Below are 57671 nucleotides of genomic sequence, written 5' to 3'. Positions count from 1 at the left end.
GGTGGTCCTCCTGCGCGAGCTCGCGGCCTCGTGGAGGCCCGCGCCCTGGAGGACCGGCTGCGGGCGATGACCGCCACCGGGTGACGCGCGGGGGCGCCGCGCGGCGCTTTTAGCCGGTGTTTATGAGGGTGTCAAGTCCCGAGATTCCGGAACATGACCCGGGTGTGGCCCCCGGGGCTTACTTGTGGTGCGGGCCTCACCGGAAACAAAACGAGGCAGACGGAAGAGAAGGAAATCCTCTCCCAAGGATTCTTCTCCCCTCAATATCCGCACCGTCCCGGAAATCCGGGCGGGTCATATATCCCTTCATCGGTAGGAGAAAGCCATGAACCGCAAGATGAACACCAACAGCGTCCGTTCCACCCGCCGCGGCTTCCGTATCGCGACCCTGGCCGCCGCGGCAGCTGTCGTCACTGGTGGAGTCCTGCTTCCGGCGTCCATGGCCTCCGCGGCCCCCGTGGCCTCCCACGTGGCTACGGTCCTCCCGAACGCCGGAGGCGCCGGAGGTGACGGTGGCAAGGGCGGTACCGGCGGCCTCGTCGGTGGCGGCGGCGGCTCCGGTGGCTCCGGTGGCGGCAGCGTCAAGGGCACCGGCGGCAAGGGCGGCAACGGCGGTACCGGTGGAGACGGCCTCCTGCTCGGTGGCGCCGGTGGCGGCGGCGGCGGTGGCGGCGAGGGCCGGGTCGGTGGCGCCGGTGGCAACGGTGGCGACGGCGGCTTCGGCATCCTGCAGGGCGGCAACGCCGGTAGCGGTGGCGGGGGCGGCGACGGCTTCTTCAAGGGCGGCAAGGGCGGCAACGGCGGCAACGGCGGCTTCAGCTTCTTCAACGGAGGCAACGGCGGCAAGGCCGGAGACGGCGGCATCGGTGGCCTGATCGGTGGCCTCGGTGGCGACGGCGGCGCCGGTGGCGGCAGCCTCTTCTAAACCGTTCACCGCACTACCCGGCTCAACGGGTGGAGGCCTCCGGGCCTTCACCCTCCCCACCCCCTCCTCACCCTCCTTCACCCCCCACCTCGGTATTTGCGGAAACGGAGAACCTCGCCATGTTCACGAAGTCCTGGCAGCGTCCGATCATCCTGGTCACGGCCTCTCTGGCCCTCGTCACCGGTACGGCGTGCGCCGCGCAGGCGTCGCAGTCCCACACCCCCACGAACATCAGCGCCTCGGCCCCGGCCGACCAGCCCGAGCACTGTGTCGGCTTCGGCGCCGGCGGCAAGGGTGGAGAGGGCGGCAAGGGCGGCAGGGGCGGCGAGCCCGGTCAGCCCGGCGAGCCCGGCCAGCCCGGCGGAGTGGGCTGCCTCAAGTTCGGGGACCTGCCCGACAAGTCGAAGGCGGACCTGACGGTGGTGGACAAGGTACGCATCGTGCTCATCGTGCTGGCGTCCGACGACCAGGAGGAGACCACGAAGAAGGTCGCCGACAAGTACAAGATCTCGGACGAGCAGATCGACAAGTGGAAGAACTACTACGTCGACGGTGACTGGTTCGCCCTGATGGCGGACAACGTCCGTTCCTGATCGAGAACGCAGGCGCTCCACCACGGCGCCCCGGCCTGCAGAAGGCCGGGGCGCCCACGAATCCCGGGGAACAATCGGCCGGATACGGATCGGGCCGCTCGATACGCGCGGAAGGCGGGAGTTCGCAGCCGCGTCACGGAAAGAAATTCCTAGGCAAGGGAGAATCTCATGCGTATGCGGTCCACGAAGTTCCGTCTCGGTCTCATCATCTCGGCGACTCTGATCGGTGCGGGTGCCATGGCACCGGTCGCCACCGCCGCACCGGCGGCACCTGCGGCGCCGACCGGCCAGATGGCTCCCGCGTTCGCCGCCGGCGATTCCCATCCGGGCGGCGGCCGGTTCGACGGCAGGGCGGTGCTCAAGAGCATCAAGGTGGACAAGGGCAGTGTCCGCGTCGGTGACCGGGTCTGTGCGGGCAACTGCGCCGGAACGGTGAACGGCACCGCCGGCGGCAAGGGCGGCATCTGCGCCGGGCTGTGCGACGGCAGCGCCATGGGAGGCACCGGCACCACCGGTGTCCCGGGTGGCCAGGGCGGCAGCGGCGGCAAGGGCGGCATCTGCGCCGGTTCCTGCAAGGGAAGCGCCAACGGCGGTACGGGCGGCACCGGCGGGAACGCGCTGCCCGGCGGTGACGGCGGCAAGGGCGGCACCGGCGGCGAGGGCGGCCTCTGCCTCGGCTTCGGCTGCGGGGTCACCGGCGGCTTCGGCGGAGCCGGTGGGGCGGGCGGCTTCGACGACGACTGACCGCCATCGACCGCATTGCATGAGTACGGTGGCCGACCCCGACGGGGTCGGCCACCGTACTCATGTGCCGGGACCGGTCGGATCGGGCGCAGGGGTGGCCCGCTCGATAGACTTCCAGGTATGGAAGAGCGGCCCGCCGCGTCCGGCGGCGTCACACGGCCGGGTGAGCGGGGCGTCCGATGAGCGAGGTTTCCAACCTCAGCGTGTACGCGGGTCGTGCCTCGGGCCTCATCGGGAAGCAGATCGCGGGCTACCGGGTGGAGCGCATGATCGGCCGCGGCGGCATGGCCGTCGTCTACTGCGCGAAGGACCTGCGCCTGGACCGTACGGTGGCGCTCAAGCTCATCGCCCCGGAACGCGCGCGCGACGAGACCTTCCGGCGCCGCTTCACCCATGAATCGCGGGTGGCCGCGTCGATCGACCACCCGCACATCGTGCCCATCTTCGAAGCCGGTGAGACCGACGGCGTCCTCTACATCGCCATGCGCTACGTCTCCGGCCTGGACCTGCGCGCGCTGCTGGACCGGGAGGGTCCCCTGCCCGTTCCGACCGCGCTGCGCATCGCCGCCCAGGTGGCGTCCGCGCTGGACGCGGCCCATGACCACGACCTGGTGCACCGGGACGTCAAGCCCGGAAACATCCTGGTCGCCGCAGGCACCGACAGCGACCACCCCGAGCACATCTACCTCACGGACTTCGGGCTGACGAAGAAGTCGCTGGCGCTCACCGGTTTCACCACGGACGGGGAGTTCGTGGGCACGCTCGACTACATGGCGCCGGAACAGATCTCGGGCAGGCCGGTGGACGGCAGGTGCGACCTCTACAGCCTGGCGTGCGTCGTCTACGAGACCCTCGCCGGCGGGCCGCCCTTCCAGCGCGAGGAGGACGCGGCGCTGCTGTGGGCGCACCAGTACGACCCCCCGCCCCCGCTCACGGAAAAGCGGCCGGGGATTGCTCCCGCGGCCGCCGATGTGCTGACCAAGGCCCTGTCGAAGGTCCCCGAGGACCGCTACGGGTCCTGCCTCGAATTCGTCGCCGCGCTGCGTGTCGCGACGGGAGGCGGCATCGGCTTGAACGCCGATCCGCCTGCGCGGGAGGATTCCCGTACCCCCGGTGCTCCGGGGAATGCCGTGCCTCCGAAGGAGCCCCCGGTCTGGGCCCGGCCGGTCTTCTACGGCCCGGCCGACGGTCCGTAGACCGTACTGCTCGTACTGCTCGTACTGCTCGTGCTGCTCGTACGGCCAGTGGTGCCCGTACTGCCCGGCGGTCCGTCGACCGCCCCGCCCGCTACGGACGCTTCGTTTCCTGCCTTCGTCACAGACCCATGGAGATGGCCAGTCGGGTCATCTCGGCCGTGGTGTTGATGTTCAGCTTGGCGCGGATGCGGCGCAGGTAGGCGTCGACCGTGTGCTTCGAGAGCCCCATCTGGCGAGCCGTCTGCAGGTAGGTGCAGCCTGCGGCGATGTGTCGCAGTGCCTCCTGCTCGCGCGGGGCGAGGGTGGGGGCGGCGGTTTCGGTCTGCGGGGCGGTGAGGGTGAGACTCATGATTTCCTCCGACGGATCGGCCTGGTCATCACTGCTCACGTCCTCGGAAGCAGGGGACTCATTACCGAATGTCGGTGTTTGTCCCTGTTAAAGAGCTTGTAGGCGCGACTTCATGGAGGTGTCCGTCGACTGTCACAGGCACGTCACAGGGAACGTTTCAGTGCATACCGCCCCACCCCGTACGCGTTCTCAGTACCCGGTCAGGGACTGCTCGGCCCAGATGGTCTTGCCGATGGCCGCATGCCGGGTGCCCCAGCGCTGGGCGAGCTGGGCGACCAGCAGCAGACCCCGCCCGCCCTCGTCGAAGGTCCGGGCCCGCCGCATGTGCGGGGCGGTACTGCTCGCGTCGGAGACTTCGCAGATCAGGGTGCTGTTCTTCTCGTGGATCAACCGCAGCTGGATGGGCGGCAGGCCGTACCGGATGGCATTGGTGACCAGTTCGCTGACCAGGAGCTCGGTGACGAACGCGGCCTCCTCCAGCCCCCAGGTCGTCAGCTGGTCGGTGGTCTGCCGCCGGGCCGTGGAGACCACGGAGGGATCGGAGGGCAGGTCCCAGACGACGACCTGGTCGGCGTGCAGGCCCCGGGTCCGGGCGACGAGCAGGGCCACATCGTCGTCCGGGCGGTGCGTCAGCATGGCCGTCAGCACCCGGTCGCAGACCGCGTCCAAGGTGTCCGCCGGGCGCACGAGGGCCGCGAACATGCTGTCCAGCGCCTCGTCGATGTCGTGGTCGCGAGTCTGCAGCAAACCGTCGGTGTACAGGGCGAGGATGCTCCCCTCGGGCAGCTCGACCTCGATCGTCTCGAACGGCAGACCGCCCAGGCCCAGGGGCGGACCGGCCGGGACGTCGAGCAGGTACACCGAGCCCTCCGGGGAGACCACGGCGGGCGGCGGGTGCCCGGCCCGGGCCACCGTGCACCGGCGGATGACCGGGTCGTAGACCACGTAGAGGCAGGTGGTGCCGATACCCCCGGCCGCCTCCCCGCCCGCCTCCTGATCGCTCTCGTCGGCGGACAGGTGGATGACCAGGTCGTCGAGGTGGGTGAGCAGCTCGTCGGGGCCCAGGTCCACGTCGGCCAGGGTGCGTACCGCGGTGCGCAGCCGACCCATGGTGGCGGTGGCCCGGATGCCGTGGCCGACGACATCCCCCACGACCAGGGCCACCCGGGCGCCGGACAGCGGGATCACGTCGAACCAGTCGCCGCCCACCCCGGCCTCACCGGCGGCGGGCAGGTAGCGGGAGGCGATCTCCAGCGCCGCCTGATCGGGCAGCGTGTGCGGGAGGAGGCTGCGCTGCAACGTCATGGTGGTGGTGTGCTCGCGGCCGGACCGGTACGCGTTGCGGATCCCGGCGGCCGCCCGGGCCGTGAGCTCCCCGGCCACCCGCAGGTCCTCGGGCTGGAAGGGCTCACTGCGCCGGTGGCGGCTGAAGACGGCCACCCCGAGCGTGCCCCCGCCGGCCCGCATCGGCACCACCATGATCGAGTGGGCCCCGTACTCGCCGATCCAGGCGGCTTCAGGATCCTGCGCGGCCCATCGGGCAAGAGCCGGGTCCGCCGCCCCGTACACGGCGCCGCGACCCGCGACCAGCGCCTCGACGGGCGGCGACATCGCCGGATAGCTGCTGGTGTCCCCGACGGCGACCCTGGACTCAGGGGTTCCGTCGAGCACCGACCGCGCCGCGGCGCGGCACACGGTCACCGGCCCGTCCACCGCGACAGCGGTCGGCTCGTCGCCACGCGGGAGGGGTTCCAGCAGGTCGACGATCGCGAAGTCGGCGAACCGGGGGACGGCGGCGTCCGCCAGTTCGTGCGCGGTGCGCACACTGTCCAGGGTGGTCCCGATGGGCGCGGCGGCGCTCTCGACCTCGTCCGTCAACAGCATCTGGTGGTGGACGCCCTCCACCCCGGACCGGTCGTGCGCGGCCAGGCACACGGCGTGCACCCGGCCGTTCTGGTCCCGCAACGGCGCCACCGAGGTGGCCCAGCCGTGCTCCGCGGCGCCACCCGTCGGATGGACGAAGGTCTCCATGTACTGCGGCTCACCCGAGTCCAGCACCAGGCGCATCCTGCGTTCGGTCTCGTCGCTCACCGGATCCGGCGCGATCTCCGGCAGCCGCAGCCCGCGCATCTGAGCCTCGGTGAGGGAGAGCGTGCGCTCCATGCCGGAGTTCGCCCGCACCAGCCGCAGGTCGGCATCGAAGATCGCCAGGAAGCAGGGGGACTGGGTGAACGCCCATTCCTTCAGCGGCTCCTCCCAGGGCGGACGGGACGCGCCCCCGACGGCCGACACCACGAACCACTTGGTGGTGCCGCCGCTGGACGTCCAGCGGTGCGCGAGCAGCGCCACCTCCATCCGGTGGCCGTCCCGGTGCCGCAGCGCCGCCGTGCCGCTCCACCGGTCCTGCCCGGACGGGACCCGGCTCGCGGCGTCACTGAGGACATCGGCGAGACGGTGGGCGGCGGGCAGGCCCACGACCTCGGACGGCACGTAGCCGAGCAGACGGGTGGCTCCCTCGCTCCACTCGGTGACGATGCCCTCCTCATTGATCGTGGCCGAGGCCGTGTAGGCCGACTCGAAGGAGGCGCCCGTCTCCTCGGGCCGCTCACCAGGAGAGGTGGAAACTTGCTCCATCGCCACTCATCTCGCCCTCGCTCGTTCCGCTGCCGCCGTCCCAAGGGGACCCGCACGGCCAGGCGCTCCTCTGACCAGGATGATCCAGCGGGGCAAGGAGCACCAACGCAGGACGCGGCCCCGCGCGGACGGGCGCGGGGCCGCGTCCACGCGGCGCGGCTCACGCGGCCGGGGCCGTGTCCAGGAGCAGCAGCTCGCGTGCCAGCACGGCCACGGCCCGCCTGATCCGGCCGGGCGTGTGGTCGGAGGTGATGAGGAAGCGCAGCCGGGCCGGTTCCCCCGGTACGGCCGGACGGAGGACGGGGTTGACGCTGATGCCCTGCCGGAACAGGGCCTCCGCGAGGCGCAGGGTCTTCAGCGCGTCCCCGACGACGCACGGGACGACCGGCGTATGGCGGCTGCCCGCGGTGTCGACGCCCGCCTCGCGCGCCAGGTGGACGAACAGCGCCGCGTTGTCCGCGAGACGGGCCACGCGCTCCGGCTCGGCACGCAGCACCCCCAGGGCGCTCAGCGCCGCCGCCGTGCCGGCCGCGGTCGTCCCGGAGCCGTGGACGAAGCCGGGGGCGGCTCCGCGCAGGGCCTCCACGACGGAACGGCTCCCCGCGACATAGCCGCCGTAGCCCGCCAGCGCCTTGGACAGGGTGCCCGACCAGAGGTCGACGGCCGTGCGGTCGACGTCGAAGTACTCGCCGACGCCGCGCCCCGTCCGGCCGATCGTCCCGATGCTGTGCGCCTCGTCGACCATCAGCAGGGCGCCGTGCCGCTGCTTGACCTCGACGAGGGCGGGCAGGTCGGCGATGTCACCGTCCATGCTGTGGACGCCCTCGACGACGACGAGCGCCCGCCGGTACTGGCCGCGGACCCGCGTCAGCAGAGCGTCGAGGGCCGCCGCGTCGTTGTGGGCGAACGGCCGCCGGGTCGCGCCGGAGAGCCGGCACCCCCGCAGGATGCCCTCGTGGGCGAGGGCGTCGTGCACGACGAGGTCCTCCGGCCCGACGAGGCCCCCGATCGCGGTGACGGGGGTGGCGTGGCCGTCGGCCAGAGTGCTCGCGGCCTCGCATCCGAGCAGGTCGGCGAGCGCGCTCTCGAGTTCCGGGTGGAGCGGTCGGCCGGCGGGCACCGAGGTGGCGCGGCGCTCGGTCGCCTCCCGGGCCGCCCCTGCCACCAGCGGGTGGGTCGCCAGGCCCAGGTAGTCGTAGCGGGAGAAGGAGAGGAGCTCCCGGCCGCCGACGACGGCCGTGTCCCCCGCGGCGTACCCGACCTCGCCGAGGCGGGCGAGCAGCTCCGTCTGCCGCTGCACCAGCCGGATCAGTTCGTCCATCGGATGGTGCGGCGACTCGTACATGGCGCTCTCCTCGGGTGTCGCGGGCCGGCGGGAGGCGGCGCCTGCGTCCGTCCTCCCGGGGCGCCGGTGCGGCACCCCGTGGCAGGGCCGGGTGGCGAGGCCCGCCACCGGCAGGTCGAGCGGTCGGCGTTCCCCCTGGGGGACCAGGGCGCGGGGGTCGACCGGCACGCCCAGGACCGCGAGGCGGGCGAGAGCGATGACGAGGCTCCGGCCGTCGTCCGCGGCCGCCCCGGTGACGGGGACGACGCGCACGTCGCCGCGGTCGACGAGGGTGCGCCGGACGGCGGTGAGCAGCGCGCTGCCGCCGGTCACCTGGACGAAGACGCGGGCCCCCCGGTCGTGGGCGGTGCGGACGGCATCGTCGAACCGGACCGGCGCGGACGCGTGCCGGGCCCACAGCGCGCGCAGCCGCTCGGGGTCGGCGCACAGGGCGGCGCTCACGGACGACACGAACGGCAGGACCGGCCTGCTGACGGGGTGGTCGGAGAGGGCCGCGCGCATCCTCGCGTCGGCGGCGGCGAGCCGCGGCGAGTGGAAGGCGTGGGACAGATCGAGCGCCGCCGTGACGACCCCCGCCCCGGCGCAGGCCTGCCGCACGGCCGCGAGTCCGTGCGGCGTACCGCTGACCACGACCTGCCGGGGCTGGTTGAAACAGGCGAGCCACACGTCGTTGATGCCGGTCAGCAGTCGGCGGCAGGTCTCCTTGTCGGTCTGTACGGCGAGCATCCCGCCGTGCAGCCCGCTCCCGGCCTCCCGGAGGCCCGCACCCCGGTGGACCAGCAGGCGCACGGTGTCCTCGGCGGTGAGGGCGCCGGCCGCCGCGGCCGCCGCGAACTCCCCGACGCCGTGACCGAGGACCAGGTCGGGGCGGACACCGAGATCGGCGAGGAGCCGGGTGGCGGCGATCTGGACGGCACCGAGCTGCGGGTCGCCGAGGTCGGGGCCGCTGTCCTGGTGGGCCGAGGCGGCGAGGCCGTCGACGGTCGCGCGGAAGCCGGGGAACCGCTCGTAGAACCGCCGCGGCAGGTCCGGGCGCCCGCCTTCCCGGCCGGGGAAGAGGAAGGCGAGACGGCGTCGCTCGACCGGCACCGGGGCATCGGCGGCGAAGGCGCCCTCGCCGAGGTCTCCCCGCTCGCCGTCGTCGGTGAGCTGCCGGCGCGCGCGGCGCAGCCGCCGGACGAACTCCTCCGTGTCGTCGGCCACGATCGCGAGCCGGGCCCTCAGCGGCCGGCGGGAGCCGAGGGTGTGGGCCACGGCCGCCAGCGGGGCGCGGTCCGCCGTGTCGAGTGCGTCGAGAACGTCGCCGATGTGCTCGTCCAGCAGCCCGGGGTCGCCGGCCGAGAGCAGGACGAGCTGAGGTCCGGCGGCCCCGCCGCGTTCCGGGGAGCCACCGAAGGAGGGGACGCCGGAGGAGGGGATGGAGGGGACGGGGGCAGGAACCGGGGCGGCGCGGTCCTCGGCCGGTACGCGGCCGTCCGGCCCGCCGTACCCGAACCCACCGACGGCGGCCCGGCGCGGAGCGCAGGAGTACGGAAAGGGCAGCGGGCCGTCCGCGCGGCGCGGGCCCGCGATGTCGATGTCCGCCGCGGACAGCGAGTGTCCCGAGTGGACCCAACCGGCGTCGAAGCAGCACAGCGCAAGGCCCTCGTGCGTCTCCAGGAAGCCCGCGGTGGCGGCGACGGGACCCGGGCCGGTGGATCCGATGCGCCGGATCAGCGCGTGGACGGGGTCGCCCGTGGCGAGCGCGTCGGCGAGCGGCCGTACGAGGACGCCGATCAGGCAGCCGCACCGGCTCAGTCGCGCCACGGCCCGGTCCAGGGCGACCGGCGGGCCGGGGCGGGCGGAGCCGACGGCGAGGCCGGGCCCGCCGGGGTCGAAGTCCCGGCCGACGGTACCGGGGGCCCTGGCCCACCTGGGCCCCGCGTCGTCCGGGGCCGTGCGGATGACGTCCAGGAACAGGCGGCGGCGCGGATCAGCGGTCCGGGTGCGGGGAAGCGGTGTGCCGTGGTGGAGGTCGTGGAGGCGGCAGCCGAGTCCGGTGATGACGATGTCGGTCATGGGAGGTCTCCCTTGTCGTGAGGGCGACGGGTCGCGAAGGCCCCTGCCCGGCGGTCCGCGGAGGCCTCCCCGTGGCGACCGGCGCTTCGTTCCTGCTCGCGCGCGGGAAGGTCGGTTTCCACGGTGCCCGGGGGCGGGACGGGACCGTAGTCCCGGTCATTCGTGCCTTGACAGGTGCGGAGGCGGCGGGTCCGTGGGCAGGACGCCGACACGCAGGGTGACATTGCGCGCCCGCGGGTCACTCGATGTGGTGGGTCCGCGCCGGGAGTGGCGGCGCCGGGGTGCGTCCGGTGCGTACGCCGCCGACGATGGGCGGCGTACCACCCCCACTGCCGTTGTCAGGAGCTCACCATGCTGGAGCGCACGCTGCGCAAGGACCACACCGAGGTCACCTTCATCCTGCCCGTCGACACCCCGCCGGGACCGGTCAGCGTGGTGGGCGACTTCAACGACTGGCAGCCCGGTGTCCACACCCTGGCCCGCCGGAAGGACGGCAAGCGCGCCGTCACGGTCGAGCTGCCCAGCAGGAGCACCCATTCCTTCCGGTACCTGGCGGCCGGGGACTACTGGTTCAACGACGAGAGCGCCGGAGACCAGGACGGCCCCAACAGCCGCCTGCACACCTGACGGCTCGACGTCCCGAGGACCGGGCGTGCGCCCCGGTCGTCCGCCCCCGGAAACCGGGGGCGGCGGCCGGGGCGCACCGCTGTCACGCCCTGGGCGAGGAACGACGTGTACAGTGCAACTAAGGCTAGGCTTACCTAAGCATTCAACGCCACGCGTATGGGGGCGCGTTCGCGGGATCGCGCTCCCGACTGCCCGATTTGTCTATCGACAGTGCGGCATGGAATCAGCTTAGCTTTACCTAAGTTACGGCCCGCTGACCATGCTTCCCTCCCGGCGGCTCGAAGGGACGACGTAGAGAAACATGGGCCCGATCGCAGTGGAACGCCCCGTGCCCAGGGGCGTAACAGAGGCCCGTCGGCGGCGGGTTGCCGGTTCGGTGATCCTGGTACTGGTCCTCCTGGCCGCCATGGTGGTGTCCTTGGCCGTCGGCGCGCGGGCGCTGACCCCCGGCGAGGTGTGGCGCGGGCTGTCGGCCCCGCCGGATCCCGATCAGCGGCTCACCGAGATACGGCTCATCGTGCGGACCGTACGCGTGCCCCGCACGGTGCTCGCGGTCGTGGCGGGCGTGGCCCTGGGGGTCGGCGGGGCGCTGATCCAGGGGTACACGCGCAATCCGATCGCCGACACGGGCCTGCTGGGGGTGAACTCGGGCGCCTCGTTCTGTGTGGTGCTGGTGATCGCGCTCTTCGGCTTCGCCAACCCCTTCCAGTACGTCTGGTTCGCCTTCGTGGGCGCCGCGGTCGCCGGTGTCATCGTCTTCGGGCTGGCGAGCATCGGCCGGGGGGCCGGCAACCCGCTGACCCTCGCACTCGCCGGGCAAGGGGTCACCGTGTTCCTCGCCGCGATGACGACGGCGGTGGCGCTCTCGGACAAGGCCTCGCTGAACGCCCTGCGCTTTTGGAACGCGGGCTCCGTGGCCGGTGTCGGATTCGACGTCATCCGGCCGGTGGTCGCGTTCATCGCCGTCGGGCTGGTCCTGGCGCTGATCACACTGCCCGCCCTGAACCTGCTCAACCTCGGCGACGACGTCGCACGGGGGCTGGGGGTGAACATCGCACTGAGTCGCACCGTCGGCATCATCGCCATCACCCTGCTGGCGGGAGCGGCGACGGCGGCGTGCGGCCCCATCGCCTTCCTCGGCCTGATGGTGGCCCACATGGCCCGGTACCTGACCGGGCCGGACTACCGGTGGCTGGTGCCGTACGCGGGTCTGCTCGGCGCCATCGTGCTGCTGGTCTGCGATATGGCGGGGCGGCTGCTGGTGCGGCCGGGGGAGCTGGACGCGGGTGTGGTCGTGGCCCTGCTCGGCGCCCCCTTCTTCGCGGCTCTGGTGTGGCGCGGAAAGTTCAAGAGCGCATGACGGGGACCGAAGTGAAGGCACCGGTGACGCCGGGCGTGCGGCTCGGCCCGGTCTCGTTCGTGTGGCGGCCGTGGGTCGTGTGCGTGACGCTGCTGCTGGCGTCGGCCGCCTTCCTCGTGTTCTGCCTGTCCATCGGCGTCGGGGACTTCCCGATCGGACTGTCCCAGGTGATCACCACGCTCCTGGGCGGGGGCGAGCAGGTCGACAAGTTCGTGATCATGGACCTGCGGATGCCGCGCGCCCTGGCCGGGCTGGTCGTGGGGGTGGCGCTGGGGGTGTCCGGGGCGATCACCCAGTCCATCGCGCGCAACCCGCTGGCCAGCCCGGACATCCTGGGGATCACTGGGGGCGCCGGCGCGGTCGCGGTGTTCCTGGTGACCGTGTCCGGCGGCACCGCCGCGGCGGTCGTCAACTCCGTGGGTCTGTCCGGGGCGGCGCTCGCGGGCGGCCTCGGCACGGGTCTCCTCGTGTACTTCCTGGCGTGGCGGCGAGGGATCGACGGCTTCCGGCTCATCCTCATCGGCATCTCGGTGAGCGCCGTGATGGAGGCCGTCACGACCTGGCTGCTGGTCACGGCCGACATCAGGGACGTCGCCCGGGCCCAGGCGTGGCTGGTCGGCTCGCTCGACAACCGGTCCTGGGGCGACGTGGGCGTCGCGCTGTGGTGCACCCTCGCCCTGATGGCGGTCGTGACGGGCGTGGCCTTCCAGTTCAAGCCGCTGCACCTCGGTGACGACGTGGCGGCGGGGCTCGGCGTCCGCTACGCGCGGGTGCGGGCGGTGCTGCTGCTCTGCGCGGTCCTGCTGGCCGGTGTGGCGGTCAGCGCGGCCGGCCCGGTCCCGTTCGTCGCGCTGGTGGCGCCGCAGGTGGCGATGCGTCTGGCGAAGTGCCCGACCCCGCCGATGGCGGCCTCCGGGATGGTGGGAGCCCTCCTGCTGATCGGCGCGGACCTGGTCGCCCGTACGGCGCTGCCGATCACCCTCCCGGTGGGCGTGGTGACCGCGGTGATCGGCGGTCCCTTCCTCATCCACCTGCTGGTGCGGGCCAACCTCCGCTAGTCGATGCCCCGATACCTCGATACCTCTTCAGACATGCCTACTTCAGGGGGAGCTGTGGCCGTACAGCAGATCGCCGGGATCGAGTCCGGGGGAGAGGGGACCTCGCGGCTGGCCGCCAGAGGGATCACGGTCGGGTACGGCGGCCGTGCCGTCATCGACGATCTCCACGTCACGATCCCGCCGCGGGTGATCACCACGATCATCGGCTCCAACGGATGCGGGAAGTCGACACTGCTGCGGACCCTGTCGAGGCTGCTGCGGCCGACCAGCGGAACGGTCGTACTGGACGGGGAGGACATCGGCCGGCTCCGGACCCGGGAGGTGGCCAAGAAGCTCGGCCTGCTGCCGCAGGCGCCGGTCGCGCCGGAAGGGCTCACGGTGGCCGACCTCGTCGCCAGGGGCCGCCATCCGCACCAGAGTTGGCTGCGGCAGTGGTCCTCGGACGACGCCGACGTGGTGGCGCGGGCCCTGGCCATGACGGGGGTGTCCGACCTGGCCGACCGCCCTGTCGACGCACTGTCCGGCGGGCAGCGCCAGCGCGTATGGATCTCGATGACGCTGGCCCAGGGGACCGATTTGCTGCTGCTGGACGAGCCCACCACCTACCTGGACCTGGCGCACGCGATCGACGTGCTCGACCTGGTGGACGACCTGCACGAGTCGGGCTGCACCGTGGTCCTGGTGCTGCACGACCTCAATCTGGCCACGCGCTACAGCGACAACCTCATCGTGATGAAAGCCGGTTCGATCCTCGCGCAGGGCCATCCCCGTGACGTGATCACCGCCGAGCTGTTGTACGAGGCGTTCGGGCTGCGGGCCAAGGTGATCGACGACCCGGTGGGGGACCGGCCCCTCATCGTCCCCATAGGCCGCGCCCACGTGCGCGTCTCATAGATCAAACGAAGTTACGGCGCAAGTAAGGCTAGGCTAGCCTCACTTGAGCGCGATAAGGTTTGGCTGCCCTCGGGCGGAACCGCAACGGACGGCACGAAAGCAAGGGATTTCGGATGCTTCTCCAGCCAACAACACGTATGAAGCCCTGGCGGAGGGCGGCGGCGGCACTGTCCTTCGCGGCCCTCGGCGTGGGGCTCCTCGCCGGATGCGGTTCCGACTCGGCGGACAAGGCGGACAAGAAGAGCGACAACGCGCCGGCCGCCGCAGGCACGTTCCCGGTCACCGTGGAGCACGCCTTCGGATCCACGAAGGTCGAGAAGGCCCCCCAGCGGGTCGTCTCGGTCGGGTACACCGACGACCAGGCCATCCTGGCGTTCGGCATCAAGCCGGTCGGCATGGTCGACCAGTACCCGAACCCGCCCGGCACGTCCCCCGACATCAACACCCAGTGGCCCTGGGTGAAGGACAAGTGGGGCGAGACCCGCCCCGAAGTCATCATGAGCAACGGCGACGCCGGCCCGAACTACGAGAAGATCGCGGCCCTGCGGCCGGACCTGATCATCGCGGTGTACTCCGAGATCGACCAGGCGGGCTACGAGAAGCTCTCCAAGATCGCCCCGACGGTGGGCCGCACCAAGGCCGAGAAAGAGCCGTTCAGCGCTCCCTGGCAGGACAACGCCGTCCACATCGCCAAGGCGCTCGGACAGGAGTCCAAGGGCACCGAGCTGGTCAAGGGCATCCAGGACAAGCTCGACGCGGCCAAGAAGGCGCACCCCGAGTTCGCGAACCAGACCGCCGTCCCGCTCTCCTGGTACAAGGACTCCGTGGCCCCGTTCACCACCACCGACGTGCGCGGCAGGCTGGTGACGGGCATCGGGTACAAGGGCCAGGCCGAGATCGACAAGATCGCGGACGGCAAGTTCTACACCACGCTCTCCCCCGAGCGCATGGACCTCGTCGACGTCGACCGCATCTTCGTCATCGCCGACAAGGCGGACCGGGAAGCGCTGAAGAAGTTCCAGCTGTTCACGAACCTGAACGCGGTCAAGAACGGAAAGGTGTCCTACCTCCTCGACAGCGAGGGCCCGGCCGTCGGCGCGGCCATGTCCCAGGGCACCCTGCTCTCGCTGCCGTACGCGATCGACGAACTCGTCAAGTCGGTCGGTCAGGTGTGAGCATCACCGCCACGCGCGCCGTCCCGTCGACCCTGCGCACGACGACGGGACGCGAGGCCGCCCGCTGGGTGGCGGCGCACTGCCGCGAGGTGCCGTGGCTGACCTTCGCGACCGTGTTCACCACGGTGGCGGGGGCGGCGCTCCAGGTACTGCCGCTGCTCCTGCTCGGCCGGGTCGTCGACGGGGTGGTCGCGGGCGGACCGCGCTCGATCCTGGTCACGACCGGGGTGTTGATGGTGGCCGCCGCGCTGCTCGGCGCGGCGGCCACCGCGCTGTCGACGTACCTCATCGGGCGCCTCGGTGCCGACCTGCTCGCCCGGCTGCGCGAAGGCGCCGTCCGGGCGGTGCTGGGCATGCCGAGCGCCCGGATCGAGCAGGTCGGCCGGGGAGACGTGCTCTCCCGGGTCGGCGACGACGTGGCCGTCCTGTCCAAGGGCATCAGAACGGCCGTCCCCACCGTGTTCTCGGCGGGCGTACTGGTCGCCATCGCCACCATCGGCATGTTCGGCCTCGACTGGCGGCTCGGACTGGCCGGGGCCTGCGCGCTGCCCGCGTACGGCCTCGCGCTGCGCTGGTACCTGCCCCGCTCAGCCCCCCTCTACCGCAAACAGCGGGTGGCCCAGGCCGACCGCGCGCAGGCCCTGATCAGCGGACTGAACGGGATCGACACGGTCCGGGCGTACCGCCTCGAAGGGGCTGTCCGCGAGAAGGTCACCCAGGAGTCGTGGCGGGTACGTGAACTCGGCATCGAGGTGTTCCGGCTCTTCGGCCGCTTCGTCGGCCGCGAGAACCGCGCCGAGTTCATCGGGCTCACCCTGATCATCGTGGTCGGGTACGCCCTGCTGGAGGCCGACGCCGCCAGCCTCGGTGAGGTGTCGGCGTCCCCGCTGCTCTTCCACCGCCTCTTCACCCCGCTCGGGTCCATCATGTTCACCTTCGACGAGGCGCAGAAGTCGGGCGCGAGCCTGACCCGTCTCGTCGGCGTGCTGGAGGAGGACGCGGAGGAGCGGCTGGTGGGCGCGCCGGCCGCGGCGCGGGCGGTCGACCCGCCGCACCCGGTGGCCGTCGAGGTGCGGGGGCTGACCTTCCGCTATCCCGACTCCGAGGAGCCGGTCGTACGGGACGTCGACCTCACGATCCCGGCCGGCGGTTCGCTCGCGCTGGTCGGGGCGACGGGCGCAGGCAAGTCGACCCTCGCGGCGCTGATCGCGGGCATCGGCACCCCGCAGGCCGGGTCGGTCCGCATAGGGTCCACCGACCTCGCCGGTCTGGACGAGGCCGGGGCGCGGGCCCTGGTGAGCATCCTGACGCAGGAGACCCACGTGTTCTCCGGCCCGCTCGCCGAGGACCTGCGGCTCGCCGCGCCCGGGGCGAGCGACGCCGAACTGGCGGACGCCCTGCGCACGGTCGGCGCCGACGGATGGGTCGACGCCCTGCCCGACGGGCTGCACACCCTGGTCGGCGAGGGCGGCGAACGCCTCGACGTCACCAAGGTCGCCCACATCGCGCTCGCCCGGCTGGTACTGGGCCGGACGCCGGTGGTGGTGCTCGACGAGTCCACGGCGGAGGCGGGCAGCGAGGGCGCGGCCGAGCTGGAACGGGCCGTGCTCGCCGCCTGCGCGGGCCGGACCACGCTGTTCGTGGCCCACCGGCTGACCCAGGCGATGGCGGCGGACCGGATCGCCGTGCTGGACGCGGGGCTGGTCGTGGAACAGGGGACGCACGAGGAACTGGTGGCCCTCGGCGGCCGCTACGCACGACTGTGGCGGGCCTGGCGGGAAGGCAGCCAGCCGGCCGGCCCATTTTTCGGTTGAGTCAACTTATCGATCTGGAAAGGGCGTTGAGCCTTCGATGACGGAATCGACCGCTCGAACCGTGCTGCTTTCTCCCACCCGCCTGGCCGATGTGCGCCGGCGCTCCGGCGACTACTGCGACGCGACCGTCGCCCGGGCGTGCGCCATCGGGCTGGCGTACTGGGCAACGGGCCGCAGCCCCGACGGCCTGGAACTCACCCCGGGCACGCTGTTCGCCGACGTCCTCGGCTGGGTGGACAGCGGCGGCGCCGGGCCGACCGGCTGGGAGATCGGCACGGACCCGGCGGGCGGCCGGAGCATCGCCGTTCCCGAGGACGTCCTCCCCGCCGACGCGCAGCTCGCGCTGGACGATCTGGCCGACTTCCCGGACCGGCCCGTCTCCACCATCGGCCCCTCCGGCGTCGAGGTGCGGCTCGCGACCCTCGCCCGGTGGAACGACACCGGTGCGGACCGGGTCCGCCCGGCCATCGTGGAGATGTTCCGCGAGCAGGCACGCCTGCGGCCGGACGCCGTCGCCGTCGTCGACGAGCACCGCACGCTCACCTACCGCCAGGCGGACGAGCTCTCCGCCCAGCTCGCCCACCACCTGCTCGAACGCGGAATCGGCGCCGAACAGATCGTCGCCGTTTCGCTGGACCGCTCCGCCGCCATGGTCATCGGCCTGCTCGGCGTGCTCCGGGCGGGAGCCGCCTTCGTACCGCTCGACCCGCAGTGGCCGGCCGCGCGCCGGTCCGTCGTCATCGACGACGCCCGCGTCGTACTGCAACTGGCCGCCTCGCAGGAGCACGCCCCGGACGAACCCGAAGCCGTCCCCGTCGACCTCGGCGACTGGCGGTTCTCCGCCTACCCCGGCGAGGGCCCCGCGATCGCCGTCCCCGGCGACGCCCTCGCCTATGTGATCTTCACGTCCGGTTCGACCGGCCGGCCCAAGGGCGCGATGATCCGCCACGAGGCCATCAGCGAGCGCCTGTTGTGGCAGGTCGACGAGATCCTGGGCTTCGGCCACGACGACGCCTCGCTCTTCAAGGCGCCCCTGTCGTTCGACATCTCCATCAACGAGATCTTCCTGCCCCTGGTGTGCGGCGGCAGGCTGGTTATCCTGCGGCCCGGCGGCGAACGCGACCCGCACCACCTGCTGAGCGTGATCGCCGAGCAGCGGGTCACCTTCACCTACCTGGTGTCGTCCATGCTGGACGTCCTGCTGGAGATCGCCGGCGACTCCGGACGCCTGGACAGCCTGCGCCACGTCTGGTGCGGCGGCGAGGTACTGACCCCCGAGCTGTACGAACGCTTCCGCACCCGGCTCGACATACCCATGTACCACGGCTACGGCCCGGCCGAGACGACGATCGGCGTCTCGCACGTCGTCTACCGCGGCGCGGCCGAACGCCTGTCGACCTCGATCGGCAGGCCCAACCCCAACACCCAGCTGTACGTACTGGACGGCGAGCTGCGCCCGGTCCCGGTCGGGGCCGGCGGCGAGCTGTACGTGGGCGGGTTCCTGCTCGGGCGCGGGTACGTGGGCGCGCCCGGCCTCACGGCCTCCCGGTTCGTCGCCAACCCCTTCGCCGCGGACGGGTCCCGGCTGTACCGGACCGGTGACCTCGCCCGCTTCACCCCGGACGGGTCGCTGGACTTCCTCGGCCGCGCCGACAACCAGATCAAGATCCGCGGCATGCGGCTGGAGATCGAGGACGTCGAGGTCGGACTCGCCGAACACCCCGCGGTACGGCACACCTGCGTCGTCGCGAAGAAGAACACGGCGGGCGGCACCTACCTCGTGGGGTACGTGATCCCGGCCGCCGGGAGCGAGGACCTGCGCGCGGACGAGGTCGGGCAATGGGCCACCGGGCACATGGTGGAGTACATGGTGCCCGCCCACATCGTCGTGATGAAGGAGTTCCCGCTCACCGCGAACGGCAAGCTGGACCGCGGCGCGCTGCCCGAGCCCGTCACCGGATCGGGCGTGCTCGCCCCGCCCGTCACCGAGAACGAACGCCTGGCGTGCGCGGCCGTCGCGGCGGTGCTGCGGCGCGAAGCGGTCGGCGTCGACCAGGACTTCTTCCGGCTCGGCGGGGACAGCATCCTGGCGATCTCCCTGCTGAGCGCCCTGCGCGAAGCGGGCCTCCACGTCACGGCCCGTCAGATCTTCACCAACAGCGTCGTGGGCGCCCTGGCGGCGGTCGCGGACCGCGAGGCGGCCGCCGTGGACCACGGCGACGTCGCCACCGGCGCCGTCGTGGGCCTGCCCATCGTCCAGTGGCTCGGCGAGACCACCGACGCCGTCGACGGTTTCGTGCAGTCCTTGGCCTTGAACACCCCGGCGAACCTGACGGCCGAAGCCCTCGACGCGATCCTCACCGCCGTGGTCGCGCGGCACGACATGCTGCGGGCCAAGCTGGTGCGGGGTGAGCGCTGGAGCTTCGAGATACCTGAGGCCGACCGGGCCGCGGCGTCCTGGCAGGAGAGCGACCGGCCGCTCGACGAGTGCGTCGCCCTCGCCACCGACGCGCTGGACCCGGCCGGCGGCGTGATGCTGCGCGCCGTCTGGCGCCGCGAGGCGCGCCAACTGGTCCTGGTCGCCCACCACGTGGTCATCGACGGCGTGTCCTGGCGGATCCTGATGGAGGACCTCTCCACGGCGTGGCGCTGGTTCGTCTCGGGCGCACCCATCGACCTGCCGCCGGTGGGGACATCGCTGCGCCGCTGGACGCAGCTGCTGGCGCGCGCGGACTTCGACGCGGACCGCGGGTACTACCGGCGTCCCCTGCCGGGGCCGGACGAGCCGCTCGGCCGGCGCGCCCTGGCCGAGGCCGACACCGTCGCCCGGGAGCGGACGACGACCCTCACGGTCGGCCCCGACATCACGGCCGCGCTGCTGGGCGAGATCCCCGCCCGCTTCCACGCCGGCGTCAACGACGTGCTGCTCACCGCGCTCGCCGTCACCCTCGCCCGGTGGCGCCGCGACCTCGGGCAGGACCAGACGTTCGCCCACATCGAGCTGGAGGGCCACGGCCGCGAAGGCCGCCACCTGGCGGACTCCGCCGGCTTCGAGCCGGAACTGTCGCGGACCGTGGGCTGGTTCACCACCCTGTTCCCGGTGACCGTCGACCCCGGCGCGGCCACCGACCCCACGGACCCCGCGTACCTGGCGGCCGCGCTCAAGGCGGTCAAGGAGGACCTCGCCCGGGTACCGGGCAACGGCCTCTCCTACGGAGCCCTGCGCCACCTGGCGGGCGCCGGCTTCGACGCCCCGGCCCCGCAGGTGCTGTTCAACTACCTGGGCCGTTTCGACGCAGGCTCGTCCGGGGACTGGGAGCTCGCCCGGACCACCGGCCAGCTGGGCGAGAAGCGCGATCCGCGCATGCGGCTGCCCCGCGTCCTGGAGTTCAACGCGATCGCCGAACCCGCCCCGTCCGGCGGCGCGTACGAGCTGGTCACCACCCTCTCCTGGCCCGACGGACTGCTCACCGACGGGGACGTCGAGACCATCGGCCGCTACTTCCGGGAGGCCCTGGCCGCCCTGGCGGTGCTCGACACGGGCGGCCACTCTCCCAGCGACTTCGCGCTGTCCGCGCTCACCCAGGCCGATGTCGACGAGCTGGACGGCCCGGCGCTGCGCGAGGTCCTGCCGCTGACCCCGCTCCAGGAGGGCCTGTACTTCCACTCGGTCTTCGACGACGACTCCGCGGGCAGCTACGTCGAACAGCAACTGCTCACCCTGGAGGGGGAGGTGGACGCCGTCCGCCTCGCCGCGGCGGCCACCCGGCTGCTCACCCTGTTCCCCAACCTGGCCGCGCGGTTCGTGGCCCTCGCCGACGGCCGCGTGGTATCCGTCCTGGAGAGCGGGGTGGAGGCCCCCTTCACCACGCTGGACCGCCCCGGCATCACCGACGAGGAGATCCGCGAGCACGCCGAGCGGGACCGCCGCGCCGGCTTCGACCTGGCGAGCGGTCCGCTGATGCGGTACACGCTGATCCGCACGGGCTCCGGCCGCAGCGTCCTGGTGCAGACCGTGCACCACATCATCGCCGACGGCTGGTCCGTACCGCCGATGCTGCGCGCGCTGCTCACCGAGTACCACGCGCCGGGGACCGTGTACCCCCTCGGCGGCTTCACCGACTACGTGCGCTGGCTCGCCGCACGCGACGAGGACGAGAGCGACCGGGTGTGGCGCGAGGAGCTCGCCGGGCTCCCCGGCCCCTCGCTGGTCGCCGAGGGCCACACGCCCTCCGACCGGTTCGACGACACCTCCGCCCCGCCCGAGGCGGACATCGACGAGGCCGCCCGGTCCGCCGGTGTACCGCTCAGCGTGGCCGTGCACAGCGCCTGGGCGGCCACCCTGGGCGGTCTCCTGCACGCCCGGGACGTCGTCTTCGGCTCCACGGTCTCCGGGCGCGACGCGGACGTGCCCGGTATCGGGGACATGGTGGGCCTGTTCATCAACACGATCCCCGTACGCGCCCGGTGGGCCGCCACCGCCACCGCGCGCGACCTGCTCGGCTCGGTGCGCGAGCACCAGAGCGCGGTGCTGGCCCACCAGCACGTCTCCCTGGCGCGCATCAGCCGGCTGAGCGGCGCCGGACCCCTCTTCGACACCCTGGTGGTGTTCGACGTGGCGACCGACGTGGCAGCTCTGCCCCGGCCCGAGGACACGCCGGCCATCACCGGCATCGTCAACGAGGGCGCCCCGCACTACCCGCTGACCCTGGTGGTGGAGCGCGCACTCGACGGCCGCCCGCGCTTCAACCTGATCTACGACGGCGCGCTGCTGCGCGAGGCGACCGCCCGGCGGATCCTGCACACCTTCACCCGCACCCTCGACGGCCTGCTGACCCGCCCCGACGCCCTCGTCGACGCCCTCGCGCCCACGAGCGAACGGCTGCCCGCGCGGACCGCCCCGACGACCCTCGGCGCGCTCTTCGACGCCGCCGCGCACCGCGATCCGGCCGCCACCGCCGTCACCCAGTGCGCCCTGGACGGCGGCGGCCGGTCCCTGACCTACGGCGAACTGGCCGCCGCGAAGGACGAGCTGGCCGCCACCCTGCGCGCGGCCGGCGTCCGGCCGGGCGAACGCGTCGCCGTCGCCGTCCCGCGCTCCCTCGAACAGGTCGTCGCCCTGGTCGCGATCGTCACCGCGGGCGGTGCCTACGTACCGCTGGACCTCGCCTACCCGGAGGCGCGGCTGGAGTACGTCCTGGCCGACGCGGCCCCGCACGTCGTCCTGGTGGACCGGGAGCACCGGGAGCGCTTCACACGGCTGCTGGCCCGGGCGGGCGTACCGGCCCGCGTGCTCGTCCAGGGCGAGGAGCCGGCGCCGCGGGAGGCACGGGAGGCAGCCGCGCCCGGGGCCGCCGCGCCCTGCGCCGGCCCGCACGATCCCGCCTACGTGATCTACACGTCGGGCTCCACCGGCAGGCCCAAGGGCGTCGTCGTCCCGCACTCCAGCGTGGTGAGCCTGCTCGCCAACACCCAACCCGACATGGACTTCGGCCCGCACGACGTATGGGTCCAGTTCCACTCGTACTCCTTCGACTTCGCCGTGTGGGAACTGTGGGGCGCCCTCGCGCACGGCGGTGAACTGCTCGTGCCCGAGTACGCGCTGACCCGCTCCCCGGTCGACTTCCACCGCCTGGTGCGCGAGCGCCGGGTGACCGTGCTCAACCAGACCCCGTCGGCCTTCTACCAGTTCATCGAGGCCGACGGGCAGGCCGACGAGCCGCTCACGTCCCTGCGCCGGATCATCTTCGGGGGAGAGGCGCTGGACCTCGGGCGGCTGCGCGCCTGGGTGGAGCGGCACGGCGCCGCCTCGCCCGAGCTGGTCAACATGTACGGCATCACCGAGACCACGGTGCACGTCACCCACCGGGTCCTGACCGAGAAGGACTTCCGCCCCGGCGACGACGTCAGCCCGATCGGCGGCCCGATCCCCGGCCTGGTCACCCACCTGCTCGATGACCGGCTGCGCCCCGTCCCGCCGGGCCGGGTGGGCGCCATCTACGTCGCCGGCGACCAGGTCTCCCTCGGCTACCTGGGCCGGCCCGCCCTCACCGCGGGCCGGTTCGTCGCGGACCCGTTCGCGGGCGACGGCTCCCGCATGTACCACACGGGCGACCTGGCCCGCCGTACGCTCGACGGCGAGCTGGAGTTCACCGGACGCGCCGACGACCAGGTGCAGCTCAAGGGCTTCCGCGTTGAGCTCGGTGAGGTGGAGTCCGCGATCAGGGAACTCGACGGTGTGGTCGACGCGGCCGTCACCGTGGCCGACAGCGCGGACCACCTCGTCGCGCACGTCGTCGGCCGGGTGCCCGCCGACCTCGCCGGCCTGCTCGCCCCGAAGCTGCCCGTCCACATGGTCCCCGGCCTGGTCCTGCCGGTCGACGCCCTGCCGCTGACCGTCAACGGCAAGCTGGACCGCAAGGCCCTCGCCCAGCAGGCCGCTTCGCACGCCCCGCCGGTCGCCGCGACCGGCTCCGCGCTCACCGCGCTGGTCGACATCTTCACCGAGACCCTCCCCGGCGTCGCCGTGGACGGCGACAGCGACTTCTTCCGGGCCGGCGGCGACAGCATCCTCGCCATCACGGTCGTCAACCGCGCCCGGGCACTGGGCCTCGCGATCGCCCCGCGGGACGTGTTCCTGCTCAGGACACCGCGCGCACTCGCCGAGCAGTTGGCGGTGAACGCCCCGCGGGCCGCAGCGCCGGCCGCCGTCGCACCCGCCCTCGTACCCGCCGAGGACGGCCCGCTGCCCCCGACCCCGATCGTCCTGCGCCGGCGCGAACTCGGCGGATCCCTGGCCCGCTTCGCCCAGGCCAGGGCCCTGGTCGCGGCCGAGGGCACCGGGTTCGCCGATGTCGAGCGCGCCGCGCACGCCGTCGTCGCCGCGCACCCCGCCCTGCGGCTTCGGCTGCTCGTCGCGCACGGGGTGTGGGCCCTGCGCACCGATCCCGCCCGCCCGGTCACCGTCGTACGGAGCCAGGCGCCCGACCCGACGGCCGCGGCGAACGAGGCCGCCGGACGGCTCGACCCCGAGGCCGGGGACGTCATCGCCTTCTCCTGGCTGGAGGCGAGCCGGACCCTGGTGGTCACCGTGCACCACCTCGCCGTCGACGCCGTGTCCTGGCTGGTCCTGCTGGACGACATCGCCGCCGCCCTGCGCGGGACGGCGCTCGCGCCGCCCACCACCTCCTACGCCGCGTACGCGCGGGCGCTGGCGGACCCCGGCGCCCACGAGACCGACGACCTCGGGCACTGGATCACCACCCTCCAGGCGCCCGCGCTGCTGCCCGCGGTCCAGCGGCTGCGCGAGACCGCGGTCGTGCTCCCGCCCGCGGTCGGCGACCACGTGACGCGCACCGCGCCCGCCGCACTCGGCATCGGCCTCACCGAGCTGCTGTGCGGCGCCCTGCGCGCCGCGCTGACCCGTGTCCAGTCCGCGCCCACCGATCTCGCGATCGAGCTGGAGCGGCACGGCCGCGTCCCGGCGCTGCCCCACCACGACTACACCCGTACGGTCGGCTGGTTCACCTCCATCGCCCCCGTGCGCCTCACGGCGCACACCGACCCCGTCGCGGCGGCGCGCGAGGTCGCCGCACGCCGGCCGGACGAGCACGCGCACGTCGCGTACGGCCGGCTCAGGTACCTCAACCCGCAGACGGCCCCCCTGCTGACCGCCCGCCCGCAGGTGCTGTTCAACTACCTGGGCCGGGGCAGTGAGTCGCAGGCGCTCCCCGTCACCGGCGGCGACCAGGGCAGCCCCTACGCCGTCGAGGTCAACGCCTGGACGGACGCCGCCACCGGAAGCCTGCACGCGGTCTTCACCCTCGCCGAGGGCGTACCCGACGAGATCACCGAGCACTGGCGCGCCGCACTGGAACACATCGCGGACGCCGCCACGACGGCCGAGCGCACCGCCCCGGTCACCCCGCTCCAGCGCGGCCTGTTCTTCCAGGCGCAGCTGGCGGGCCCGGCCGGACACTACGTCGCGCAGAGCTGGTTCACCTTCGACCGCCGCCTGGACGCCGACGCACTCGCCGAGGCGATGGCCTGGGTGATCGCCCGGCACCCGGTCGTCGGGGCCGGCTTCACCACCGACGACGAGGGCAGGGCCGTCCAGGTCCTGGGCGCCGGCCGGTGGGTCGGCGTCCGTACGATCGACCTCGCGACGGACGCCGAGGTCGACGCCCTGCTCATCCGGGACCGCGACACCGGATTCGACCCGGGAGAGCCCCCGCTGATCCGCCTGACCGTGGTGCGGCTGCCCGACGGCCGGGACGGCCTGCTGCTGAGCTACCACCTGCTGCTGTGGGACGGCTGGTCCCGCGAGATCGTGCTGCGGGATCTGTTCGACGCCTACGAGGCCGCCGTCGCGGGCCGGCTGACCTCCCCGGCCCCGGCCACGCCGGGCTTCGAGGACTACGCCCGGGCGCTCGACGCCAAGGCCCCGGCCGTCTCCGAACGCTTCTGGGCGCGGCACCTGAGCGGCCTCCCCGGCCCGACGCTGCTCGCCGGACCGGCGCCGACCCTGGCCGACGACCTGCCCCGCACACTCGTGCACACGCTCTCCGCCGAAGGCTCGGAGCGCCTGCGCGAGCTGGCCCGCACCAACGGCGTCACCCTGAACTCGGTACTGACCGGTGCCTTCGGCCTGCTGCTCGGCGCACACACGGGCCGCTCCGACGCCGTCTTCGGCGTGACCGTCTCCGGCCGCGAGGGCGAGGGCCTCGCCGAGGTCGTCGGCGTCCTGCTCAACACGGTGCCGATGTGGACGCGGGCCCGGCCGTACGACACGGTCCGGGACTACCTGACCTCCGTACAGGCGGCCCGCGTCGAGGCGATGGAGCACGAGCACCTCGGGCTCGGCGAGATCCAGCGGGCCGGCGGACACGACACCCTCTTCGACAACCTGTTCGTGCTCCAGAACTTCCTGGACATGGACGCGTTCGCCGAGATGAACGCCCGGCACGGGATCATGGCCGTACGGGCCGACGACTCCACGCACTACCCGTTCACCTGGGTCGTCACCCCGGGCGAGCGGCTCACGGTCAAGCTGGAGTACCGCGACCACGACACCCCGGCCGCCCGGCGCCTGCTCGACGACTACCTGACCGTGCTCGGGGACCTGACCACGTGGACCGGACCGGTGGGCGCGCTGCCGGGCCCGGGGCCGGCACCCGAGCCCGCCGACCGCACGGACATCGGCACGGACACCGTCGTCGACCGGTTCGACCGGGCGGCCGACCGGGACCCGCAGCGCGTCGCGCTCGTCGCGCACGGCCGGACCATGACCTTCGGGCGGCTGCGGGACCGCAGCCGGGAGCTGGCGGGCGTGCTCGCCGCCCGAGGCATCGGACCCGAGAGGACGGTGGCCCTCGCGATCCCCCGCTCCCTCGACTGGGTCGTGGCGCTGTTCGCCGTACTGCGCGTGGGCGCCGCCTACGTCCCGCTGGAGCTGGACCACCCCGACGAGCGGATCGCCGCCATCGTGGCCGACGCCCGCCCGGACGTGACCCTCACCGTTGCAGCCGTGGCGCCCCGGCTGACCGGCGAGCTGATCGAGCTGGACCGGCCCCTGCCAGCGGCCGAACCGTACGTGACCTTCGACCCGGACGACCCGGACCGGCTGCGCCACCCCGCCTACACGATCTACACCTCCGGATCCACCGGGCGGCCCAAGGGCGTGGTGACCGAGTACGCCGGGCTCACCAACATGCTCGTCAACCACCAGCGCCGCATCTTCGAGCCGGTGCTCGCCGAACACGACCACCGGGTCCTGCGCATCGCGCACACCGTGTCGTTCGCCTTCGACATGTCGTGGGAGGAACTGCTCTGGCTGGCCGACGGCCACGAAGTGCACATCTGCGACGAGGAACTGCGCCGCGACGCCCCCCGACTGGTCGAGTACTGCACGGAGTACGGGATCGACGTCATCAACGTGACCCCGACCTACGCCCAGCAACTGGTGGCCGAGGGCCTGCTCGACCACCCCGCCCGGCGGCCGGCCCTGGTGCTGCTGGGCGGCGAGGCCGTCACCCCGACCCTGTGGCAGCGGCTCGCCGAGACCGAGGGCACCGTCGGCTACAACCTGTACGGACCCACCGAATACACCATCAACACCCTGGGCGTCGGCACCTTCGAATGCCAGGACCCGGTCGTGGGCGTGGCCATCGACAACACGGACGTGTACGTCCTGGACCCGTGGCTGCGGCCGCTGCCGGACGGAGCGCCCGGCGAGCTGTACGTGGCGGGCATCGGCATCGCGCGCGGCTACCTCGGGCAGAGCGCCCAGACCGCGGACCGGTTCGTGGCCTGCCCGTTCGGCGCACCCGGCACACGCATGTACCGCACCGGGGACCTGGTGTCCCGGCGGCCCGACGGGAACCTGATGTACCTGGGCCGCACCGACCAGCAGGTCAAGATCCGCGGACACCGCGTCGAACCGGGCGAGGTCGAGGCCGTCTTCGCGGCGCACCCGGCGGTCCGGTTCGTCGCCGCGGTCGCGCAGCCCGACCCGCAGGTCGACGGCGCGTACCGGCTCGCCGCCTACCTCGTACTCGGTGGCCCGGACGGCGGCGACCTCGCGGCCGTCGCCACCGAGGTGGGCGCCGCACTGCCGGACTTCCTGCGCCCGACGCACTACGCCCAGGTCGACCGCATCCCGCTGACCGTGAACGGGAAGGCGGACACCAAGGCGTTGCCGGAGGCCAGGCCGCTCGGCACACTGACCACGGCGGGGGAGCGCGGACCGGAGACCGAGACCGAGACCGTGGTCTGCGAGTTCTTCGCCGAAGCACTCGACCTGGACGACGACGAGGTGAGCGCCTTGAGCGATTTCGTGTCCCTCGGAGGGCACTCCATGCTGGCGGTGCGGCTGATCGGCCTGCTCCGCCGGGAGTACGGTCCTGTGGTCACGGTCCGCGACCTGTTCACCCTGCGAACCCCGGAAATGATTGCCCGCCACCTCGATGAAGACTCCTGACGCGCAGCGGACCCGACCGGGGTCCGACATCCTCAAGACGGCCCTGCGCCGCAACATGGGCGCCATGACCTGGGGCACCGTCCTCATGGGCCTGTACCAGGCCGGTGAGACCGCCTTCCCCATCGCGCTCGGCCTGATCGTCGAGCACACGATGCAGGACCGCAGCCCCGGTGCGCTCGCCCTGTCGATCGGCGTACTCGCCGTGATCATCACGACCGTGTCGCTGTCGTGGCGGTTCGGCATGCGCATCCTGCAGAAGGCCAACACGACCGAGGCGCACCGCTGGCGGGTGAAGGTCGCGGACTGCGGACTGCAGCCCGTCGCCCGCGACGCCGGCCTCAAGTCCGGCGAGGTGCTGACCATCGCCACCGAGGACGCCGACCAGACGGCCGACATCATCGAGGTGGTGCCCCTGCTGATCAGCTCCCTGGTCGCCGTGCTGGTCGCGGCGGTCGCCCTGGGGCTGGCCGACATCCGGCTCGGCCTGCTGGTGATCGTGGGTACCGCCCTGATCCTGTCCATCCTGAGCGTGATGTCCAAGCGGATCGGCTCCAGCACCCGCGAACAGCAGGCCCGGGTGGCCCGGGCCGGCGCCAAGGTGGCCGACCTGATCACCGGCCTGCGCCCGCTGCACGGCTTCGGCGGCAACCACGCGGCCTTCGGGTCCTACCGGAAGGTCAGCACCGAGGCCAAGCACCAGGCGATCACCGTGGCCGGGGTGAACGGCGTGTACACGGGCACCGCGACGGCCCTCAACGCGGCGCTCGCCGCCGGCGTGACCCTGACGGCGGGATGGCTGGCCTTCGAGGGCCGGATCACTGTGGGGGAGCTCGTCATGGCGGTAGGACTCGCGCAGTTCATCATGGAGCCGCTGAAGCTGTTCTCGGACATGCCCAAGTACGTGATGATGGCGCGCGCCTCGGCCGAGCGGATGGCCCTGGTGCTGACCGCGCCACCGAGGGCCACGCCGGGCCCCGAGTGCCCGGCGGCCGGTGGGGACCTGGAGATCGACTGCGTCCGGTACGGGGCCCTGCGCGACCTGAAGTTCCAGGTTCCGGCCGGCGAGTTCGCGGCGATCGCCGTCTACCGGCCGCGCGCGGCGGCCGACCTCGCCGCGATCCTGGCCGTGAAGGTGGCGCCGCACGAGTACGAGGGAGCGGTGCGGGTCAGCGGGGAGGAACTGGCCGCGCTGTCGATCGAGGCGGTGCGCGGGCACATGCTCGTGAACCCGTACGACGGCGAGATCTTCGCGGGCACCCTCCGTACGAACATCGATCCGTCGGGCACCAGCCGGTCCGTCGACGCGGCCGTCGAGGCGTCCATGCTGACCGATGTCGTCGCCCTCCACCGAGAGGGGCTCGACCACGAAGTCCGCGACCGCGGCGCGAACCTCTCCGGAGGACAGCGCCAGCGGCTCTCCCTGGCGCGTGCCCTGGCCGCCGACACCGACATCCTCGTCCTGCACGATCCGACCACGGCCGTGGACGCGGTCACCGAGCAGCTCATCGCACGCAACATCGCCGAGCTGCGCCGGGGCCGAACCACCGTCGTGATCACCAGCAGCCCGGCCCTGCTGGACGCCGCCGACCGCGTTCTGGTCCTGGACGACGGCGTGATCACCGCCGAGGACACCCACCGCAACCTCCTGGCCGGCGACGAGGAGTACTGCCTGGCGGTGGCCCGGTGAAGCGAGGAGCGACGAGGGGGCGAGGGGGCGAAGGGGGCCCGGGGCTCACCCCGGGCCCACGCCCCTAGGCGAGCGCCCAGGCGACGTCGCGGAGGAGGGCCTGGCGCCAGCCCGCGCGGTCGTGGGCCGATGCCGAGCGGGAGACCCGTACGGTCGCGCCCGCCCGCTCGGCCAGGGTCTCGACCCGCTCGCAGTGGGGCAGCATCCGCGTCTCGTGCTCGCCCGCATCGAAGGCGATCCGCAGACCCGACAGATCTCCGTGCTCCCGCAGCCGGGCGGCGATCGCGCCGCCGACCGGGCCGCCCAGCGGGTCCGCCGACTTCACGGCCCCGGGTGTCCACCACAGCGACCCCGACTGGCAGGCGACGCGCGACACCAGATCCGGGAACTCCAGCGCCGCGTACACCGCGCTCAGCCCGCCGAGGCTCTGCCCGGCGACGACCAGCCGGTCCACGTCCGCCGGAACACCGGATTGCGCAACCAGCGGCAGCAGTTCGTCCCGGACCGCCTGCCACAGCTCCGGCCGGCACCCGAACTCGGCCTCCCGGTCCCGGGTCGGCAGGAACACCAGGGTGACGGGGGGCATTTCGCCAACGGCGACGGCGGAGTCGAAGGCGGTCATGGCGGGGTGCAGGTACAGCCAGTCGTCCCCGTCGAGCAGCAGCACCACCGGACCGCCGCCGCCCGCCGGGTGGACCCGTACGGTCCGGCGCCCGCCGAGCCGCTCGCTCGCCCAGCGGAGCCGGGTCCGCGGTACCGGCAGCACGTCGTCGGCGCCGACCGGCGGCCAGTGCGGCTGGTCCGGGGCGTCCGGGGTGGCGGCGATGGACCGGTCACCGCCCGCGCCGACCGGGTTGAGGGGGTCGGCGTACGCGCTGCCGTCCGTACGGAACTGGTACGTCACCCGCAACCGCGCGGGCATCGGCACCTCGGCGTACCAGCAGTCCGTGTCGCGCCAGCGGCGCAGCGGAACATCGTCCGACCAGCTCTCGAAGGTGAGGTCGGCCGCGCGGCCGCGCCACAGGAACAGGACCCCCCAACCGCCGCCCTCGGCAGGCACCGCCCCGGGCGCACCGGCCGCCGCCGCCCAGAACTCCTCGGACCCCGGCTCGCCGGGCAGCCCGTATGCGGCGAAGGCGTTCTCCAGGGGCATGAAGTCTCCTTGCGGGGCATGTAGTGAGGTCTACCTCACTTTATAGCCCGCCTGTCGGGCGCTTCCCGAGCAGGGGGACGAGCGGTGTGCGGGCGGCCGGGACGTTCCTGGACGCCGCCCGCGAAGACGTCGCAGTCGTCGCTCTGTGTGACGATCTATGACGGTCGCGGTTCCGGCCTGAAACGGCCGTGTGCGGGCGCTGCCCGTCGGCCCGCGTTCCCGTTCTGTGCGCCGTGCCCATGTGCTGAGCTCGAGCTATGCCTTATGCCCATATTTAGCCTGCCTTGGCGAGTGAACCAGGCCACTCTCTGCAATGTATTGCGCATGGATCTCGGGAGTCGGGGCAGGCGGCCGGATCAAGTCGGTGTAACCGACAGGGGGACTCAAAGGGACGAAAGGCAATACGGAACGTGACGCCAGCACAGCAGACCATTCACGTGGGCGGAGAGTGGCGCGCAGCCCTGTCCGGGGCCACGCGCGAGATCATCGACCCCGTCGACGCGACCCCGTTCGCGGTCGTGGCGGAGGGCGGCGTGCAGGACACCGACGACGCCGTCGCCGCCGCACGCGCCGCGTTCGACGACGGCGCCTGGCCGCGTACCCCGGTCGCCGAGCGGGCCGCCCTGCTGCGACGGGTCGCCGACCTGCTGGAGCAGGGCCGCGAGCGGATCGGCGCCCTGGAGAGCCAGGACGCGGGCAAGACCCTCGAAGAGGGCCGTGTCGACGTCGACTGCGTCCGCGACGCCTTCCTCTACTTCGCCGACCTCGTGGAGAAGGAGGACGGCGGGCGGATCGTCGACGCCGGTTCGGACGAGATCCACAGCGTCGTCGTGCACGAGCCGGTCGGGGTCTGCGCCCTGATCACGCCGTGGAACTACCCGCTGCTCCAGGCCAGCTGGAAGATCGCGCCCGCCCTCGCGGCCGGCAACACCCTCGTGATCAAACCCAGCGAGATCACCCCGCTGACCACCGTCGTCCTGATCGAGTTGCTGTTGGAGGCCGGACTCCCGCTCGGTGCGGCCAACATCGTCACCGGTCCCGGCGACACGGTGGGCGCCCGGCTCGCCGAGCACCCCGACGTCGACCTCGTCTCGTTCACGGGCGGCCTCGTCAGCGGTACGAAGGTCGCCAGGGCGGCCGTCGAGAGCGTGAAGAAGGTTGCCCTGGAACTGGGCGGCAAGAACCCCAACGTCGTGTTCGCCGACGCGTGCTCGACGCCCGAGGGGTTCGACACCGCCGTCGACCAGGCACTCAACGCCGCCTTCATCCACAGCGGGCAGGTCTGCTCGGCCGGCTCCCGCCTCATCATCGAGGAGCCGCTGCGCGATCGTTTCGTCGCCGAGCTCGCCCGCCGGGCCGAACTGATCCGGCTGGGACGCGGCACCGACGAGGGCGTCGAGTGCGGCCCGCTCGTCTCCGCCGCCCAGCTCGCCAGGACCGAGGCGTACGTGGCCTCCGCCCTCGCCGAGGGCGCGCAGCTGCGCGCGGGCGGCGAGAAGCCGGCCGGTCCGGGCTACTTCTTCCGGCCCACGGTCCTCGACCGGTGCCACCGCGGCATGCGCGTCGTCCGCGAGGAGGTCTTCGGCCCCGTCCTCACCGTCGAGACCTTCCGCACCGAGGAGGAGGCCGTCGCCCTCGCCAACGACACGGAGTACGGCCTCGCCGGAGCGGTGTGGACCTCCGACGCGAGCCGTGCCCGCCGGGTCGCCGCCCTGATGCGCCACGGCACCGTCTGGATCAACGACTTCCACCCCTACCTGCCGCAGGCGGAATGGGGCGGCTTCGGGAAGTCCGGCATCGGCCGCGAACTGGGCCCCGGCGGCCTCGCCGAGTACCGCGAGGCCAAGCACATCTACCAGAACCTCGTTCCGCGCCCCGTGCGCTGGTTCGCGGGCACGAGGGCGGAGGACCGGGCATGAACGACCAGCACGTGTACGACTACGTCGTCGTCGGCGGCGGCACCGCCGGTTCCGTCATCGCCTCCCGGCTGACCGAGGACCCGGACGTCACCGTCGCCGTCATCGAGGGCGGCCCCAGCGACGTCGGCCGCGACGACGTCCTCACCCTGCGCCGCTGGATGGGCCTGCTCGGCGGCGAACTGGACTACGACTACCCCACCACCGAGCAGTCCCGCGGCAACTCGCACATCCGCCACAGCCGTGCGCGGGTGCTGGGCGGCTGCTCCTCGCACAACACCCTCATCGCGTTCAAGCCGCTTCCCTCCGACTGGGACGAGTGGGCGCAGGCCGGCGCCGAGGGGTGGGACGCGGCAGCCATGGACCCCTACTTCGCCCGGCTGCGCAACAACGTCGTCCCCGTCGGCGAGGCCGACCGGAACGCGATCGCCCGGGACTTCGTCGACGCGGCGCAGACCGCGCTCGGCGTGCCGCGCGTCGAGGGCTTCAACAAGGCCCCCTTCCACGAGGGTGCGGGGTTCTTCGACCTCGCCTACCACCCGGAGACCAACAAGCGGTCGTCCGCCTCGGTCGCCTACCTGCACCCGTTCCTGGACCGGCCGAACCTCCACATAGCCCTGGAGACCTGGGCGTTCCGGCTGGAGCTGGAGGGCACCCGCGCCACGGGCGTGCACATCCGTACCAAGGAGGGCGCGGAGCACGTCGTACGCGCCCGGCGCGAGGTTCTGGTGTGCGCCGGGGCCGTGGACACCCCGCGCCTGCTGCTGCACTCGGGCATCGGGCCGCGCGCCGACCTGGAGAAGCTCGGCATCCCCGTCGTGCACGACCTGCCGGGCGTCGGCGAGAACCTGCTCGACCACCCCGAGTCGGTGATCGTGTGGGAGACGCACGGTCCGATCCCGGAGAACTCCGCGATGGACTCCGACGCCGGCTTGTTCGTCCGCCGGGACCCGGCGTCGGAGGGCCCGGACCTGATGTTCCACTTCTACCAGATCCCCTTCACCGACAATCCGGAGCGCCTGGGGTACGAACGGCCCGCGCACGGCGTGTCGATGACCCCCAACATCCCCAAGCCGCGCAGCCGCGGCCGGCTCTACCTGACGAGTGCCGACCCCGAGGTCAAGCCCGCGCTCGACTTCCGGTACTTCACCGACGAGGACGACTACGACGGCCGGACCCTCGTCGACGGGATCCGCATCGCCCGCCGGATCGCGGCGAGCGAGCCGCTGGCCGGATGGCTCAAGCGCGAGGTGTGCCCCGGGCCCGAGGTCACCTCCGACGAGGAGCTCAGCGCGTACGCCCGCCAGGTCGCCCACACCGTCTACCACCCGGCCGGCACCTGCCGGATGGGGGCCGCCGACGATGATCTCGCCGTCGTCGCACCCGATCTCACGATCCGGGGCCTGTCCGGCATCCGGATCGCCGACGCGTCCGTTTTCCCCACCATGACCGCCGTCAATCCCATGATCGGCGTGCTCATGGTCGGCGAGAAATGCGCCGACCTGCTGGGAGGTACGACCCGATGAACATCCCGAACACCGCGACCGCGAACACCGCGACCCCGAATACCGCGACGCCGCACGCCACGCCCCCGCCGCAGACATCCGCTGAGGCCGTCTTCTCCGTACGCGACCTGTGGAAGGTCTTCGGTCCGAAGGCCGACCGCGTGCCCGCCGACAAGGAACTCGCCGCCCTCGACACCACCGAGCTGCGCGAGCGCACCGGCTGCACCGCAGCCGTCCGCGACGTCTCCTTCGACGTCCGCAAGGGTGAGGTCTTCGTCGTCATGGGCCTGTCGGGCTCGGGCAAGTCGACCCTCGTACGCTGCCTCACCCGGCTCATCGAACCGACCTCGGGCACGATCTCCATCGACGGTGAGGACGTCCTGTCCATGGACACCGGCCGGCTCCGCGAACTGCGCCGGCACCGGGCCGCGATGGTCTTCCAGCACTTCGGTCTGCTGCCGCACCGGACGGTGCTCGACAACATCGCCTACGGCCTGGAGATCCAGGGCGTCGGCCGCACCGAACGGCGTGACCGCGCGGCCGAGTTCGTGGCGAAGGTCGGCCTGGACGGCATGGAGCACCGTCGGCCGAGCCAGTTGTCCGGCGGCCAGCAGCAGCGCGTCGGCCTGGCCCGCGCGCTCGCCGTGGACCCCGAAGTCCTGCTGTTCGACGAGCCGTTCAGCGCACTGGACCCGCTCATCCGCCGGGACATGCAGGAAGAGGTCGTACGCCTGCACCGGGAGGAGGGACGCACGATGGTCTTCATCACCCACGACCTGAACGAGGCGCTGAAGCTCGGCGACCGCATCGCGCTGATGCGCGACGGCCGGATCGTGCAGCTCGGCACACCGGAGGAGATCGTCGGAGCCCCCGCCGACGACTACGTCAGGGACTTCGTCCGGGACGTGCCGCGCGAGCAGGTGCTCACCGTCCGCTCGGCGATGCGCCCCGCTCTCGCCGCCGAGTCCGACGCCACCGGCCCGGCACTCGCCCCGAGCGCCACCGTCCACGAGGCCATCGAGGCCGTCGCCCGGACGGGCGAGAACGCGCGGGTCGTCGAGAACGGCCGGTGCCTCGGCGTGGTCGACCACGCGGGGCTGCTCGGTGTCGTCGCCGGGGTCCCGGCCGCTACGGGGAAGGCGGTGGCCTGATGTACGACCATACGACCTGGCCGCCGCCGTGCGGCATGACCGGCACCGACGCCGGGCGGTGGGGCCGATGACCGCCACCGTCACCCCTGTTCCCCCGGACCCCACGCCCACCAAGGCGCCCACGCCCAACGCGCCCGCCGGGACCACCACGACCTCCCCCGACGCGGGACCCGGTGTGCTGCGCGCCCTCGCGCGCCACCGCGGTCGGCTGATCGGGGTCTGCACCGCACTCGCCCTCGTCCTCGGCGCCCTGCTCCTGGGCGGCGGCGGATGGCCGGCCTCGCTCGCCGTCGACCTGTCGGGCCCGCTCGACCGCACCAGCGACTGGATCATCGACAACCGCGACAGCCACCCGCTGTTCCTCTACTTCCTCGGACACGTCAGCAACATCGTGGTCGTGTCCGTCCGCGCCGTGTACCTGGTGCTGCTCGCCCTCGGCTGGGCCGGCGTCACCGCCGCCGCCGGGCTGCTGGCCTGGCGCGTCGCGGGAGTCCGGCTCGCAATGACCTCCGTCGCCGCCTTCGCCGTGTGCGGACTCCTCGGCATGTGGGTCCCCACCATGCAGACGCTCGCCCTGATGGTGGTCGCCGTCGCCGCGTCCGTGCTGCTCGGAGGCCTCCTCGGCCTCGCCGCCGGCCTGTCGGACCGGATGCACCGGATCCTGCGGCCGGTGCTGGACACCATGCAGGTGCTGCCCGCCTTCGCGTACCTGCTCCCCGTCGTCCTCGTCTTCGGCATCGGCGTTCCCGCGGCCGTCCTCGCGACCGTCGTCTACGCGGCTCCGCCCATGGCCCGCCTCACCGCGCTCGGCCTGCGTGACGCGGACGCCGGCGTCGTGGAGGCCGCCACCTCCCTCGGGGCCACCGGCCGGCAGCGGCTGCTGACGGCCCGGCTGCCCCTGGCTCGCAAGGAACTGCTGCTCGGCGTCAATCAGTCGATCATGATGGCGCTGGGCATGGCCGTGATCGCGTCCGTCATCGGCGCGGGCGGCCTCGGCGACCGCGTCTACCAGGCGCTGGCCTCCGTCGACGTCGGCGCCGCGCTCTCCGCCGGCATCCCGATCGTGCTGCTCGCCATCGTCCTGGACCGGGTCACCGCCGCCGCCGGAGAGCGGATCGGCGCGGCTCCGGCCCCCCGGCGTCGGCTCGACTGGGCCGTCGTCGCCCTGCTGACCGCCGCGGTCGCCGTCACGGGCCGCCTCGCCGACCGGCTGTCGTGGCCCGCCGGGTGGACGCTGGACATCGCCGAGCCCGTCAATGGGGCCGTCGACTGGATGACCGCTCACCTCTACTCCGGCGTACCGCTCGTCGGTGGCACCGCCGACTGGGCGGGCCACTTCACCACCTGGGTCCTCGGCCCCCTGCGCGACGGCCTGCAATGGCTGCCCTGGTGGGCGGTCCTGCTGGCCGTCGGCGCCCTCGCCCTGCTCATCGGCACCTGGCGCACCGCCGCGACCGCCGTCCTCGCGATGGCCGCGATCGGCGTCCTCGGCGTCTGGGACCCGGCGCTCGACACGCTGTCCCAGGTCCTGGCAGCCGTCGCCGTGACCCTGCTGATCGGCTTCGCCCTCGGTGTCGCCGCGGCCCGTAGCACCCGCCTGGGCCGCGCCCTGCGTCCGGTCCTCGACGTCTTCCAGACGATGCCGCAGTTCGTGTACCTGATCCCGGTGGTCGCCCTGTTCGGTGTGGGCCGCGCCCCGGCGGCCGCGGCCGCCGTCGTCTACGCGCTGCCCGCGGTGGTGCGGATCACGGCCCAGGGCGTACGCGCCGTGGATCCGTCCGCGCTGGAGGCGGCGCGCTCGCTGGGCGCGACCGGGCGTCAGCAGCTGTTCCAGGTCCAACTGCCGCTGGCCCGGCCCGCGCTGCTGCTGGCCGTCAATCAGGGCGTGGTACTGGTCCTCGCCGTGGTCGTCATCGGCGGCCTCGTGGGCGGCGGTGCGCTCGGCTACGACGCGGTCTTCGGCCTCGCCCAGGGCGATCTGGCGACCGGCCTGGTCGCCGGCGCGGCGATCGTCTGCCTCGGCCTGATGCTCGACCGTGTCACCCAGCCGACACAGCGCCGCGATCTCGCCGGAAAGGGGGCCTGACATGGCTCGCACACGCTCCGCCGCACTCGCGGCCACCGTCGCCGTCGCCCTGACGGCCCTCACGGGCTGCGGCGCCGCCGACATGACCCGCCAGGCCTCCCCGTACGCCGACGCGAAGGGCTCCCGCACGGTGACGCTGTCCGTGCAGTCGTGGGTGGGCGCACAGGCCAACGTGGCCGTCGCCCAGTACCTGCTGGAGCACGAGCTCGGCTACCGGGTGGACACCGTCCAGATCGACGAGGTCCCCGCCTGGGACGCGCTCAGCCAGGGCCGGGTGGACGCCATCCTGGAGGACTGGGGCCACCCGGAGCAGGAGAAGCGGTACATCGAGGACAAGGGAACCATCGAACGGGGCGGCGACCTCGGGGTGACCGGCCACATCGGCTGGTTCGTGCCGACGTACTTTGCCGAGGAGCACCCGGACGTCACCGACTGGAAGAACCTGAACAAGTACGCCGACCAGCTCCGTACCCCGGAGAGCGGCGGCAAGGGTCAGCTCCTGGACGGCTCACCGTCCTACGTCACGAACGACAAGGCGCTCGTGAACAACCTGGACCTCGACTTCCAGGTCGTCTTCTCGGGCTCCGAGGCGGCGCAGATCACCCAGATCAAGCAGTTCGCCAAGGAGCAGAAGCCCTTCCTGAGCTACTGGTACAAGCCGCAGTGGCTCTTCGAAAAGGTCCCGATGACGGAGGTGAAGCTGCCCGAGTACAAGGAGGGCTGCGACGCCGACCCGGAGAAGGTGGCCTGCGCCTACCCGCACACCCCGCTGCAGAAGTTCCTCAACGCCCGCTTTGCGGACGGCGGAGGCGACGCTGCCGCCTTCCTCAAGAAGTTCCGCTGGACGACCGACATGCAGAACGACGTCGCCCTGATGATCGCGGACCAGAAGCTCTCCCCCCAGGAGGCGGCGGGCCGCTGGGTGAAGGAGAACGAGACCACCTGGCGGTCGTGGCTCCCGACCTGACCCGGGTGCGGCACGACGAAGCCGGGTGAGGGTGCCTGGAGGACGACCCCTCCAGGCACCCGCCCGACCCCTCGATCAGCGGGTGAGCCGGGTGGCGAGGCCGTCGAGGACGATGTCGAGGCCGTTGGCGAACTTCCTGTCGCGGAACTCGACCGCGGCCACGGCGAGTTGCTCGGCATCGGCGTCGGCATCGGCGTCGGCATCGGCGTCGGCATCGGCGTCGGCATCGGCGTCGGCGTCGGCGTCGGCGTCGGTGGCGGAATGGGCATCGGTGTCGGATGCGGCGGGCACGAGGCGGGCCGTGAACTCGGCCTCGGTCTGTCCCGAGCGGGCCACGGTGGTCAGCCAGGCGGACTCGGTCGTGCTCATCCCGATCGCGTAGGAGAACACGGCGTCGATCGCGCCACGGGGGTCGGGAAGACCGGTGAAGGCGAAGAGGGCGGCCAGCCGCTCGGAGATGGCGGAGAGGTTGGGCCCCAGGTAGGCCAGGCCCGCCCGGCCCAGTTCCGCGCAGAGCCAGGGATGCCGCAGGGCCGTGACGCGGAAGGACGCGGCGCACGCGGAGACCTCCGCCCGCCAGTGCGGACCGTCGCCCCGCGGCAGGATGACCTCTCCCAGGGCCTCGTCCACCGCCAGCTCCATCAGCTCGTCCTTGTTGGCGACGTGCCGGTAGAACGAGGTGGCGCCGGCGTTCAGCCGGGCGCCGAGCTTGCGCATGCTCAGCGCCTCGGTGCCGGTCTCGTCCAGCATCGCGATCGCCTCGCGGACGATCACGGCCCGGCTCAGCGCGGGCTGGCGCGGCGCCGCCTTGGGACGTGCCCACACGGACGGGACGGGGTCGCTGTTCGTTCTCACGGTCACGCGGGGTTCCTTCCGAGGTGCGCACGCTGTTCGCCTGAAGGGTACAGCTGCACCAGCGCGTTCCCGCTTGGGCCGAGCAGGGGGTTCCCTCAGACCACGGAGAGCAGGTCCACCACGAAGACGAGAGTGGAACCCGCCGGGATCAGCGGCGAGGGGGACTGCTTGCCGTAACCGAGCCGCGGGGGAATGATGATCTCGCGCCGACCGCCGACCTTCATCCCCCTGAGCCCCCGGTCCCAGCCCTTGATGACCCTGCCGCCACCCACGGCGAACTTGAACGGCTCGCCCCGGTCCCAGGAGGCGTCGAACTCCGCTCCGGACGCGAAGGTGACCCCGACGTAGTGAACCCGCACCACCCTGCCCGGCTTCGCCTCGGCCCCGTCCCCGACGGCGATGTCCCGGATGGTCAGCTCCTGCGGAGGCTCACCCGCCGGAACTTCGACCTCCGGCTTTGTCGGTTCACTCATCGCAGCCTCACTACTCTCCGCCGGAATCCCGCGCGCCGACCAGTCGGGCGCATGGTCACTCCCCGCGGTAGGTGATCAAGCTACCGAGAACCCCGATCGACTGGATACATCGCACCCCACGGAACACGCCGCGGCACGACCGGGCGGGCTGGAGCCACCCGCGATGAGGAAGCCGATGCGGCTGCCGGGCAGGATCAGACCATGGGGCGAACACAACGGTCGTCGGCACCTCACAGGCCGCGGCACAGGTGGCGGGACTCGCCGCCTACCTGCTCTCCATGATCGGACCCCGGCGACCGGCGGCAGTGCCAACGTGTGGACCCCGGTCGAGATGACCTGGCATCGTGAAGGTCCAGGTGGTGTCTTCGGTCAGGATCGCTTCCAGCTGGGGCACACTCAGCTCTTCCAGGGCGTGGGCGTAGTTCGCCACCGTCTGCTGGAGTCCGGCTATCACGAGATCACCGTCAGCACGATCTTGCCTTGGATGTGGCCCTGCGTGGCCCGCTTGTGTGCGCTGCCCGCCTCGGGCAGCGGGTAGGTGCTGTCCAACCCGACCTGGAGCTTGCCCTCGTCGAACAGGCGCCCGATCTCGGCGAGCTGGGGGCCGTTGGAACGTACCTGGATGTTCGAGACCGTGATGTCCAGACGCGCCGTCTCTTCCGGGTCGTACTGGGCGAAGAACACCGGAAGCATGGTGCCTCCGCGCTTGAGCACGGTCAGGAAGCGTGAGCTGTCCGGGCCACCGACGGTGTCGATCACCAGGTCGACGCCGCTGACCACGTCCGCGGCCTGCGTCGTGGTGTAGTCGATGAACTCGTCGGCGCCGAGCTTGCGCAGGAACTGCTCGTGCCGGCCCGAGGCCACCGCGATGACATGTGCCCCCTTCCATTTCGCCAGCTGTACCGCGAAGTGGCCCACTCCACCGGCGGCCCCGTTGACCAGCACGGTCATCCCTGGCGTGATCGGCACCGGCTGGTGCACCTGGCCGGTGAAAGCAGACGGCACGTTGTGGCCGAGGTCAATCAGGTACTGCCAGGCCGTGAGCACGGCCATCGGCGCCCCGGCCGCCTGTACGTGGTCGATAGCGGCCGGCTTGTGAGCCAGGTCCGAGGCCGGCGCGGCCACGTACTCGGCGTACGTCCGGCCGTCGAATCCGGGGAACCGCAGCATGCCGAAGACCTCGTCACCAACGGCGAACCCCAGCACGTCGGGAGCGACCGCCTGGACCACGCCCGACATGTCCGTTCCGGGGATCAGGGGGAACTCCAGCGCCGGCCTCATCTCGGCCGGCATGACCTTCATCCCCTCACGCAGGTACCAGTCCGGCGGGTTGATGCCCGCCGCGTGCACCCGGACGAGCACCTCGCCGGGGCCGATCTCGGGAACCGGCACCTCGTCATACTGCAGAACTTCGGGGCCGCCGGCTTCGTGGAACTGGATAGCCTTCATCGCGTCTGTCGCTTTCTCGGGGAAACGTTGCTCCTTCAGTCAAAGCCCAGGACGGCATGGCCGTCCAAGACCGGTTCGGCAACCTCATCATTCCGAAACGGCATGACGCGTACGCTGGAAGGGTGAACGATCTCGGACAGGACCTGGAACTGCGGCTGGTGCGCTACTTCACCGTGGTGGCGGCGCACCAGCACTTCGGCCGGGCCGCCGCCGACTTGCACGTGGCCCAGCCGGCGCTGAGCCGCCAGATCCAACGGCTCGAGAAGCATCTCGGCGCACGACTGCTGGACCGCGTACCCCAGGGCGCCCTGCTCACTCCGGTCGGCCAGAAGTTCCTCCCCCGGGCCCAAGCCCTGCTGCAGGCCGCCCGCCAGGCCGAGCTGGCCGTGCGTGAACAAGCCCGGACCGAACGAATCGCCATCGGCTACGTCGAAGACCTGGTGATCACTGCCGCCGTACGGGAACTGCGCAGCCGCTACCCGGACGCCGAGATCACCACCCGGTACCTGAGCTGCCGCGACGTCGGGGCGCTGTCCGACAAGCGCGTCGACGCCCTGATCGCGCGGGCCCCGCTGCCGCTCGCCGCCGACGACGTGATCACCACCCCGCTGTATCAGGAGCCCCGGATGCTCGTGGTCCCGCGTGGCCATCGCATGGCCGACCGCGCGTCGGTGACCGCGGAAGAACTGGCCGGCGAGGAGGCGGCGCCGTGCGCGTTCGAGACCGCGGACTGGACTTCCTACCGGATCCTCGGGGCCGGCGTGCCGCCGATCGAGAGCTACGAGGACAAGCTCGAACTCGTCGCGAGTGGAAGGGCGATCGCCGTGCTACCGGTCGGCGATCGGCGTAGCTCACTGCGTCCCGACCTCGTCACCGTCCCGATCGAGGGCGCTCCCCCCAGCCAGGTCGTCCTGGTCAGCCGCAAGGGCGACCCGAATCCGATGATCAGGAATCTCCGGCTGGCGGCCCATGCCGTCCTGACCGCCCCGGAAGCCTGACCGGGAGTCCCAGTCGGAAGCCGCGCTCGGCGCTGTCGGCCGACGCCCGCAGGCGGGTGGGCCGGTTGCCGGCTTCTGCGGTGAGTTCGAGGTAGTCCCGGCCACTGCTGAGGTTCAGGCTCCACCTTCTCGCCCGCAAGGGCGGTCTGGCACGGGTCCGCGCCACGGTCGGCGGTGGGGTATCAGGATGGTCGCGGGAATGCAGGGGTGGAGCAGCGGGTCGGCGTCGGCTACGACTCTCCGCGCCTGGTCAACGCGGTTCGTGCCAGTCCGCGCAGCCAGGCGTGCGCGTGGTCGGTGTCGTAGCGCTGATGCCACGACAGGCATATCGGTGCCGACGGTAGTTGCAGCGGCAGGGGGAGCACGACCAGGCCGAGGTCGGTCACCGCGGTGCGCGTGGTGGCTTCGGGGACGCTGATCACCAGATCGCAGTCGCGCGCGAACGCCGGCGCGGCTGCTTCCGTGGGCACGGTCGCCACCACGCGGCGGGTGAGGCCGAGGCGGGCGAGGGCGTCGTCGAGGGGGTTGCTGAGGTTTCCGCGTCGCGAGACGGTGACGTGTTCGGCGGCGGCGTACTGCTGCGCGGTGACGGCCCTGACACGGGTGCGGGGGCGCTCCGGCCGCACGGCGATGTCAAGGGGGGTCTCGCCCACGTTCTCGGCACGGATGTCCGGTGCGCTGGGACGGTTGGCGTTCGCCTCGAGGTCGACCTGGCCGCGCCGCAACTCGGGGGTGTCGGTGCTCGATTCCGCGACGAAGCGCAGACGCACGCCCGGCGCCCGTGTGCGTACGGCCGCGAGCAGTGCGGGGCCGCTCATGGCGACCAGGGAGTCGTGCCAGCGAAGTGTGAAGGTGCGTTCCAGTGTTGCCAGATCGAGTTCGCGGCTCGGTGCCAACACCCCCTGGACCTGGTGCAACAGCTCGTGCACCTGTGCCCGGACGGCGATCGCATACGGCGTCGGCGTCATGGTGCGGCCGGTGCGCACCAGGATCTGGTCCCCGGTCGTGCGCCGGATCCGGCCCGGGCTCCGGCTCATCGCGGGGGCGGTGACGTGCAGGCGGGCGGCTGCCCCGGCCACGCTGCCCTCCTCGAGCAACGCGTCGAGCGCGGCGAGCAAGTGCAAATCCAGTTGCATGAGAATCATCTCAGTCGTGCTTTACATGCACTTGAGGTTAATCAGCCCCTCTCCTAATCTTCGAGAGCGGGCGCAACAGAGCGCGGACTCCGCCCCACGACCTCATCCCCTTGCTCAGACGGGAGTTCCACCATGTCCGAAACGCTTCAGACCACCGCAGTCGCCGCCTCCGACGCCGACCTGCTCGCCCAGACCGTGCTCGCCGTGCGTACCGCCGGTTCGGCGCTGCGCGAGCGCTTCGGCGAGGTGGTCCGGTACGAGACCCGTGAGGAGCTGATGGACGCGCTCGCCGCCAACGACGACACGGCCCTCGACATCCTGCGCCCCCGACTCACACAGCTGCGTCCGGATGCCGGCTGGGTGGAGGACGAACTCGACGGAGGGGCGCTCCCGCCCGGCGAATGGTGGGTCGTGGATCCGGCCGAAGGCAACGTCAACCACCTGCACGCCCTGCCGGAATGGGCGGTCACCGCCACCCTCGTGCGCGAGAACCAGCCCGTACTCACCGTGGTCCACCTCCCGTTGACCGGCGAGACCTACACCGCGCTCACCGGAGCGGGCGCCCACCTCGACGGCCGACCCCTGCACGTCGCCCCCACCACGGACCTCGGCCTGAGCATCGTCGCCACCAGCCAGGCCCGCCCGGACGAAGACGAGGAGGTCGTGCGGCGCGTCGGCTCCTCGATCACCGCGATGCTCTTCGACGCACTCGTCGTCCGCACCGCCGTGCCCGCGACCTTGCACCTGGTCAACGTGGCCGCAGGCAGGACCGACGTCTTCTGGCAGTTCGCCGGGGCCCGAGCGGACCTGCTCCCGGGGGCGCTGCTCGTCCAGGAGGCCGGCGGACGGATCTCCGACGCCGAGGGCCGCCGCTGGACCCCGCAGAGCAACAGCTTCCTGGCCGCCGCACCCGGCGTCCACACCGAAGCCGCATCGACGCTCTCCCGCTGACCCCGTACCAGAACCAGAAGAACAACAAGAGGAACGAAGCGACATGAACGAGATCGCAGTACTCGGGAACGGCCGCGTCGGCGGCAACCTGGCCGCCGCCCTCACCCGAGCAGGGCATCAGGTCACCGCGGCGGACCGCACGAAGGGCGCCGCCGCCGACGCCGCCCGCACGGCCCGGATCGTCATCAACGCCACCCCGGGCGCCGGCTCCCTGGAACGCCTCACCGCCCTGCGCGAGGAACTGCGGGGCAAGATCCTCATCGATGTCTCCAACGCCACCACCGACGGCCCGGACGGACTGCCCGCCGACCTGCTCTACCCCGGCTCCAGCCTCGCCGAACAGCTCCAGGAAGCACTCCCCGAAACGCATGTCGTCAAGACGCTCAACACGATGCTCTTTCCGGTGATGACTGCGCCGGCCACGCTCACCGAGGCGCCGACCGCGTTCCTCTCCGGCGAGGACCCGCAGGCCAAGCAGACCGTCCACGACCTGCTCACCGACCTCGGCTGGCGGAAGGAGTGGATCACTGACCTCGGCGGAATCCGGACCGCCCGAGCCACGGAAGCCGCGATCCTGTTCGTACCGCACGTCATCCGGTCCACCGGATTCACACCTTTCGCGATCTCGATCGCCCGCTGATCCGCAGTAGGCGCGGCGGCTGCCGATGGCCGGGTGGCATGCTGGGCGGGAATCCGGGCCGATGGCGGGTGCCCATGGGACCGCGCGGAAATGCGGGGGGCCGTGATCTTTGCGGGGATGTACATCGGGGGCCGGTTCCGGCTGGAGGCACTGCTCGGCCGAGGCGGGATGGGCGAGGTCTGGCGTGCCCATGATCTCCGTCTGCATCGCCGGGTCGCGATCAAGTTCCTCGCCCCGCATCTCGCCGACGGCCACGTCGTGGACCGTTTCCACCGAGAGGCCCAGGTCACCGCGCGGCTGGGGCACCCGGGTATCACTCAGGTCTTCGACAGCGGTGCCCAGGACGGGCGGCTTCACCTGGTCATGGAGCTGCTCGACGGGCGGAGCCTGGGCGAGTTGCTCCTGGAGAAGCCGGGCGGGCTGCCCGCGCAGCAGGCGGTGGATCTGGCCGCGCAAGCCGCCGACGCACTCTCGTACGCGCATCAGGCGGACATCGTCCACCGCGACATCAAGCCCGCCAATCTCATGCTGGTCTCCGGCGGCCGGGTGAAGGTCTGCGACTTCGGGATCGCTGGATTCGTGCAGGCGGACTCCGGCCTCACCCGGGAGGGCAGCCTCATGGGCACGCCCGACTACATGGCCCCGGAGCAGTGTCTGGGGCAGCGGGTCGACGGGCGGGCCGACATCTACGCCTTGGGCTGCGTGCTGTTCGCGCTCCTCACTGGAAGGCCGCCGTTCGCGCGCGAGGGTGACTTCCGTGTCGTGATGATGGACCACATCCACACGGAGCCCCCGCGCCTGGCCTCATTGCGGCCAGGTGTTTCCGAGGATGTCGACCGGTTCGTATCGGTTCTGCTCGCCAAGAGTCCCGATGACCGCCCCGCCTACGCGGGGGCTGTCGCAGACCGGCTCAGAAGCCTTTCTCCAGGGACGTCCGGCAAGGTGGTCCCCGGGCATCAGGCGTTCTCCGGGTCCTCGGACTCCCCTGTACGGGACCCCCGGTACGCGTACACCGGACGCCCAGCCCCAGCCCCGGCCCCGGCCATATCCGGGTTCACGATCGAGCCGTTCTACAACGAGTTCCTCGGCCCCGAGGCGTCCCAGGTCCATGTGCTCGCGACAGTGGCGGCCGCGGGCGCGGCCCCCGACGAGCTGATGGCCGCGGCGCCGCGGGCCCTGGTCTTCCTGCTCGGGCTGTCCGGCGAGCTTTCCGATATGAAATTCCATGCGGTCAAGGACGCGGTCGGTGCGGCCGTGGACAGCCTGGACGAAAGCGTCTCCTTCGCCGTTGTGGCGGGCTCGGAGTACGCCCGGATGCTCTACCCCGACACCATGCGGCTCGTCCGGGCGAACGCGACGACCAAGGCCGAGGCGCACGCCGCGCTGGCCCGGCTGGAACCGATCGGGGCGGCCGCCTTCGGCCGGTGGCTGCGGCTCGCCGACCGACTGATGGCCGCCCACTCCGGCGCCGCGCGCACGGCGATCCTGCTGACGGACCTGAAAGCCGAGGCAGAGGGCCCCGAAGAGCTGGCCTCCGCGCTCGCCTCGTGCGCCGGCCGCTTCTCCTGCCATGCCCGGGGCGTGGGCCCTGACTGGGAGGTGGCCCAGCTCAGGTCCATCACCACGGCGCTGCCCGGCAGCATGGACATCGCCATGGCTCCCTCGTCGCCCACATCGGACCTCGCCCGGGAACTCACCTCGCTCATCGCCGGGACCCGGCAGGCCCACGTCCGCAACCTTGCCCTGCGGATCGCGGTGCCGAACGGCGGCCAGGTGGGCTTCGTGAAGCAGGTGACACCGTCCGTGGAGGATCTCACCGGCCACGGACTCATGGCCGGCCCGGGAACCAGCGAGTACCCCATCGACGTTCGCGACAGTGAGTCACGCGACTACCACCTGCTCCTGGACCTGCCACCCGGAGGGGCTGAGGACGAGGTGGTCGCGGCCGAGCTGAGCATCGTCCTGCTGCCCCCGACCGGCGAGGGACAGGCACTCGCTCATCTGCCGATTACGGTCCGGCGTGACGATACGGCGCCCAGTTCGTCGCAGTCCGCAGAGTAGGGGGCGGCCAGCGGGGGAGCGGCCGGGTGAGCCGGCCGCGGGGGATCGCCCGGAACTGGGCCAGGTGGACCGTTCGAGGACGCGGTCGTGGACGGTCGAAGAACACGTCATCCCACCCGGAGACCGACCGCCAGCGTCAGTTCGAGAACCCGGTGCGGCGACCCGAGATCCGGAAACAGCTCCCGCAGCTGCGACATCCGGTACCGGACGGTCTGGGGATGGACGAACAACGCCGCCGCCACCTCGTCCCGCCTGCCCTGGTGCAGCAGCCACGCCCGCAACGTCTCCTCGAGCCGCCGCGCGGTCGTGGCCGGCAAGGTCCAGAGCGGTGCGAGGGCGCGGGCGCGCAGGTCGGCGAACGCGTCCGCGTCGGCGCTCAGCACCAGCTCGGGCAGGTGCTCCTCGGTGTCGCGGATGTCGCAGGAGAGGGAGCGCGCGCGTACGGCTCGTGCGTACGAGGCGGCCGCACGCGTCCACGGCCGGGCCGGGCCGACCACGGCGGTGCGGTCGGACAGCTTCCTCAGGAGATGCGCTCGGTCGGCATCGGGGACGAGCAGGACGCCGGAGGCGTCCGGCAGATCGTCGAGGACAAGGGTGCCCGGGTCGAGCGCGCGGTAGGCCGGCCGGGCCTGGGCGGCGGGCAGCAGGACTGCGGTCAGCGAAACCGGCGGCTGCCACCCGGCCCGCCCGGCAGCGGCAAGGAGCGCGTCCGGGCTCGCGCCGGAGAGGAGGTCGCGGGCCAGTTGTTCCAGGTGACGCTCGTGGGCCCGGCCCCGCGCGGCCAGTTCGTCGGCGTGGCCCGCGGCACTCGCGGCGGAGAGCTCGTCGATGTAGGCGAAGGTCAGCTCGGCGAACTTGGCGACCTGGGCGGCGGGCAGACCTGCGGGTACGGCACCTGCGGCCAGGCCTCGCCAGGCCACGCGGGCGCCGACCCGGTAGGCGCTGAGCAGGGCGTCCATGGAACGGCCGTCGCGGACCTCGCCGCGGCCCAGCTCGTAGGCCGCTTCGCCGGCGTCGCCGCCCGTGGCGTTCCCGCTCGCGAGGTCGAGGTAGAGGCCCAGGGCGGTGCGGACGGCTCGGCGGATGGTGGCGCCCATCCGGCCCGAAAGGGCGTTGGCGTAGGGCGGGACCTCGTCGATGATCGCCTGGACGACCTCGTCGGCGGTGGTCCTCAGCGCGGCCCGAAGCGCGGTGACCGTCGTCTCGTCCAGGACCAGTTCGCTGGCCCTCCGCATTGCATGGCTCACGTCTTTGTTCCCTGCGAACAATTCAACCGATCAGATTCACGTCCTGCGGACAGGACTTTACCCCCTGAAGCACATCAAGCTGGGGTCATGACGAGTGCAGCCCTCCGCAGTAGGGCATGGAAACTGCTGGAGATGGTCACGACGCCGCTGCTGCCGTCGGACTACCTCGACCTGGTCAGCCCGCTGCGTGCGGGAGGCGACCTGCGGGGGCGCATCGAGGCCGTGCACCCCGAGACGGGTGACGCCGCGACCATCGTGATCAGGCCGGGACGGGGCTGGCGCGGCCACACAGCCGGTCAGTACGTAAGGATCGGGGTCGACGTCGACGGGGTGCGCCTGTGGCGTGCCTACTCGGTCACCTCGCCGACACACCGCAGGGACGGCCGGATCACGATCACCGTGAAGGCGATCCCGGACGGCAAGGTCAGCAATCACCTGGTCCACCGGGTGCAACCGGGCACGCTGATCCAGCTCGACCAGGCGACCGGTGACTTCGTGCTGCCGGAGGCCAAGCCCGCCAAGGTGCTCTACCTGACGGCCGGCAGCGGCATCACGCCGGTGATGGGCATGCTGCGCGACACCGAGTTCGACGACGCCGTCATGGTCCACTCCGCGCCACAGCCGCACGACGTGATCTTCCGGGGCGACCTGCACGACCTGGTCGCGTACAAGAAGCTGCGTCTCACCGAGCTGCACACCGACACGGACGGCCTGCTCGACATCGCCCGTCTCGGCGAACTCGTCCCCGACTGGGCCGAGCGCGAGACCTGGGCGTGCGGGCCCGCGGGCCTGCTCGACGCCGCCGAGGACCACTGGACCGAGCACGGCGTCCCGGAGCGCCTGCACACCGAACGCTTCCGCCCCAGCATCGTCGTCGCCGGCGACGGTGGCGAGGTCACGTTCGCCGCCACCGGCAAGACCGTCGACGCGGACGGCGCCACGCCGTTGCTGGAAGTCGGCGAGGAGGCCGGCGTGCTCATGCCGTCCGGGTGCCGCATGGGCATCTGCTTTGGCTGCGTCACACCGCTCACGGCGGGTGCCGTCCGCGACCTGCGCACCGGCGAGATCACCGAGGCCGAGCCGGGCGTCCTCATCCAGACCTGTGTGTCCGCCGCGGCGGGCCCCTGCGACATCGAACGGTAGGAGCACCTTGACCGCCATCGACCCCACCGCCCACCTGACCGCGGAGCAGATCGAGGAGCTCGGCCGCGAGCTGGACGCGATCCGCGACGAGGTGATCGCCGACCGCGGCGAGAAGGACGCCGCCTACATCCGCAAGGTCATCTCGGCGCAGCGCAAACTCGAGCTGGTCAGCAGGGGCGTCCTGCTGTTCTCGATCTTCCCGCCCGCGTGGCTGATCGGCACCGCCGGCCTGTCCGTGGCGAAGATCATGGACAACATGGAGATCGGCCACAACATCCTGCACGGCCAGTGGGACTGGATGCGGGACCCGAAGATCCACTCCACCACCTGGGACTGGGACCACGTCTCGCCGGCCGAGCAGTGGAAGCACTCGCACAACGAGCTGCACCACACGTACACCAACGTGATCGGCAAGGACAACGACCTCGGCTACGGCATCATGCGCGTCGACGAGGACCAGAAGTGGCACCCGTTCCACCTCGGCCAGCCGCTGTGGAACTTCATCAACGCCTGCTTCTTCGAGTACGGCATCGCCGCCTACGACCTGGAACTCGGCAAGAACCTGCACAAGCGCCGCCGCAAGAACCCGGAGTTCCGCGCGCGGGCCAGGGCCGTGGGCCGCAAGATCCGCAAGCAGGTGCTCAAGGACTACGTGATCCACCCGCTCCTGTCGGGCCCGTCGTTCCTCACCACGCTCGCCGCCACGTTCACCGCGAACCTGGTCCGCAACATCTGGACCCACTCGGTCATCATGTGCGGGCACTTCCCCGAGGGCGTGCAGGTCTTCGAGCGCCGGTCGATCAAGGGCGAGACGCGCGGCCAGTGGTACCTCCGCCAGATGATGGGCTCGGCGAACATCAGCGGCAGCAAGGCCATGCACTTCATGACCGGAAACCTGTCGCACCAGATCGAGCACCACCTGTTCCCGGACCTGCCGAGCAACCGGTACGCCGAGGTCGCGGTGAAGGTGCGCGCCTTGTTCGAGAAGTACGAGCTGAGTTACGTCACCGGGCCGCTGCCCAAGCAGGTGTACTCCGCATGGCACAAGGTCTTCCGGCTCTCGCTGCCGAACAAGAAGCCCAAGCTCACGACGCCGGACCGCGAGCAGGAGCTCGCCGCGGCCTGATTCCCGGTACTGGTTCAGACCCTTCGGCCGTACCGACGGCACCGCAGGTTCGTGCGACATCCCGCGAGTTCTCCCGAGCCCGCTGCGTCACCGAGGCTGTGGCCGGAGGCTCGTTCCCCCTTCGGGTTCATCAAGGCCACCTGGTAGGTGGCGATGACTGGTGCCTCCCCCAGGGTGAGGGGGTCGCGTTCCGGGCTCGCTGGGCGGGGCGGGTGCCTTGACGGCCATCAGCTGCCACGGGGCGCCGGCGGGGCGTGGGCAGGATGCGTACGGCAGCGGCGTCCGGTGGACGGGCCGGCTGGACGAGTGCCGCGACGGCCCGACGCTCTGCGTCGAGGACGGGGGTGAGGCGAGTCTGCAGTCCGTCGGCCCACGGAGCGAGGAACGGGCCCTCGGCCACTGCCTCGTTGCTCCTTGCCGGGTAGGAGTGCAGTCGGTTGCGGTGCGAGTGGCGGCCGGCGTGACCCGGACCACCTGCTCGTGGTGGGCTCGGGTCCGTGCGGACCGCTCTGCCGACTGCTCCGCCCTTCGGCGGCCCGCTACCTCCTCGCGCACGCGGCCTGTCCCGTGCTGACCGTGTCCCCTTCCCCGTCCCCGTCCCCGTCCCCGCTCCAGGCCACGCTCGACGTCCGGGAGTCCACCTTCCGGATGCACCAGCGCTACGGACATGAGCTGCCCACGTCCAAACGGCCATCACGGGCTCACGTGCACTGCGGGCTGATCGAGCGGGGGCCGTCAGAGGTGCTGAGGCTCCCGCCCTGCCATCCACGGTCAGGGCCCGTTCGTGACCCGGCCCCTTCCCCTCACGAACGCGTTCATGATCTCGAGACCGCCCTGGGCGCTGACGGTAGCCGGATGCCTGGGGCCCAGCACCCGCTGCCGGTCGGACACCACCTGCGCCAGGAGCACGACGGCTTCGGCGACGCGGCCGGCCCGCTGGTAGGAGGCAGCGAGGTTGGCGCGGGCGGTGAGGGTGTCGGGGTGTTCGGGGCCCAGCACCCGCTCAAGATCCTTCACGTTCTGTGTTTCGCTGGTGATGGCGTCGTCAATACGGCCCGCCTGTCCGTACGCGCCCGCGAGGTTGCCCCGGGCGGTGAGGGTGTCGGGGTGTTCGGGGCCCAGCACCCGCTCGGTCTCTGCCGCTATGTGGTCCATCAGGACGGTCTTGCCGAGGCCCATGTCGTCGGTTGTTTCGACTTACTTGCAGTGTCGGATAGAGCATCAAGGGCGGGCCCTGGCGGGGGTTTGTGTGCTTGGTAGCAGCGTGTCGGTTAGGTAGGCTCTCGCGCATGGAACAAGCGTTCTATTCACCCTCGGGGTGGGAATCCAGGGGGCTTGAGTTCAAGCCGGCGATCCCTGAGGGGATGCCACTTCTGTTCGATGATGACCTGCTCCTCGAGGATGCCCGCGGCGCCAGGGAGACCGTCGCGGTGAACCGGTGGGCGTGCGGGCTGCCTACGTCAGGGGTCCCGGCGGCCAACTCCTGGCCGACCTACATCCGCGCGGTGCGTGAGTGGAAGGAGTTCGCCGCGCTGCACGGCGTGTGCCTGTTCGACACCAGAGTCCGCCTGAAGCAGGTACTCGGCACCTACGCGGTCCACCGCTCGTCCGGTCCGGTGAAAGCCCTTTTCGCGGCGTCGACTTGGAACCAGACCATGACGATCCTGAGCGGCTTCTACGACTGGGCGGTCAGAGAGGGCTACGCGACCGCAGTGCCGTTCACCTACAAGGAGGCCCAGCACCTGTTCAAGGACCAGTCGGTCAAGATCAGGGTCAACCAGGCCAGGCGGCGTCAGGCCAAGGAGCACGTGACGGTCAAGTACCTGCAGGAGGACTTCGCCGACCTGTTCACGAAGGGGCTGGAGCGGCTGGAGCCCGACGGCAGGCAGGAGTCGGGCTACCGGGGCCGGGAGATTGCCCGGAACGCGTCGGTGGGCAGGTTTGTGCTGTCGTCGGGGCTGCGCCTGCAGGAGTTCTCCTACATGCTTGCCGTCGAGATCCCAGCGCTGCCCCGCGTTCGCAGTGAGGTCCCGGTGGTACTGCCGGTCCCGGAGGGGATCGCCAAAGGCAGCAAGTTCCGTGAGTCGTGGGTGAGTTACGACGCACTGGCGGAAGTGCATAACTATCTGGAGTTTGAGCGCGCGCTGGCGGTACGGGATTCGACCTGGATGCCGCCAGCCCGCTGGGGCGAGCCACTGATTGTGACGGAGGCCGACGCGGTCGGCGGCCGGGTCAACGGTGTCCGCACCACATGGGCGTCGATGAAGCCTTCGCACCGTCGGCGCCTGGTCGGCCCGGACGGCGGCTCGATGCTGCTGTCGGTGTGGGGTCCGGGCCGGCCGTTCACCGAGTGGTCCAAGGTGTTCGAACGCGCGGCGGACCGCCTGCGGGAGCGCTACGAGCCCCGGTTCCCGCATGTTTGGCCCCACCGGCTTCGCCACACGATGGCCATGGCAACCATGAAACGCCTGGTCAGGGGCTACTACGAGCAGGCGGCCCGGCTGGTGAAGGACACCGACGAGAACGCGGCGCTCGGGCTGTACCTGCGCACGACCGAACCGATCATGGTCCTGCGCGACCTGTTGGGACACGAGAGTTCGATCACCACGGAAAAGTACCTGCACCGGCTTGATACGACCCGTATCTTCCGCGAGCTCTATCAGCGGAGCGGCTTGGAGGCCGGGCTGCTGGACGCGGCGTCGGATAGCGAGGCGGACGGGGAGTTCGCCGACGATTGGACGAGGTGTTCGCCTGATGCCCGCGAGCGTGATCCACGACGATCCTCCCACCATCTTCGCGCGGTTCACCGATGGCACCTCGTGCACCGTGCGCATCAGCAACTCCCCAAACATCAAGCTGGCAGGGGATCTGCTCCTGGGCCTGGCGGATCTCGTCAAGCCGCACGGCGACCTGGACGCCATGGGCAGCGTCCAGGGGTACACGACGGCGATCCGGCACATGTGTAACAAGCTGGCGGAGGCCGGGTTCTACGGCTCCGCCGCAGCCCTGACTCGCGGACGGCTCTCCCAGTTCTGGCTGGGCGCCGGGCATCCGGTCAACGAGTACGAGACGCGGGCGATGCTGCGGCGCTGGGACGATGCCCACGGCCTGTTGAAACCGGATGTGCGGGCCCTGGTCGACGGCCGGAGCTACACCATTGCGCACCAGCGCGACCGCACCCCGCTCTCGCCCTACATCGAGGGCGAGTGGGCCCGGCTGACCGAGGCGTGCAAGCAGGTCGTCAAGCGGGACTTCCAGCAGTTCAAAGCGGCGATGGCGGCGGGGGAGCGGGGCCAGGACCCGCACGCGGGCGGCTGGGGCGTGGACAACGTCCGCTGGGCGATGGCCAATTGGGGCCCGGCCAAGGCCGCTCCCGTCGTCAGGTGGCGCCCGGACCACCCGTCCGGCCTGCGAGAGAAGCAGTTCCCGTACGCCATCGCCAGGGACACCGCCGTGGTGTTCCCGAATACCTCAACGGTGATCGCCTACCGACTGCTGCTGGGCATCTACACCGGGATCGTGCCGGACGGCCTGGCGGACCTGGGGCTGAGCGATGTGGACCGGGCCGGCGATTCGACGATCCTGCTCGACTACGTCAAGGGCCGCACCGCGCCGGAGAACCTGGTCCTGTCCCCCCGCGCCAGTCGTCTGCTGCAGCAGTGGCTGGAGCACTCCGCACCGGGCCGGCGCTTCGCGCCCGACCACCTCAAGGACGAGCTCTGGGTGCGCTACTCGGACATTGCCAAGGGCTGGATCACGAACCCGGAGGACCCGGGACTCCTCAAGTTCTGGGTCCGCAGGGCCGGACTACTCGACGACAAGGGCGGCGAGCTGTGGCTGCATCGCCACCGGATCCGCACCACCCATGGCGCGATGCGCGAGCGGCGCCACTGGAAGGGCAGCCGTCGCTCCACCCTCGACCCGAACCGCAGTCCGGCGATCGAGGGTGACAACTACCTCACCCTGGGCACCAATGCCCAGCGCGAGATGGTCAACGACGTCATCGCCGACGCACAGATGGACATGATGCGGCGTGCACAGCCGCCGATGGTGCTGACGCAGGAGTCGGTGGCCGCGCTGGTGCGCGACTACCCCGCGCAAGTGGCCGCGCTGGAGCTGATCGACGAGGTGCTGGCCGAACTCGTTGGCGGGCAGCGGGACGTGTTCAGCGCCTCGTGCGGCGATCAGCTGTCGGGCCTGCACGGCCCCAAGGGCAAGCCCTGCCCTGCCCGGCCCTGGGTGTGCCTGGCCTGCCCGCTGGCCCTGTTCACCCCCCGGCACCTGCCGAACCTGCTGCGGCTGCGGGCGTTCTTCTCCGCGATGTGGCAGCAGATGCCCGCGGCCGAGTTCATGCCCCTGTTCGGCTTCTACTCCCAGCGCCTGGACGCCATCCTCACCCCCGGCGTCCATTTCAGCCCCGAGGCCCTGGCCGAGGCCGCCGCCCAGGTCGGCGACACCGACGACGAACTGCCGCTGCGAGCGGAAGAAAGGACCGTGCGGTGACCACCACGGCCCAGCGCATCTCCCCCTGGACCGGCGAGCGGACCAGCCCCTTCACGGGCGCCGACGTCTGCGAAGCCGCCAGGCTCCCGCTGCCCAAGCTGTCCCGGCGAAGCCTCTTCGACGACGACATCTGGTACTTCATCGACGTCGAGGGCCTGTCCCAGCAGCACCCCGACTACGCCAAGCGCCTGGACTTCACCGGCATCCGCAACCCTCGCTGGCGGCTGACAGCCAAGGAGTTCTTCTTCGCCCGCCTCGCCCCCTGGCACGATGGCGTGCGCGAACTCGCCCACGCCTTCCGCACACCACTGGGCCTGATGACCTGCTACCAGCGGCTCCTGGGCCTGACCAGCTGGCTGAACTGGCTGGACGAGCACCTGGTCTCCTCCCTCCAGGGGGTGACCCAGCAGCACTGCGACTCCTACTACCAGCGGTGCCAGGACATCCGGGACGAGGACGGCGTCGTCGTGCGCCCCAGCAGCGACGGAACCCGGACCGACGCCGTCCAGGCCATCATGGAACCTGCCTTCTACACTGAGCTGTTCACCGCCGACGCCTACCGCCCCGGGTTCATCCCGTGGAACGCCAGGAGCGCCCACAGCATCGTCGGCAAGGTCGTCACCAAGAAGAACAAGACCCCGACGCTGAACCAGAGCGTCCTGAAGCCGATCCTGGCCGCCGCCCTGTACGTCATCGAGACTCTGGGCCCCCAACTCCTCGCCCTGCCGCCGCGCTCCATGGCCAAGGACGTGCACGCCACCGGCAATGCCCACAACTGGCACCAGCGCCTGACCGGTGTCCTGAACGAACACATCTCCTGCGGCACCCCCCTGGAGGTCCTGCCGGAATTCCGAATCAACACCCGCCTGGCCCGCGGCTGGTCGGCCAGCGACCCGCTGCTGCGGGTCAACCTGAACGCCATTGCCAAGGAGGCAGGCATCCGGATGTTCCGCCCCAACTACATCAAACCGCTACGCAGGCTGGTCGAGCAGACCCTGGCCACCGTGGGCATCCAGGCCGGCTGGGGTGTGGACGCCGGCCTGGTGCAGCGTGCCGACGGGGCCGGCGAGGTCCCGTGGACCCTTCCGCTCACCCGCGCCCAGGATATGGACTTCCTCATCGAGAAGGTCCGCACCGCCTGCCTGCTGGTGATCGCGGGGGTCACGGGCATGAGGGCGAGTGAGCTGATGGAACTGCCCGTCGACTGCGCGCTTCCCCCCTTCGAGACCGGACCCGGCCGGGTGCGCTACACCCTGGCGAGTCGCCTGATCAAGGGTCAGCCGCGAGGCGGCAGGCGCGAGGAGTGGGTCACCGTTCAGGAGCCCCACGACGCGGCGGTCATGTCCGCGGCCCTGCTCGGCGAGGACCACGGCCAGAGCCACTTGTACGGGCGCGTCGCCTTCAAGGTCCGCTTCAAGAACTTCCGCGACTGGGCCAACGGCCCCGAGGGACGGCGGCTGGGCCTGGCGCCGATCCCCGAGAACCTGGTGAACCTGCGTATACTGCGAAGGACCCTGGCCGTTGAACTGGCCCACCGGCCGGGCGGGTTGCTCGCCGCCAAGATCCATCTCAAGCATGTGTCGGTGGCCACGACCGAGGGTTATGCGGCTCTGCCCGGCGGGGCCCAGGGCAAGTTCCTCGCGGAGATGGCCGAGGAGGAACAGGGCCGCAACAAGGATCTCACACTGGCGGTGTTCCGCGATTTCCAGCAGGGGATCATGCCGGCCGGGCCCGGCGCTCGGGAGCTGGTGGAGTTCTTCACCCACGTCGACGGCCGGCTTGAGGAGATGGCGGGTTCCACGGTGAACGTCAAGGTTGGCGATCAGGAGGTGGTCAACCTGCTGTCCAGGCGGGCGGCGACCCTGCACTTGGCGACGGCGAACTACTGCTGGTTCGTCGACCCGTCCAAGGCCCTGTGCCTGAAGCTGGCCGGCACCCCGGGCGCGAAGAAGCCCCTGGCCGGGATGTGCGACTCCTCGCGGTGCCCGCAGGCAACCCACCACCCCTGCCACCGGTCGGTGTGGGCTTCCAGCGCCGAGACCAAGAAGGTGTTCATCGCCACCATCGGCCGCGGCCAGAAGAGCGAGAAGGACCGGCTGAAGGGCGAGCTGGAACGCGACCTGCGGGTCCTGTCCGAGATCGACAGCGCGTTCGGAACGGCGGCCTGACATGGGACGGATCACCGAGGAGACCCGGGTCCGCAACGAGGAAGCTATCCGGGCGGCCATGGACCGGCTCCTGCGCGGCGAGGTGCCGCCCGGCGGCCGGTGCGACCTCAAGACCCTGGCCATCGAGGCCAGCGTCACCCGCACCGCGTTCTATGCCAAGAAGGACCGCGACGGTACCGCCCGGCCCGGCCCCTACCAGCACCTCGCGGAGGAGTTCGAACGGCGCCTGAAAGCCCTGCAGGACGCCGGAACGCTGCCCGACCCGAGGGCGGCCCAGATCGAGCGTCTGAAGGTCATCAACGCCGAGCTGAAGCAGCGAGTCGAGGACCGGGACGCCGAGATCGAGAAGCTCACCGCGTTCAAGCAGCTGGCGCTGTCCCGCATCGCCGCCCAGCATCTGGAGATCGAACACCTGCGGGAAGACCTGGCCCAGCGGCCTGACTCGGCCGGCCCGGTTGGAGTCGTCCGGCAGCTGCCTGCCCCGTTCGGGTCGTGCAGCTGACTTCTGGTCATGCGTCGGGCCAGGGCTTCGGCGAAGTCAATGGGCGTCCGTTTTATGATTACTTGAGCCCGAGCAGGGCGAGCGGGCGGTCCGCGTTGCGGGCGTTGTGCGGTTGCGGCGGTCGGCGAGCCAGCGGCCGACCGCCAGGTCCAGTGCGTCGCCGTCGATCCGGGCCAGCAGTCGTCGAACCATCGTTTCCGCAGG

Annotated in this window: 37 protein-coding genes (1 of these 37 running past the window's edge); 27 read left to right on the top strand and 10 right to left on the bottom strand. The window is 71.7% G+C overall.

Annotated elements, in window-relative coordinates; translation table 11 throughout:
* The 5 genes from ACIQZO_RS34320 to ACIQZO_RS34300 form a co-directional block, all read left to right on the top strand.
* Nucleotides 1–70: the end of a hypothetical protein gene (locus ACIQZO_RS34320; RefSeq protein ID WP_403634053.1), read on the top strand. 305 nt of this gene lie to the left of the window's left edge; 70 of the gene's 375 nt are visible here — the last part of the coding sequence; its start codon lies beyond the left edge, outside the window; the stop codon is at nucleotides 68–70.
* 255 nt (nucleotides 71–325) lie between these two features.
* Nucleotides 326–925, top strand: a complete 600-nt coding sequence (locus ACIQZO_RS34315; RefSeq protein WP_403634051.1) for a hypothetical protein — start codon at nucleotides 326–328, stop codon at nucleotides 923–925.
* 119 nt (nucleotides 926–1044) lie between these two features.
* A complete protein-coding gene (locus ACIQZO_RS34310) occupies nucleotides 1045–1518 on the top strand; it encodes a hypothetical protein (RefSeq protein WP_403634049.1) in 474 nt (157 codons plus the stop codon).
* 168 nt (nucleotides 1519–1686) lie between these two features.
* Nucleotides 1687–2262 carry a hypothetical protein gene (locus tag ACIQZO_RS34305; protein ID WP_403634046.1) on the top strand — a complete coding sequence of 192 codons (576 nt, stop codon included), beginning with the start codon at nucleotides 1687–1689 and terminating at the stop codon, nucleotides 2260–2262.
* A gap of 179 nt (nucleotides 2263–2441) precedes the next feature.
* Nucleotides 2442–3458: a serine/threonine-protein kinase gene (locus ACIQZO_RS34300; RefSeq protein WP_403634044.1), complete on the top strand. Its 1017-nt coding sequence runs from the start codon at nucleotides 2442–2444 to the stop codon at nucleotides 3456–3458.
* Between the two features lie 118 nt (nucleotides 3459–3576).
* On the opposite strand, the gene ACIQZO_RS34295 is transcribed toward ACIQZO_RS34300, so the two are convergent.
* The 3 genes from ACIQZO_RS34295 to ACIQZO_RS34285 form a co-directional block, all read right to left on the bottom strand.
* On the bottom strand, nucleotides 3577–3807 hold the full coding sequence (locus ACIQZO_RS34295) for a response regulator transcription factor (protein WP_403634042.1): 231 nt from the start codon (nucleotides 3805–3807) through the stop codon (nucleotides 3577–3579).
* A 189-nt stretch (nucleotides 3808–3996) separates the two neighbouring features.
* Nucleotides 3997–6441 (bottom strand): SpoIIE family protein phosphatase, encoded by a 2445-nt coding sequence (locus ACIQZO_RS34290; protein WP_403634039.1) that lies wholly within the window; start codon nucleotides 6439–6441, stop codon nucleotides 3997–3999.
* Nucleotides 6442–6601: 160 nt separating this feature from the next.
* Nucleotides 6602–9844 carry an aminotransferase class I/II-fold pyridoxal phosphate-dependent enzyme gene (locus tag ACIQZO_RS34285; RefSeq protein ID WP_403634037.1) on the bottom strand — a complete coding sequence of 1081 codons (3243 nt, stop codon included), beginning with the start codon at nucleotides 9842–9844 and terminating at the stop codon, nucleotides 6602–6604.
* 351 nt (nucleotides 9845–10195) lie between these two features.
* On the opposite strand from ACIQZO_RS34285, the gene ACIQZO_RS34280 reads away from it, so the two are divergent.
* From ACIQZO_RS34280 to ACIQZO_RS34245, 8 genes are all read left to right on the top strand, one after another.
* Nucleotides 10196–10471 (top strand): isoamylase early set domain-containing protein, encoded by a 276-nt coding sequence (locus ACIQZO_RS34280; protein ID WP_403634034.1) that lies wholly within the window; start codon nucleotides 10196–10198, stop codon nucleotides 10469–10471.
* 301 nt (nucleotides 10472–10772) lie between these two features.
* Nucleotides 10773–11831: a FecCD family ABC transporter permease gene (locus ACIQZO_RS34275; RefSeq protein WP_403634032.1), complete on the top strand. Its 1059-nt coding sequence runs from the start codon at nucleotides 10773–10775 to the stop codon at nucleotides 11829–11831.
* On the top strand, nucleotides 11828–12889 hold the full coding sequence (locus ACIQZO_RS34270; protein ID WP_403634029.1) for a FecCD family ABC transporter permease: 1062 nt from the start codon (nucleotides 11828–11830) through the stop codon (nucleotides 12887–12889). Before ACIQZO_RS34275 ends, ACIQZO_RS34270 begins: the two co-directional genes overlap by 4 nt.
* 33 nt (nucleotides 12890–12922) lie before the next feature.
* On the top strand, nucleotides 12923–13783 hold the full coding sequence (locus ACIQZO_RS34265; protein WP_403634026.1) for an ABC transporter ATP-binding protein: 861 nt from the start codon (nucleotides 12923–12925) through the stop codon (nucleotides 13781–13783).
* Between the two features lie 113 nt (nucleotides 13784–13896).
* Nucleotides 13897–14958: an iron-siderophore ABC transporter substrate-binding protein gene (locus ACIQZO_RS34260; RefSeq protein WP_403634024.1), complete on the top strand. Its 1062-nt coding sequence runs from the start codon at nucleotides 13897–13899 to the stop codon at nucleotides 14956–14958.
* Entirely contained in the window at nucleotides 14955–16772 is a 1818-nt protein-coding gene (locus ACIQZO_RS34255) for an ABC transporter ATP-binding protein (protein WP_403634021.1), read from the top strand. Before ACIQZO_RS34260 ends, ACIQZO_RS34255 begins: the two co-directional genes overlap by 4 nt.
* 37 nt (nucleotides 16773–16809) lie before the next feature.
* Nucleotides 16810–27750, top strand: a complete 10941-nt coding sequence (locus tag ACIQZO_RS34250; protein ID WP_403634019.1) for an amino acid adenylation domain-containing protein — start codon at nucleotides 16810–16812, stop codon at nucleotides 27748–27750.
* On the top strand, nucleotides 27737–29437 hold the full coding sequence (locus tag ACIQZO_RS34245; protein ID WP_403634017.1) for an ABC transporter ATP-binding protein: 1701 nt from the start codon (nucleotides 27737–27739) through the stop codon (nucleotides 29435–29437). Before ACIQZO_RS34250 ends, ACIQZO_RS34245 begins: the two co-directional genes overlap by 14 nt.
* A gap of 64 nt (nucleotides 29438–29501) precedes the next feature.
* On the opposite strand, the gene ACIQZO_RS34240 is transcribed toward ACIQZO_RS34245, so the two are convergent.
* Nucleotides 29502–30590 carry an alpha/beta hydrolase-fold protein gene (locus tag ACIQZO_RS34240; protein ID WP_403634013.1) on the bottom strand — a complete coding sequence of 363 codons (1089 nt, stop codon included), beginning with the start codon at nucleotides 30588–30590 and terminating at the stop codon, nucleotides 29502–29504.
* Nucleotides 30591–31000: 410 nt separating this feature from the next.
* On the opposite strand from ACIQZO_RS34240, the gene ACIQZO_RS34235 reads away from it, so the two are divergent.
* The 5 genes from ACIQZO_RS34235 to ACIQZO_RS34215 all read left to right on the top strand — a co-directional run bounded on the left by ACIQZO_RS34235 (nucleotide 31001) and on the right by ACIQZO_RS34215 (nucleotide 38215).
* On the top strand, nucleotides 31001–32509 hold the full coding sequence (locus ACIQZO_RS34235) for an aldehyde dehydrogenase family protein (RefSeq protein WP_403634011.1): 1509 nt from the start codon (nucleotides 31001–31003) through the stop codon (nucleotides 32507–32509).
* The gene (locus ACIQZO_RS34230) at nucleotides 32506–34032 is read left to right on the top strand and encodes a GMC family oxidoreductase (protein WP_403634008.1); all 1527 of its coding nucleotides are present in this window, start codon (nucleotides 32506–32508) and stop codon (nucleotides 34030–34032) included. Before ACIQZO_RS34235 ends, ACIQZO_RS34230 begins: the two co-directional genes overlap by 4 nt.
* Nucleotides 34029–35162, top strand: coding sequence for a glycine betaine/L-proline ABC transporter ATP-binding protein (locus ACIQZO_RS34225; RefSeq protein WP_403634005.1), 1134 nt, complete (start codon nucleotides 34029–34031; stop codon nucleotides 35160–35162). Before ACIQZO_RS34230 ends, ACIQZO_RS34225 begins: the two co-directional genes overlap by 4 nt.
* 67 nt (nucleotides 35163–35229) lie before the next feature.
* Nucleotides 35230–37248, top strand: coding sequence for an ABC transporter permease subunit (locus ACIQZO_RS34220; protein WP_403634003.1), 2019 nt, complete (start codon nucleotides 35230–35232; stop codon nucleotides 37246–37248).
* 1 nt (nucleotide 37249) lies between these two features.
* Nucleotides 37250–38215, top strand: coding sequence for an ABC transporter substrate-binding protein (locus ACIQZO_RS34215; protein WP_403634000.1), 966 nt, complete (start codon nucleotides 37250–37252; stop codon nucleotides 38213–38215).
* A 75-nt stretch (nucleotides 38216–38290) separates the two neighbouring features.
* Here the strand turns inward: ACIQZO_RS34215 and ACIQZO_RS34210 are convergent, their stop codons facing one another.
* The 3 genes from ACIQZO_RS34210 to ACIQZO_RS34200 form a co-directional block, all read right to left on the bottom strand.
* Nucleotides 38291–39070 (bottom strand): TetR/AcrR family transcriptional regulator, encoded by a 780-nt coding sequence (locus tag ACIQZO_RS34210; protein ID WP_403634155.1) that lies wholly within the window; start codon nucleotides 39068–39070, stop codon nucleotides 38291–38293.
* A 95-nt stretch (nucleotides 39071–39165) separates the two neighbouring features.
* The gene (locus ACIQZO_RS34205) at nucleotides 39166–39543 is read right to left on the bottom strand and encodes an FKBP-type peptidyl-prolyl cis-trans isomerase (protein ID WP_403633998.1); all 378 of its coding nucleotides are present in this window, start codon (nucleotides 39541–39543) and stop codon (nucleotides 39166–39168) included.
* Between the two features lie 450 nt (nucleotides 39544–39993).
* Entirely contained in the window at nucleotides 39994–40992 is a 999-nt protein-coding gene (locus tag ACIQZO_RS34200; protein ID WP_403633996.1) for an NADP-dependent oxidoreductase, read from the bottom strand.
* A gap of 122 nt (nucleotides 40993–41114) precedes the next feature.
* Here ACIQZO_RS34200 and ACIQZO_RS34195 point away from each other — a divergent pair, with 122 nt between their 5' ends.
* Nucleotides 41115–41990, top strand: a complete 876-nt coding sequence (locus ACIQZO_RS34195) for a LysR family transcriptional regulator (protein ID WP_403633993.1) — start codon at nucleotides 41115–41117, stop codon at nucleotides 41988–41990.
* A 230-nt stretch (nucleotides 41991–42220) separates the two neighbouring features.
* Here ACIQZO_RS34195 and ACIQZO_RS34190 read toward each other — a convergent pair whose 3' ends face one another.
* Nucleotides 42221–43126 carry a LysR family transcriptional regulator gene (locus ACIQZO_RS34190; protein ID WP_403633991.1) on the bottom strand — a complete coding sequence of 302 codons (906 nt, stop codon included), beginning with the start codon at nucleotides 43124–43126 and terminating at the stop codon, nucleotides 42221–42223.
* A gap of 132 nt (nucleotides 43127–43258) precedes the next feature.
* On the opposite strand from ACIQZO_RS34190, the gene ACIQZO_RS34185 reads away from it, so the two are divergent.
* The 3 genes from ACIQZO_RS34185 (at nucleotide 43259) to ACIQZO_RS34175 (ending at nucleotide 46778) form a co-directional block, all read left to right on the top strand.
* Complete coding sequence (locus ACIQZO_RS34185) at nucleotides 43259–44077, top strand: 3'(2'),5'-bisphosphate nucleotidase CysQ (RefSeq protein WP_403633988.1); 819 nt, start codon at nucleotides 43259–43261, stop codon at nucleotides 44075–44077.
* Nucleotides 44078–44120: 43 nt separating this feature from the next.
* Entirely contained in the window at nucleotides 44121–44717 is a 597-nt protein-coding gene (locus ACIQZO_RS34180; protein WP_403633985.1) for an NADPH-dependent F420 reductase, read from the top strand.
* Nucleotides 44718–44834: 117 nt separating this feature from the next.
* Complete coding sequence (locus ACIQZO_RS34175) at nucleotides 44835–46778, top strand: protein kinase (protein ID WP_403633982.1); 1944 nt, start codon at nucleotides 44835–44837, stop codon at nucleotides 46776–46778.
* Between the two features lie 107 nt (nucleotides 46779–46885).
* Here ACIQZO_RS34175 and ACIQZO_RS34170 read toward each other — a convergent pair whose 3' ends face one another.
* Nucleotides 46886–48025 (bottom strand): helix-turn-helix domain-containing protein, encoded by a 1140-nt coding sequence (locus ACIQZO_RS34170; RefSeq protein ID WP_403633979.1) that lies wholly within the window; start codon nucleotides 48023–48025, stop codon nucleotides 46886–46888.
* 87 nt (nucleotides 48026–48112) lie between these two features.
* On the opposite strand from ACIQZO_RS34170, the gene ACIQZO_RS34165 reads away from it, so the two are divergent.
* Nucleotides 48113–49168: a ferredoxin reductase gene (locus tag ACIQZO_RS34165; protein ID WP_403633976.1), complete on the top strand. Its 1056-nt coding sequence runs from the start codon at nucleotides 48113–48115 to the stop codon at nucleotides 49166–49168.
* A gap of 7 nt (nucleotides 49169–49175) precedes the next feature.
* Nucleotides 49176–50294, top strand: coding sequence for a fatty acid desaturase family protein (locus ACIQZO_RS34160; protein ID WP_403633973.1), 1119 nt, complete (start codon nucleotides 49176–49178; stop codon nucleotides 50292–50294).
* A 771-nt stretch (nucleotides 50295–51065) separates the two neighbouring features.
* Here ACIQZO_RS34160 and ACIQZO_RS34155 read toward each other — a convergent pair.
* A complete protein-coding gene (locus tag ACIQZO_RS34155) occupies nucleotides 51066–51473 on the bottom strand; it encodes a tetratricopeptide repeat protein (protein WP_403633971.1) in 408 nt (135 codons plus the stop codon).
* 110 nt (nucleotides 51474–51583) lie between these two features.
* Here ACIQZO_RS34155 and ACIQZO_RS34150 point away from each other — a divergent pair, with 110 nt between their 5' ends.
* The 3 genes from ACIQZO_RS34150 to ACIQZO_RS34140 all read left to right on the top strand — a co-directional run bounded on the left by ACIQZO_RS34150 (nucleotide 51584) and on the right by ACIQZO_RS34140 (nucleotide 57467).
* Nucleotides 51584–53260, top strand: coding sequence for a site-specific integrase (locus ACIQZO_RS34150; protein WP_403633969.1), 1677 nt, complete (start codon nucleotides 51584–51586; stop codon nucleotides 53258–53260).
* Between the two features lie 1533 nt (nucleotides 53261–54793).
* Entirely contained in the window at nucleotides 54794–56965 is a 2172-nt protein-coding gene (locus ACIQZO_RS34145) for a site-specific integrase (RefSeq protein WP_403633967.1), read from the top strand.
* A 1-nt stretch (nucleotide 56966) separates the two neighbouring features.
* Nucleotides 56967–57467, top strand: a complete 501-nt coding sequence (locus ACIQZO_RS34140) for a hypothetical protein (RefSeq protein ID WP_403633964.1) — start codon at nucleotides 56967–56969, stop codon at nucleotides 57465–57467.
* Nucleotides 57468–57671 lie beyond the last annotated feature (204 nt).

Source organism: Streptomyces sp. NPDC097617 (genome assembly GCF_044761485.1).
GTDB lineage: Bacteria > Actinomycetota > Actinomycetes > Streptomycetales > Streptomycetaceae > Streptomyces.
The sequence above is the reverse complement of the archived record's forward strand: the minus strand, read 5'-3'. Positions and strand labels throughout refer to the sequence as shown.

Bases quoted from the DNA above. Each gene is read 5' to 3' on its own strand.
- ACIQZO_RS34300 (WP_403634044.1), top strand. From the start codon at position 2,442: ATGAGCGAGGTTTCCAACCTCAGCGTGTACGCGGGTCGTGCCTCGGGC.
- ACIQZO_RS34150 (WP_403633969.1), top strand. From the start codon at position 51,584: ATGGAACAAGCGTTCTATTCACCCTCGGGGTGGGAATCCAGGGGGCTT.
- ACIQZO_RS34260 (WP_403634024.1), top strand. From the start codon at position 13,897: ATGCTTCTCCAGCCAACAACACGTATGAAGCCCTGGCGGAGGGCGGCG.
- ACIQZO_RS34165 (WP_403633976.1), top strand. From the start codon at position 48,113: ATGACGAGTGCAGCCCTCCGCAGTAGGGCATGGAAACTGCTGGAGATG.
- ACIQZO_RS34190 (WP_403633991.1), bottom strand. From the start codon at position 43,126: ATGCAACTGGATTTGCACTTGCTCGCCGCGCTCGACGCGTTGCTCGAG.
- ACIQZO_RS34270 (WP_403634029.1), top strand. From the start codon at position 11,828: ATGACGGGGACCGAAGTGAAGGCACCGGTGACGCCGGGCGTGCGGCTC.
- ACIQZO_RS34205 (WP_403633998.1), bottom strand. From the start codon at position 39,543: ATGAGTGAACCGACAAAGCCGGAGGTCGAAGTTCCGGCGGGTGAGCCT.
- ACIQZO_RS34215 (WP_403634000.1), top strand. From the start codon at position 37,250: ATGGCTCGCACACGCTCCGCCGCACTCGCGGCCACCGTCGCCGTCGCC.
- ACIQZO_RS34295 (WP_403634042.1), bottom strand. From the start codon at position 3,807: ATGAGTCTCACCCTCACCGCCCCGCAGACCGAAACCGCCGCCCCCACC.
- ACIQZO_RS34240 (WP_403634013.1), bottom strand. From the start codon at position 30,590: ATGCCCCTGGAGAACGCCTTCGCCGCATACGGGCTGCCCGGCGAGCCG.
- ACIQZO_RS34315 (WP_403634051.1), top strand. From the start codon at position 326: ATGAACCGCAAGATGAACACCAACAGCGTCCGTTCCACCCGCCGCGGC.
- ACIQZO_RS34265 (WP_403634026.1), top strand. From the start codon at position 12,923: ATGCCTACTTCAGGGGGAGCTGTGGCCGTACAGCAGATCGCCGGGATC.
- ACIQZO_RS34185 (WP_403633988.1), top strand. From the start codon at position 43,259: ATGTCCGAAACGCTTCAGACCACCGCAGTCGCCGCCTCCGACGCCGAC.
- ACIQZO_RS34140 (WP_403633964.1), top strand. From the start codon at position 56,967: ATGGGACGGATCACCGAGGAGACCCGGGTCCGCAACGAGGAAGCTATC.
- ACIQZO_RS34280 (WP_403634034.1), top strand. From the start codon at position 10,196: ATGCTGGAGCGCACGCTGCGCAAGGACCACACCGAGGTCACCTTCATC.
- ACIQZO_RS34290 (WP_403634039.1), bottom strand. From the start codon at position 6,441: ATGGAGCAAGTTTCCACCTCTCCTGGTGAGCGGCCCGAGGAGACGGGC.
- ACIQZO_RS34175 (WP_403633982.1), top strand. From the start codon at position 44,835: ATGTACATCGGGGGCCGGTTCCGGCTGGAGGCACTGCTCGGCCGAGGC.
- ACIQZO_RS34275 (WP_403634032.1), top strand. From the start codon at position 10,773: ATGGGCCCGATCGCAGTGGAACGCCCCGTGCCCAGGGGCGTAACAGAG.
- ACIQZO_RS34200 (WP_403633996.1), bottom strand. From the start codon at position 40,992: ATGAAGGCTATCCAGTTCCACGAAGCCGGCGGCCCCGAAGTTCTGCAG.
- ACIQZO_RS34250 (WP_403634019.1), top strand. From the start codon at position 16,810: ATGACGGAATCGACCGCTCGAACCGTGCTGCTTTCTCCCACCCGCCTG.
- ACIQZO_RS34180 (WP_403633985.1), top strand. From the start codon at position 44,121: ATGAACGAGATCGCAGTACTCGGGAACGGCCGCGTCGGCGGCAACCTG.
- ACIQZO_RS34305 (WP_403634046.1), top strand. From the start codon at position 1,687: ATGCGTATGCGGTCCACGAAGTTCCGTCTCGGTCTCATCATCTCGGCG.
- ACIQZO_RS34225 (WP_403634005.1), top strand. From the start codon at position 34,029: ATGAACATCCCGAACACCGCGACCGCGAACACCGCGACCCCGAATACC.
- ACIQZO_RS34230 (WP_403634008.1), top strand. From the start codon at position 32,506: ATGAACGACCAGCACGTGTACGACTACGTCGTCGTCGGCGGCGGCACC.
- ACIQZO_RS34245 (WP_403634017.1), top strand. From the start codon at position 27,737: ATGAAGACTCCTGACGCGCAGCGGACCCGACCGGGGTCCGACATCCTC.
- ACIQZO_RS34155 (WP_403633971.1), bottom strand. From the start codon at position 51,473: ATGGGCCTCGGCAAGACCGTCCTGATGGACCACATAGCGGCAGAGACC.
- ACIQZO_RS34285 (WP_403634037.1), bottom strand. From the start codon at position 9,844: ATGACCGACATCGTCATCACCGGACTCGGCTGCCGCCTCCACGACCTC.
- ACIQZO_RS34220 (WP_403634003.1), top strand. From the start codon at position 35,230: ATGACCGCCACCGTCACCCCTGTTCCCCCGGACCCCACGCCCACCAAG.
- ACIQZO_RS34310 (WP_403634049.1), top strand. From the start codon at position 1,045: ATGTTCACGAAGTCCTGGCAGCGTCCGATCATCCTGGTCACGGCCTCT.